Origin of the sequence: Desulfuribacillus alkaliarsenatis, from assembly GCF_001730225.1 — a bacterium.
In the GTDB taxonomy this organism is placed as follows: domain Bacteria; phylum Bacillota; class Bacilli; order Desulfuribacillales; family Desulfuribacillaceae; genus Desulfuribacillus; species Desulfuribacillus alkaliarsenatis.
Genome location: NZ_MIJE01000001.1, coordinates 346,029 through 403,699, shown reverse-complemented (window position 1 = coordinate 403,699; position 57,671 = coordinate 346,029). Strand labels below are relative to the sequence as shown.

General features: G+C 36.9%; 62 protein-coding genes and 1 pseudogene (2 of these 63 cut by a window edge). 5 read left to right on the top strand and 58 right to left on the bottom strand.

Features of this window, described 5'->3' with window-relative positions; genetic code table 11:
* From BHF68_RS02015 to BHF68_RS02005, 3 genes are all read right to left on the bottom strand, one after another.
* Positions 1–461, bottom strand: partial view of a phosphopentomutase gene (locus tag BHF68_RS02015; protein WP_069641966.1) — the 5' end (the start) only. The gene continues 712 nt to the left of window position 1, outside the view; only the first 461 of its 1,173 coding nucleotides appear in the window; it begins with the start codon at positions 459–461; its stop codon lies off the left edge, out of view.
* A 31-nt stretch (positions 462–492) separates the two neighbouring features.
* Positions 493–1,398, bottom strand: a complete 906-nt coding sequence (locus BHF68_RS02010; protein WP_245669616.1) for a site-specific tyrosine recombinase — start codon at positions 1,396–1,398, stop codon at positions 493–495.
* Positions 1,399–1,530: 132 nt separating this feature from the next.
* Positions 1,531–1,767 (bottom strand): DUF4227 family protein, encoded by a 237-nt coding sequence (locus tag BHF68_RS02005; protein ID WP_069641965.1) that lies wholly within the window; start codon positions 1,765–1,767, stop codon positions 1,531–1,533.
* Positions 1,768–1,934: 167 nt separating this feature from the next.
* Here BHF68_RS02005 and BHF68_RS02000 point away from each other — a divergent pair, with 167 nt between their 5' ends.
* Entirely contained in the window at positions 1,935–2,378 is a 444-nt protein-coding gene (locus BHF68_RS02000) for a c-type cytochrome (RefSeq protein ID WP_176719860.1), read from the top strand.
* Between the two features lie 109 nt (positions 2,379–2,487).
* Here BHF68_RS02000 and fur read toward each other — a convergent pair whose 3' ends face one another.
* The 13 genes and pseudogenes from fur to hcp all read right to left on the bottom strand — a co-directional run bounded on the left by fur (position 2,488) and on the right by hcp (position 16,442).
* A complete protein-coding gene (gene fur, locus BHF68_RS01995) occupies positions 2,488–2,955 on the bottom strand; it encodes a ferric iron uptake transcriptional regulator (RefSeq protein ID WP_069641963.1) in 468 nt (155 codons plus the stop codon).
* A gap of 108 nt (positions 2,956–3,063) precedes the next feature.
* Entirely contained in the window at positions 3,064–3,678 is a 615-nt protein-coding gene (gene spoIIM, locus BHF68_RS01990; protein WP_069641962.1) for a stage II sporulation protein M, read from the bottom strand.
* Between the two features lie 53 nt (positions 3,679–3,731).
* On the bottom strand, positions 3,732–4,259 hold the full coding sequence (locus BHF68_RS01985; RefSeq protein ID WP_069641961.1) for an NUDIX domain-containing protein: 528 nt from the start codon (positions 4,257–4,259) through the stop codon (positions 3,732–3,734).
* Positions 4,260–4,314: 55 nt separating this feature from the next.
* Positions 4,315–5,442, bottom strand: a complete 1,128-nt coding sequence (locus tag BHF68_RS01980) for a M20/M25/M40 family metallo-hydrolase (protein ID WP_069641960.1) — start codon at positions 5,440–5,442, stop codon at positions 4,315–4,317.
* A 49-nt stretch (positions 5,443–5,491) separates the two neighbouring features.
* Positions 5,492–6,829, bottom strand: a pseudogene (locus tag BHF68_RS01975) (acyl-CoA carboxylase subunit beta); the annotation flags it as partial.
* A gap of 72 nt (positions 6,830–6,901) precedes the next feature.
* Positions 6,902–7,306 carry a VOC family protein gene (locus tag BHF68_RS15300; RefSeq protein WP_069641958.1) on the bottom strand — a complete coding sequence of 135 codons (405 nt, stop codon included), beginning with the start codon at positions 7,304–7,306 and terminating at the stop codon, positions 6,902–6,904.
* Between the two features lie 144 nt (positions 7,307–7,450).
* Positions 7,451–8,974 (bottom strand): Gmad2 immunoglobulin-like domain-containing protein, encoded by a 1,524-nt coding sequence (locus BHF68_RS01965; RefSeq protein WP_069641957.1) that lies wholly within the window; start codon positions 8,972–8,974, stop codon positions 7,451–7,453.
* Positions 8,975–9,532, bottom strand: a complete 558-nt coding sequence (locus BHF68_RS01960; protein ID WP_069641956.1) for an RNA polymerase sigma factor — start codon at positions 9,530–9,532, stop codon at positions 8,975–8,977.
* Between the two features lie 231 nt (positions 9,533–9,763).
* Positions 9,764–10,696, bottom strand: a complete 933-nt coding sequence (locus BHF68_RS01955) for an aminotransferase class IV (RefSeq protein ID WP_069641955.1) — start codon at positions 10,694–10,696, stop codon at positions 9,764–9,766.
* Positions 10,686–12,152, bottom strand: coding sequence for an anthranilate synthase component I family protein (locus tag BHF68_RS01950; RefSeq protein ID WP_069641954.1), 1,467 nt, complete (start codon positions 12,150–12,152; stop codon positions 10,686–10,688). The genes BHF68_RS01955 and BHF68_RS01950 overlap by 11 nt, the downstream gene beginning before the upstream one ends.
* Complete coding sequence (locus BHF68_RS01945; protein WP_069641953.1) at positions 12,136–13,299, bottom strand: THUMP domain-containing class I SAM-dependent RNA methyltransferase; 1,164 nt, start codon at positions 13,297–13,299, stop codon at positions 12,136–12,138. The genes BHF68_RS01950 and BHF68_RS01945 overlap by 17 nt, the downstream gene beginning before the upstream one ends.
* A 38-nt stretch (positions 13,300–13,337) precedes the next feature.
* Positions 13,338–14,624: an HD-GYP domain-containing protein gene (locus tag BHF68_RS01940; RefSeq protein WP_069641952.1), complete on the bottom strand. Its 1,287-nt coding sequence runs from the start codon at positions 14,622–14,624 to the stop codon at positions 13,338–13,340.
* A 171-nt stretch (positions 14,625–14,795) separates the two neighbouring features.
* Entirely contained in the window at positions 14,796–16,442 is a 1,647-nt protein-coding gene (gene hcp, locus BHF68_RS01935; protein WP_069641951.1) for a hydroxylamine reductase, read from the bottom strand.
* Positions 16,443–16,667: 225 nt separating this feature from the next.
* On the opposite strand from hcp, the gene BHF68_RS01930 reads away from it, so the two are divergent.
* Entirely contained in the window at positions 16,668–17,108 is a 441-nt protein-coding gene (locus BHF68_RS01930; RefSeq protein WP_069641950.1) for a universal stress protein, read from the top strand.
* A gap of 116 nt (positions 17,109–17,224) precedes the next feature.
* On the opposite strand, the gene spo0A is transcribed toward BHF68_RS01930, so the two are convergent.
* From spo0A to BHF68_RS01765, 33 genes are all read right to left on the bottom strand, one after another.
* Positions 17,225–18,019: a sporulation transcription factor Spo0A gene (gene spo0A / locus BHF68_RS01925; protein ID WP_069641949.1), complete on the bottom strand. Its 795-nt coding sequence runs from the start codon at positions 18,017–18,019 to the stop codon at positions 17,225–17,227.
* A 181-nt stretch (positions 18,020–18,200) separates the two neighbouring features.
* A complete protein-coding gene (spoIVB, locus tag BHF68_RS01920) occupies positions 18,201–19,457 on the bottom strand; it encodes a SpoIVB peptidase (RefSeq protein ID WP_069641948.1) in 1,257 nt (418 codons plus the stop codon).
* A gap of 143 nt (positions 19,458–19,600) precedes the next feature.
* Positions 19,601–21,307, bottom strand: coding sequence for a DNA repair protein RecN (gene recN / locus BHF68_RS01915; RefSeq protein ID WP_069641947.1), 1,707 nt, complete (start codon positions 21,305–21,307; stop codon positions 19,601–19,603).
* 31 nt (positions 21,308–21,338) lie between these two features.
* Positions 21,339–21,788: a transcriptional regulator AhrC/ArgR gene (gene ahrC, locus BHF68_RS01910; RefSeq protein ID WP_069641946.1), complete on the bottom strand. Its 450-nt coding sequence runs from the start codon at positions 21,786–21,788 to the stop codon at positions 21,339–21,341.
* A gap of 41 nt (positions 21,789–21,829) precedes the next feature.
* Positions 21,830–22,678 carry an NAD(+)/NADH kinase gene (locus tag BHF68_RS01905; RefSeq protein ID WP_069641945.1) on the bottom strand — a complete coding sequence of 283 codons (849 nt, stop codon included), beginning with the start codon at positions 22,676–22,678 and terminating at the stop codon, positions 21,830–21,832.
* A gap of 8 nt (positions 22,679–22,686) precedes the next feature.
* Positions 22,687–23,196, bottom strand: coding sequence for a hypothetical protein (locus BHF68_RS01900; RefSeq protein ID WP_069641944.1), 510 nt, complete (start codon positions 23,194–23,196; stop codon positions 22,687–22,689).
* A 51-nt stretch (positions 23,197–23,247) separates the two neighbouring features.
* Positions 23,248–24,087, bottom strand: a complete 840-nt coding sequence (locus tag BHF68_RS01895; RefSeq protein WP_069642266.1) for a TlyA family RNA methyltransferase — start codon at positions 24,085–24,087, stop codon at positions 23,248–23,250.
* A 96-nt stretch (positions 24,088–24,183) separates the two neighbouring features.
* On the bottom strand, positions 24,184–26,067 hold the full coding sequence (dxs, locus tag BHF68_RS01890; protein ID WP_069641943.1) for a 1-deoxy-D-xylulose-5-phosphate synthase: 1,884 nt from the start codon (positions 26,065–26,067) through the stop codon (positions 24,184–24,186).
* A complete protein-coding gene (locus BHF68_RS01885; protein ID WP_069641942.1) occupies positions 26,030–26,671 on the bottom strand; it encodes a hypothetical protein in 642 nt (213 codons plus the stop codon). The genes dxs and BHF68_RS01885 overlap by 38 nt, the downstream gene beginning before the upstream one ends.
* A gap of 1,043 nt (positions 26,672–27,714) precedes the next feature.
* Entirely contained in the window at positions 27,715–28,611 is an 897-nt protein-coding gene (locus BHF68_RS01880) for a polyprenyl synthetase family protein (RefSeq protein ID WP_069641941.1), read from the bottom strand.
* A 2-nt stretch (positions 28,612–28,613) separates the two neighbouring features.
* Entirely contained in the window at positions 28,614–28,856 is a 243-nt protein-coding gene (xseB, locus tag BHF68_RS01875; RefSeq protein ID WP_069641940.1) for an exodeoxyribonuclease VII small subunit, read from the bottom strand.
* A complete protein-coding gene (gene xseA / locus BHF68_RS01870; protein WP_069641939.1) occupies positions 28,840–30,081 on the bottom strand; it encodes an exodeoxyribonuclease VII large subunit in 1,242 nt (413 codons plus the stop codon). The genes xseB and xseA overlap by 17 nt, the downstream gene beginning before the upstream one ends.
* A complete protein-coding gene (gene folD / locus BHF68_RS01865; RefSeq protein ID WP_069641938.1) occupies positions 30,078–30,923 on the bottom strand; it encodes a bifunctional methylenetetrahydrofolate dehydrogenase/methenyltetrahydrofolate cyclohydrolase FolD in 846 nt (281 codons plus the stop codon). Before folD ends, xseA begins: the two co-directional genes overlap by 4 nt.
* A 69-nt stretch (positions 30,924–30,992) precedes the next feature.
* Complete coding sequence (gltA, locus tag BHF68_RS01860; RefSeq protein ID WP_069641937.1) at positions 30,993–32,393, bottom strand: NADPH-dependent glutamate synthase; 1,401 nt, start codon at positions 32,391–32,393, stop codon at positions 30,993–30,995.
* On the bottom strand, positions 32,384–33,238 hold the full coding sequence (locus BHF68_RS01855) for a sulfide/dihydroorotate dehydrogenase-like FAD/NAD-binding protein (protein WP_069641936.1): 855 nt from the start codon (positions 33,236–33,238) through the stop codon (positions 32,384–32,386). The genes gltA and BHF68_RS01855 overlap by 10 nt, the downstream gene beginning before the upstream one ends.
* A 127-nt stretch (positions 33,239–33,365) precedes the next feature.
* On the bottom strand, positions 33,366–34,337 hold the full coding sequence (locus BHF68_RS01850; protein WP_069641935.1) for a hypothetical protein: 972 nt from the start codon (positions 34,335–34,337) through the stop codon (positions 33,366–33,368).
* Positions 34,334–34,840: a transcription antitermination factor NusB gene (nusB, locus tag BHF68_RS01845; protein WP_069641934.1), complete on the bottom strand. Its 507-nt coding sequence runs from the start codon at positions 34,838–34,840 to the stop codon at positions 34,334–34,336. The genes BHF68_RS01850 and nusB overlap by 4 nt, the downstream gene beginning before the upstream one ends.
* Positions 34,841–34,879: 39 nt before the next feature.
* On the bottom strand, positions 34,880–35,101 hold the full coding sequence (locus BHF68_RS01840) for a DUF2273 domain-containing protein (protein ID WP_069641933.1): 222 nt from the start codon (positions 35,099–35,101) through the stop codon (positions 34,880–34,882).
* Positions 35,102–35,110: 9 nt separating this feature from the next.
* Positions 35,111–35,683, bottom strand: coding sequence for an alkaline shock response membrane anchor protein AmaP (gene amaP / locus BHF68_RS01835; RefSeq protein WP_069641932.1), 573 nt, complete (start codon positions 35,681–35,683; stop codon positions 35,111–35,113).
* Between the two features lie 89 nt (positions 35,684–35,772).
* Positions 35,773–36,162 (bottom strand): Asp23/Gls24 family envelope stress response protein, encoded by a 390-nt coding sequence (locus BHF68_RS01830; protein WP_436796436.1) that lies wholly within the window; start codon positions 36,160–36,162, stop codon positions 35,773–35,775.
* A 106-nt stretch (positions 36,163–36,268) separates the two neighbouring features.
* Positions 36,269–37,612: an acetyl-CoA carboxylase biotin carboxylase subunit gene (gene accC, locus BHF68_RS01825; protein ID WP_069641930.1), complete on the bottom strand. Its 1,344-nt coding sequence runs from the start codon at positions 37,610–37,612 to the stop codon at positions 36,269–36,271.
* A gap of 11 nt (positions 37,613–37,623) precedes the next feature.
* Positions 37,624–38,124, bottom strand: a complete 501-nt coding sequence (gene accB / locus BHF68_RS01820) for an acetyl-CoA carboxylase biotin carboxyl carrier protein (protein ID WP_069641929.1) — start codon at positions 38,122–38,124, stop codon at positions 37,624–37,626.
* A gap of 127 nt (positions 38,125–38,251) precedes the next feature.
* Complete coding sequence (locus BHF68_RS01815) at positions 38,252–38,833, bottom strand: SpoIIIAH-like family protein (protein ID WP_069641928.1); 582 nt, start codon at positions 38,831–38,833, stop codon at positions 38,252–38,254.
* Between the two features lie 66 nt (positions 38,834–38,899).
* Positions 38,900–39,487, bottom strand: a complete 588-nt coding sequence (gene spoIIIAG / locus BHF68_RS01810) for a stage III sporulation protein AG (RefSeq protein ID WP_069641927.1) — start codon at positions 39,485–39,487, stop codon at positions 38,900–38,902.
* A 10-nt stretch (positions 39,488–39,497) separates the two neighbouring features.
* The gene (spoIIIAF, locus tag BHF68_RS01805) at positions 39,498–40,184 is read right to left on the bottom strand and encodes a stage III sporulation protein AF (protein ID WP_069641926.1); all 687 of its coding nucleotides are present in this window, start codon (positions 40,182–40,184) and stop codon (positions 39,498–39,500) included.
* Between the two features lie 52 nt (positions 40,185–40,236).
* A complete protein-coding gene (gene spoIIIAE / locus BHF68_RS01800) occupies positions 40,237–41,439 on the bottom strand; it encodes a stage III sporulation protein AE (protein ID WP_301553579.1) in 1,203 nt (400 codons plus the stop codon).
* An 11-nt stretch (positions 41,440–41,450) separates the two neighbouring features.
* Positions 41,451–41,837 carry a stage III sporulation protein AD gene (spoIIIAD, locus tag BHF68_RS01795; RefSeq protein ID WP_069641925.1) on the bottom strand — a complete coding sequence of 129 codons (387 nt, stop codon included), beginning with the start codon at positions 41,835–41,837 and terminating at the stop codon, positions 41,451–41,453.
* A 17-nt stretch (positions 41,838–41,854) separates the two neighbouring features.
* A complete protein-coding gene (gene spoIIIAC, locus BHF68_RS01790) occupies positions 41,855–42,055 on the bottom strand; it encodes a stage III sporulation protein AC (RefSeq protein WP_069641924.1) in 201 nt (66 codons plus the stop codon).
* A gap of 12 nt (positions 42,056–42,067) precedes the next feature.
* The gene (gene spoIIIAB / locus BHF68_RS01785) at positions 42,068–42,583 is read right to left on the bottom strand and encodes a stage III sporulation protein SpoIIIAB (RefSeq protein ID WP_069641923.1); all 516 of its coding nucleotides are present in this window, start codon (positions 42,581–42,583) and stop codon (positions 42,068–42,070) included.
* A complete protein-coding gene (gene spoIIIAA / locus BHF68_RS01780) occupies positions 42,576–43,550 on the bottom strand; it encodes a stage III sporulation protein AA (protein WP_069641922.1) in 975 nt (324 codons plus the stop codon). Before spoIIIAA ends, spoIIIAB begins: the two co-directional genes overlap by 8 nt.
* 144 nt (positions 43,551–43,694) lie before the next feature.
* Positions 43,695–44,018 (bottom strand): CD1247 N-terminal domain-containing protein, encoded by a 324-nt coding sequence (locus BHF68_RS01775; protein ID WP_069641921.1) that lies wholly within the window; start codon positions 44,016–44,018, stop codon positions 43,695–43,697.
* Between the two features lie 68 nt (positions 44,019–44,086).
* The gene (locus tag BHF68_RS01770) at positions 44,087–45,322 is read right to left on the bottom strand and encodes an HD domain-containing phosphohydrolase (protein WP_069641920.1); all 1,236 of its coding nucleotides are present in this window, start codon (positions 45,320–45,322) and stop codon (positions 44,087–44,089) included.
* 126 nt (positions 45,323–45,448) lie between these two features.
* Positions 45,449–45,709 (bottom strand): DUF2619 domain-containing protein, encoded by a 261-nt coding sequence (locus tag BHF68_RS01765; RefSeq protein ID WP_084019131.1) that lies wholly within the window; start codon positions 45,707–45,709, stop codon positions 45,449–45,451.
* A 110-nt stretch (positions 45,710–45,819) separates the two neighbouring features.
* Between BHF68_RS01765 and BHF68_RS01760 the strand changes: the two genes are divergently transcribed.
* The 3 genes from BHF68_RS01760 (at position 45,820) to BHF68_RS01750 (ending at position 48,372) form a co-directional block, all read left to right on the top strand.
* Complete coding sequence (locus tag BHF68_RS01760; protein ID WP_367114256.1) at positions 45,820–47,058, top strand: MFS transporter; 1,239 nt, start codon at positions 45,820–45,822, stop codon at positions 47,056–47,058.
* 64 nt (positions 47,059–47,122) lie between these two features.
* Positions 47,123–47,842: a phosphosulfolactate synthase gene (locus BHF68_RS01755; protein WP_069641917.1), complete on the top strand. Its 720-nt coding sequence runs from the start codon at positions 47,123–47,125 to the stop codon at positions 47,840–47,842.
* Between the two features lie 74 nt (positions 47,843–47,916).
* Complete coding sequence (locus BHF68_RS01750) at positions 47,917–48,372, top strand: DUF441 domain-containing protein (RefSeq protein WP_069641916.1); 456 nt, start codon at positions 47,917–47,919, stop codon at positions 48,370–48,372.
* An 88-nt stretch (positions 48,373–48,460) separates the two neighbouring features.
* Here the strand turns inward: BHF68_RS01750 and efp are convergent, their stop codons facing one another.
* From efp to gcvPB, 9 genes are all read right to left on the bottom strand, one after another.
* Positions 48,461–49,018 carry an elongation factor P gene (gene efp / locus BHF68_RS01745; RefSeq protein WP_069641915.1) on the bottom strand — a complete coding sequence of 186 codons (558 nt, stop codon included), beginning with the start codon at positions 49,016–49,018 and terminating at the stop codon, positions 48,461–48,463.
* Between the two features lie 18 nt (positions 49,019–49,036).
* Positions 49,037–50,086, bottom strand: a complete 1,050-nt coding sequence (locus BHF68_RS01740) for a M24 family metallopeptidase (RefSeq protein ID WP_069642264.1) — start codon at positions 50,084–50,086, stop codon at positions 49,037–49,039.
* A gap of 100 nt (positions 50,087–50,186) precedes the next feature.
* Complete coding sequence (aroQ, locus tag BHF68_RS01735) at positions 50,187–50,633, bottom strand: type II 3-dehydroquinate dehydratase (RefSeq protein ID WP_069641914.1); 447 nt, start codon at positions 50,631–50,633, stop codon at positions 50,187–50,189.
* Positions 50,634–50,736: 103 nt separating this feature from the next.
* Entirely contained in the window at positions 50,737–52,479 is a 1,743-nt protein-coding gene (locus BHF68_RS01730) for an adenosylcobalamin-dependent ribonucleoside-diphosphate reductase (RefSeq protein ID WP_069641913.1), read from the bottom strand.
* A 56-nt stretch (positions 52,480–52,535) separates the two neighbouring features.
* On the bottom strand, positions 52,536–53,963 hold the full coding sequence (locus tag BHF68_RS01725; RefSeq protein WP_069641912.1) for a type I restriction enzyme HsdR N-terminal domain-containing protein: 1,428 nt from the start codon (positions 53,961–53,963) through the stop codon (positions 52,536–52,538).
* 156 nt (positions 53,964–54,119) lie between these two features.
* Positions 54,120–54,965 carry a lipoate--protein ligase family protein gene (locus BHF68_RS01720; RefSeq protein ID WP_084019129.1) on the bottom strand — a complete coding sequence of 282 codons (846 nt, stop codon included), beginning with the start codon at positions 54,963–54,965 and terminating at the stop codon, positions 54,120–54,122.
* Between the two features lie 37 nt (positions 54,966–55,002).
* Positions 55,003–55,992 carry a LipS2 family lipoyl synthase gene (gene lipS2 / locus BHF68_RS01715; RefSeq protein WP_069641911.1) on the bottom strand — a complete coding sequence of 330 codons (990 nt, stop codon included), beginning with the start codon at positions 55,990–55,992 and terminating at the stop codon, positions 55,003–55,005.
* Positions 55,989–56,927: a LipS1 family lipoyl synthase gene (gene lipS1, locus BHF68_RS01710; protein WP_218070314.1), complete on the bottom strand. Its 939-nt coding sequence runs from the start codon at positions 56,925–56,927 to the stop codon at positions 55,989–55,991. Before lipS1 ends, lipS2 begins: the two co-directional genes overlap by 4 nt.
* Before the next feature lie 4 nt (positions 56,928–56,931).
* Positions 56,932–57,671 carry the 3' portion of an aminomethyl-transferring glycine dehydrogenase subunit GcvPB gene (gene gcvPB, locus BHF68_RS01705; protein ID WP_069641910.1) on the bottom strand. The gene runs 718 nt beyond the window's last position, so 740 of the gene's 1,458 nt are visible here — the last part of the coding sequence; its start codon lies off the right edge, out of view; the stop codon is at positions 56,932–56,934.

The following is a 57,671-nucleotide window of genomic DNA, read 5'->3' as shown; positions in this document are numbered from 1 at the left end:
GATGTATAAACAATTGGCTTTCCTGTTCTAAGATGCTCGTCACCATAATCCTCAATTATTTTAGTTCCACTTGCAGGTATGTTCCCTATAACCTCTCTACCTATTTTTGCTTGGAATTTGTTGATAATTTCATTTGGAAAACCATTAGGATATGTACGAAACGGCGATTCTAGCTGCAAGCCAGCTAGCTCCCAATGACCCGTTGTAGTATCCTTACCTGCCGAAGCCTCTGCCATCTTACCATAATGAGCGGTTGGCTTCTCTACAGGATCAACACCTTTAATGTCAATAATATTGCCTAATCCCATTTCCTGGAGGTTCGGCAAGGTCAAACCATTGCAAAACTCAGCAACATTACCCACCGTATTAGCGCCTTTATCACCATATTGCTCTGCATCTGGTAGCTCTCCAACTCCTACACTATCCAGTATTAAAAGAATTACGCGTTTATAATTATTCATGTATACTCCTCCAAATAATACATCCCCAAGATTATGCTCGGGGATGATGACTGCTATACACTTCTTTTAGTTTCCGTTTTAACTCTGGTTTGTATACTTGCGTAGACGCTATGTCAGTGTGTCCAAGCATTTCTTTGACTGCATGAATATCTGCTCCACGCTCTATTAGATGGCTGGCGAAAGAATGACGTAGGGTGTGAGGACTAATTTCTTTATTAATATTTGCACTTTCACAATATTTCTTCAAAATTTTCCAGAATCCTTGTCGTGAAAGACGCTGTCCATGATTATTAAGAAAAAATGCATCAACATCCATACTTCTAATAAAGTGCTCTAAACGCTCACGTTCATATAGCTTTATAGCCTCTGCTGCGCTTTTCCCAATCGGTATAACCCTTTCCTTACCCGAATTCCTACAGAAGATATAACCTGACTCTAAATTGATATCTAAATTATTTAAAGATACTAACTCTGAGACCTTGATACCTGAAGCATATAATAATTCCAGCATTGCTTTGTCTCTAATACCAATCGGTGTTCTGATATCAGGTTTAGATAGAATTGTATCTATTTCTTCTATAGTTAAAGTCATTGGCATTTTCTTTTCGATTTTAGGCGATTGAAAATCGTCTATCGGGTCACTGCAAACAAACTCATTACGAACTAAAAATTGAAAAAAAGCCCTTAAAGATACCACGCTTCTATGTATTGTCGCTGCAGCTCTTCCCTTTTGCTGCAGCATCCGCAAATAATTTACTACAGATACTTTCTCTTTCCAGTAATCCTCAGATGTATGCCCCGATGCATGTGCAATATATTGTTTGATATCGCGATTATAGGAGTCTATTGTGTTTTTGGACAGCTTCCTCTCTTCTGATAAATAGCGAAAGAATTTTTCAACACAAATATCTATTTCTTTCTTGTAACAAGTTGCCATCTTCATACTCCTTTACCTAATTCGAATACTCACAAGTTTATATCTCTAATTTTTGTCCTTTAAAATAATTTTCAACAAATATATCAATATTCCTGCTTTTTTCTTAAGTAAAATTATTTATAAATATATTAGTTACTCACCAAACTCTAAAAAAAACAACCAATGATGTATTATTCTACTCATGGTTTCTTCTGAATCTTCGTAAGAAATCACCTTAACTGCACGACCAATAGGCTCTTCATATTGATCATACGGCATTAAGATATTAATAGTTATATCTAGTACGGTATAAATTAGAAAAGTTAAAATCAAAAATATCACAAAGAAAATGATTGTATCTTTTATAAATTGTTTATATATCGAATTCATCGTGAAAAACCCTTCCCCAATTATCCTTTCATAAACTATATTCATAGACAAGTAATTATAGAAGAATTTAAAAGAAGCTTTTAATTATGATTTCTAGTTCATAATCATTTACAGCTTTATTTAATTTTTGTAAAATGATTGTAACAATAGAAAGACAGGTGATTTTTTTGTTTAAAAAAAGTTTGTCTTTATTGATTATCAGTTCATTAGGAATAGCAGTTCTTCTCTATGTTGGAGGTTATTTGTCTTCTAGCTCTATTTATCAATTTGCAGGAAATAACTTTTATCCCGTATACAAAAGCAGTGCAGTAGATATTATGGAATTCAATTCATCTAAGTTCTGTCTAAAGGATTACGCATCTGAGGAACGTTACCTTACAGGTGAAGCATTATATAAAAAGAATTGTATTTTTTGCCACACAACTAATATGGACGGTGACTTAGATTTATTATCACTAAATGAAGTAGTAAAGCGTCTTGGACAAGATAACATAACTAGCGTAGTGAAGAATGGCAGAGGCGAGATGCCTGTATATGGATTCGTTCTATCTGATGAAGAGATTAAGATTATTTCATTATATTTAACTGAGCTATATAAAAAAGCGCAGTAATTGAATAATTAAAGATAAGATTTAAAAACGAAAGCGCCATAGTTAGAAAATTATAATCTAACACTGGCGCTTCTTATATCAACCTTACGTATATCTAATTTTGTTCTTACTATATGTTTGTCTTTTTTTTAGAAGCTTGTCCCTTTTCGTTACATTCACTACAGTATCCAAAAAAACTTAAGCGATGATCTATTATATTGAATTTCTTAGTTTTTTCTATTTTTTCTTCTATGTCTCCAAGAAGGTCATCCTCAAATTCTTCTAGTTTACCACAATCTAGACAAACAAGATGATGATGATGATGCTCCTCATCATCTTTAGTTAGCTCATATCTAGCTAAACCATCACCAAAGTTCAGTTTATGTACAATCCTTAGCTCACTTAGCAATTCTAAAGTACGATAAACCGTCGCTAACCCTATATCTGGAGCTTTGTCCTTAACAAGCATATATATATCCTCAGCACTAAGATGGTCCTTGTTTTCTAATAGAATCTTTACCGTTGCTTCCCTCTGTGGTGTTAGCTTATAACCATCCTCTTGTAATTGCTTTCTTATGTCATTTAACTTACTCTCCAAGACCTTCCCCCCTGTCAGCATAAGCACACATATATGTATAAAGCCGCTTATTTATGTAACATTATAAACTATTTTTGGGAATAACTCAAACAGTTCATTATGTAATAGTCATAGGGAATAAAAATATGGCGCAATATAAGCTTCATAAAAAGATGCAATAATTACTAAAATTATGCTTACTATGATGATAAATAAGTAATTAATAAATTTATTAAATAGCGACTCGCCAGACTGTAATATCCTATTCTGAATTAACTGCATAGAGAATACAATACCAGCTACACCAACAAATAATGTAACTGGTACAAGTATAAGATTCTGAGGGAAAATTGCAGCTATAGCTAGCTGAAGACCTTTACCAGCGTACTGATCAATTAAAAACGCAACTGTAAAACCTAAAGAAAAGCCTTTAGCAAATATCATAACAATAATTACTGGGAGACCGATTACAGATAAGCCCAAGACCCATAGTATCCCTAAGTATTTAAGATTTTGACTAAGGGACTCCCAGAGTATCAACTTCGGAGACAATGGCTCCTGTCCTAGGTACAATAAAAAATTATTGATATACATGTATAGCTCATTCTTTTGGTTTGTTTGTAAAGCTTGTACTACAATAGCTCCAAAAGCTACGCTTATGGCAAATAAGACCGTTAAGAAAACAACTAGTAATAAGTGGTTTGCGATAAATTTTTGTATTTCTAACCATAACCGTTGAATCATAGTTTGTCCCCTCCCTGTTATCTGATGTTTATGAGAGAGGGGTTAGCATTATGCTAAGATAATTGAGATTTCCACCAAAGCACAGCAGAAACTGTTTTGGCATCCCTTATCATACCACTATTAATATCTTCAATCGTTACTTCGACAGATGCTTTAAAAGCTTCAACAAATTCATCATCGTCTGGATTACACCCAACATATTGCAAATCCCTTGCTAAAAATATATGAATTACTTCATTAGCAAATCCTGGTGAAGTATATAAGCTAAAGATTTTTTCCCAGTTTGCAGCAATATAACCTGTTTCCTCTTCTAGCTCTCTTTTTGCACACTCCAATGGCTCTTCATTAGCTTCTAGCTTTCCAGCAGGTATTTCTAGCATTACCTCCTGCATTGGATAACGGTATTGACGTACCATTACAATTTGTCCCTGCTCATCTATTGCTAAGACTGCAACAGCACCTGCATGCTCTACAACCTCCCTAGTTGCTACATTTCCATTGGGCAAACTCACAGTATCTTTATATACATCTAAAATTTTCCCTGCAAAAACTTGCTGGCGCTCCAAGCGTTTCTCTTCCATATGTATGCCTCCCTCGACTAACTTTTTCTAACCGCTAAATTGTATACTACATATATTAACTGCAGACTTTAACTATTTCTACTAATAGTCGAGCTATTTTGTTTAACTCCTCAATAGCGATGCGCTCATCAACAGAGTGAATATTCTCCATACCGATTCCGAGATTAACAGTTTTAATTCCATAACCATTAAATATATTGGCGTCACTTCCACCGCCGCTGCCAACACATTCAGGGACAACGCCTATGTTACCCATAGCTTTTTTAATTATCTTCATTTCATCATCATTTTTGTCGAACGAAAATTCAGGATACTCTTCATTAACATCAATCTTCGCTACTGCACCTCTCTTATTAACAGCATCCTCTAAGGAGGTCCTCATATCTCCAATTTGATTTATAGCTTTTTGTCTATTTAAGCTTCGTGCTTCTCCTTTAAGCGTAAGCGTTTCACAAACAACATTGGTAGCAATACCACCTTGAATTACTCCAATATTCGCTGTTGTTTCCTCATCTATTCTGCCTAAATTCATCTTCGTTATTGCCTCTGCTGCAATTTCTATTGCACTAATTCCTGCTTCAGGGTTAACTCCTGCGTGGGCCGCTTTCCCAGTAATAGTTGCATTCAATGAGTACTGAACTGGACCACTAGTAATAATTCTACCAACATTGCCATTACTATCGAGAGCTATGCCCATGTCAGATTGCAAAAGCTCTTTGTCAATATGCTTCGAGCCTAATAACCCGCATTCTTCTCCAACTGTAAATACTATTTGTATTTGCCCGTGGTCAATACTGTTTTCCTTTATAACTTGTAGCATTTCTAATATTGCTGCGACACCAGCTTTATCATCGGCTCCTAAAATCGTTGTACCGTTTGAATAAATATAGCCGTCCCTAATAACTGGTTCAATACCCTCGCCTGGGGCGACTGTATCAACATGGGCTGTGAATAATAGTCTTTTGTTCTCAGTAACTTTCTTTGTATATCTGCCAGGGATAGTGATAATAAGATTCCCTGCACCAATCACTGCTTCTTTATGGGCGTTATCTTCAATTGGTTGTGTGCCTAGCTTAGTTAACTTGTCTTTTAAATAATCGATAATCGCTCTTTCTTTAGTTGTTTCACTATCAATTCGCACTAACTTAATAAATTCATCAAGCAAACGTTGTTCGTTAATCATTGTCGTCCTCCATAAATTAAAATTATACAAATCATACCATAAAAGCTAACTATAACGGAATATTGCCATGCTTTTTCCCCTTTAGTGGCTCAGTTTTATTTTCTAACATTAATAATATATCATACACCCTTTGTCTAGTTTGTTTGGGCTCTATAACCTCATCTACCATTCCATAGGCTGCTGCACTATTAGTTTCTACATTAGAGCATTGTAAGCTTTGTGATTTTTGTGATTTCAGCGCCTGCAATCCCTTAACACCCATTACGGCTACTTCCGAGTTTGGCCATGACATTACATAGTCTGCCCCTAAACTTTTGCTATTCAACGCTACATAAGCTCCACCGTATGCCTTTCTTATAATAATCGTAATTTTTGTCACTGTAGCTTCAGCATAGGCATACAAAATTTTAGCACCATGCCTTATAATACCTAAGGTCTCTTGCTGTAGTCCTGGAATAAATCCTGGTACATCCACAAGTGTTACTATTGGTACATTGAAACAGTCACAAAATCGTACAAATCGCGCTATCTTATCTGCGGCATCAATATCTATTGCACCAGCTTTAATTTTTGGCTGATTTGCTACAATAGCTACTACGTGTCCTTCGATCCTAGCAAATCCTATAACTACATTTTTAGCAAATGCTTTTTGTATCTCATAAAAGCTATTATCATCTACCAAACTCATTATAATGGCTTTTATATCATACGTCTTATGTATTTCACCTGGAAGACTGCTAGCAATTGTCTCAGACGTTTCCAGAGTGGAAATTACTTTACCCTTAGGTGGTTTTTGATAACTGTTTTGTGGTAGGAAGCTTATTAACTCTCTTACCTTAATGAACACTTGCTGCTCAGTCTCTGCAGTAACATGACATACTCCACTTTGTGTTGAATGAAGAACAGAACCTCCCAATGATTCTCTATCGATACACTCTCCAGAAACTGCCTGTGAAACCTTTGGACCCGTGATAAACATTTGACTTGTTTCATCAACCATGAAGACAAAATCAGTCAATGCTGGAGAATAAACAGCCCCTCCTGCACATGCACCTAGAATAACCGATATTTGTGGAATTAATCCTGAACATTCTACATTTTTATTAAATATCTTTCCATAGCTGTGAAGCGCTAGAACTCCTTCCTGAATCCTAGCTCCGCCTGAATCTATTAGGCCTATGATTGGAGCTTTACTTTTTAGCGCCAAGTCCATGATATTGTAAATTTTTGCACCGTGCATCTCCCCTAGTGATCCACCATAGACATTAAAATCCTGACAATAAACAAATACTCGTCTGCCATTAATTTCACCAAATCCAGTTACTACGCCATCTCCATTATTGTTGTAATCTTTACTTAATAAAAGCCTTGACTCAACACCAGCTTGCACCTCAATAAAGCTACCCTCATCAAACAGCATCTTAATCCTATCCGACGTTACCATACGCACCATAATTACTCACCTTGGTTTTTGACATAGTTCAATTAAAACGTTTTCCGTTTGTTTTGGATGTATAAACGCAATATCACACATATTTTCACCTTTTTTTATACCGTCAATTATTTTAATATCCTGTTTTCCAATGTTTCTGATAAATTCCTGTAGATGCTCCACCTGAAACGCTAAGTGATGCATACCTGTCCCTCTGCTTTTAATAAACTTAGCAATTTTACTGTTTTCATTTGCAGATTCGAGTAACTCAATTTTAAGGTTGTGTCCTTGTAAAATAGCAATCTTTGTACCTTGTTCTGTTAAAGTAACTGTTCTAATATGCTCAATACCAAATAATGTTTTATACATGATGATTGACTGCTCGATATCATTTACCACTATACCAATATGATCAATTCCAACAACTCTCATTATTGCTTCCCCCTAACACATACCATATAGTTGTACTTTAAAACTATATGAGTAATATTATTGCTATATATGTGGAAACACAAAAAAACACAGATTTTCGTCTGTGTTTTACGTTGCATCTACCATAAGAATGTATCTGCTGTTTTATTCAAATAAAAATATTTGTTTGACCTTACCGTCTTCAGTTATTAAAGCCCCAATTTCATAGTTCTGCTTTATATCGCTTAACTGAGCATATCGTGCTACGGTATTGGCTTTTTCCTGAGTAATATCCCTTATTATTGGAACTCCCTGTAGGTTTAGAACAGTAGGAGCATTAATACTTCTTGAGTCTACTAGATACTGCTCAACATAAACCTTACCAGTCTCTACGTCTACGTCATTTACAATGTATGTTACCCAATGTTTATTTTGAACCTCAGTGGCATTGTTTACCTCTGCAGACTCCAGGGTAACTGGGATTTGAACAGTCCCTAGTTGCCCACCATCGCGCAGACTAACCTCAAACACCTCTATAAAAGCTTCAACAGCTTGAATATCATAGGGTAAATCAATGAATATCTCCTGTTCAAAGTGTCCCCAATCAGGAGCACCTTTAGCAGCAAATATGAACCCACTCGCTATCTCTTCCTGCTGGCTAGTTAATACACGATAATATACTGATCCGTCAAAAGTTCGAGCTATACCTTTAATTACTATAGACTCATGAATAGATGTATTGGTTTTTGGCGAATAAATTTTAATTATATCTGAACTTTGTTCATTAAATTCAGGTATCGATTCAATACCATAAATTTCTGGTATCCAGGTCTCAATTTCAGCACCCTGCCACTCATTAAAGTGTACGTCTAGATATTCACCTGTAACAGATACCAACACATCAGGATATACCTTATTGGCAGTATTTCTGTTATTGATTTGTGGCTCTTGCACTTTAGCGTAAACATATAATTGATTGTCATACTCATAAACTTCTTCAATTGTCACTTCATACTCGATATTATCCCTTTGTCCTAAGGAAACATAAATATATGTTTTACCGTTATAGGCGAATGACTGACCTGCAAATATTTCCTTTGATCTTTCTACCCAATTCCTAATTACTGCAGGTGCATTTCTTATATCTTCTGATTCAAACATCGCTGGATTTAAAAGTGTTTTGTCTACACCGTATTGATTGAATTGATTGATGTCTCCTTCACCCATTATCCTTATCTCAAGTTCTGGACTATCAAATGTAGAAACTTCACCTTCGGCATCATCCATATCCTGTACTGCTAAACTATTCATACGTTCAGGTTGCTGATCTGCGTACGGTAGCTCTGAGGAGAAGAAGCCTTTACTGACAAAGAAAACCAATAAAACTGCTGCCGCAGCCATAAACGGCGTAATATATTTTTTATAATTAAATAAAACCTTCTCTTTAGCTTCATCCTGTTGAACAACGTATTCAGCATCAATTTTATTTAAGATATCATCAATGCAGCTGCGTTCAAGCTCTACTTTTGGTAGCTGTAATAAGTCATTATGAAGCGCTTGAAATTCTTCAAACTCTTGCTTACAGGACGAGCATTGCTCTATGTGCTCAAGTAACTGTTTTTCTTCTTCACTGTTTAAATCATTATCTAAATACCGTTGAATATTTATTTGATAAGTTTCGCATTGCATTTATGACACCCCCCCACACATTGAGTTATGCATCATGTCTTTTAGTAGTTTTCGTGCCCGGAAGAGATGTGTTTTCACTGTATTTTCAGGAATTTCTAAAATCTGTGATATCTCCTTATAGGTCATGTCCTGTAAATACCTTAGAACAATAACTACTTTGTACTGTTCAGGTAGTTTCGTAACTGCTGTTCTTATCTCTTGGCTTTTCAATTGCTCTTCCACTTGCTCTTCCACACTACTCCCCTCGTCTGGTATATATTGATATGCCTCATTATCGTCTAGTGAAAACAGTTGAGCCTTTTTCTTACGAATAGAGTCTAAAAATATATTAGTAGTAATTCGTTGAGCCCATACTTTAATAGAAGCTTGGCCTTGATAGGTAGCAAACTTCTGATATACGCGTAAAAGTGCATCCTGTGTTAAGTCCTTAGCGTCTGCTTCGTTCTTCGTAAGATAATAAGCCGTCTTATAAATATCATTTTCTGCACTTTTTAATATTTTTATTAAGGCGTCGCGATTGCCCTGTCTTGCTAAGATTATCGTTTCTTCGTTTACCACTAACTACTAACCTCCTTATAGTTCAAGGACGTGCATCTATGATATCTATAATACTAGACGTGAAATAATATTAAAAGGTTTCAATATGCTCGAAAAAGTTTAATAAATTAAAAAAACAGAACCTATTTTACTCAAAAGGTAAAATAAGGCTCCTCAGGGATAATGCAGCAACAATTGAAACTACTACATACTAAAGCTATTACTAATTAAAGCTGTTACTTATTAAAGTTGTTACTTTGTTAAGGCTATCTCATGTTTAATTAACGCTTCATAAGCACCAATTAATACTTTAGTAAGCTTCCAGTCCTGCGCATATGACTGAAATATTGGTTCCTTTTGTGACCAAACACCCTTAACAGGTAAAATTCCATGAACAGAATTAGTAAGAAAAATTTCTTTACTTGTAGATATGTTTTCAAGGGTAACTGACTCTTCAACTACTTCAATAGTAAGATTCTTCGCTAAATCAATCACACAGTCTCTAGTAACTCCTAGTAGTGGCTGCTCCCGGTTAGACGGTGTCACTAGCCTTAGTTGATTGTTCTGCTCAATTACTATAAATATGTTAGTGATAGTACCTTCTACTACATACCCTGCTGAATTAAGCATAATACCTTCAAACATTGGAGCACCATTCAATTCAGATAGCTTATGTAATTCATTTCTAGCAAAAAGTATATCTGAAAATTGGGTGCTTTTTATTCGTAGCTCAGTAACTGAAGGTAACCTCTGAGTTTTCAGTACTGCTGTATTAACCCCATGCTCTTGTAAACGCTCTAATGGTTGGGCGAGTGGACGGCGGGAGATAATTATATTAGTATCCTTAGCTAGAGACCAATTATCGATAATTCCAGGTGTAAGTGTCACACGATAAACTGCATCATCAGAAATACCACTTTCATAATACCTATCCCTAAGCCGTTGAAGATAGTCTAGTATTTGTTCAGCAGTTAAGGTTAGACTAATCCCCATAACTTTAGTACTTCTCTCTAACCTTTGAAAATGCTTTTCCCAACCAAAAAACTTTCCGTCGTATGTCCTTAGCGTTTCAAATAGACCAAAACCGTATTGAATACTACCATCAAAAATAGAAATATTAGCAGCATCCGCATCTAATATCGCACCATTTATTAATACATAGGCGTTATCATGCTTATTTTTCATATAACTCCTCCAGGATATCCCAGAGTGCCCGTGCTTTCTTAAGGGACTCTTTGTATTCCCGATGCGGTATAGAATCATAGACAATCCCTGCACCTGCTTGCACAAACGCCCATCCATCTTTAAAGACTGCTGTACGAATTACTATATTTAGCTCCATTTCTTGCTGATATCCAAGCCAGCCGATTGAACCTGTATACAAGCCTCTTTTAACAGGTTCAAGCTCTTCTATGATTTCCATTGTCCTAACTTTTGGTGCACCTGTAATTGTTCCACCAGGAAATACAGCCCTTATTACATCAAACAGACTATTACCTGCTATCAGTTTCCCGCGCACATTTGATACCAAATGAATTACATGGGAGTACTTCTCTAAAACAAGTAATTCGTTAACCTCTACGCTGCCATATTCCGATACCCTGCCAAGGTCGTTTCTCTCGAGATCAACGAGCATAATATGCTCTGCCAATTCCTTCTCATTAGTCAATAACTCATTCATTAACTGCTGCTCCTCAGCCTCGGTTCTTCCTCGCGAGCGTGTGCCAGCTATTGGTCGCGTCTCTATAACTTCATCTTTTACCTTAATTAATAATTCTGGGGAAGAGCTTGCTATTGCAAAATCTGGGGTTTGAATATACGCCATATATGGAGAAGGGTTTCTCTTTACTAATTCACGATAAATCTCTAACGGGTGTCTATTTATCCTGGTACCTCGTCTTAAAGACAGGTTAACCTGAAACACATCACCAGCTTTAATATATTCGATAACCTTATCGACTGCCTGACAAAACTGCTCTTCTGTAAAGGATGTTTCGTAATACTTACCAGCACTTTTGATACCTTGATGGTTATAGCTACCAATTGCAGTATTGGTTGCCCGGTGTGTTGTATTGCTGATCCTTTTTTCTATATTTTCAACTCTCTCTAATAACTCACTATAGCTTTCCTGTTTAAGTCTATTAGCAAAAATATATAGTTCTTGCTGTTGATGGTCAATAGCGAGTCCATCAGAGACATTGGCAAAATAGAACAACGAAAGGCCGATATCATCTACTGTATCGTTAGGAATATTTTCAATAAGTCTAATAACATCATAGCTAATATAACCGATTAACCCCCCATAAAAGGGAGGCGCTTCTACAATTTTAGGGGAGTTGTATTTCATAAAGCACTTTTCTAAGGATGCTAATGGGTCTCCATTAAGCACCTCACTAGTTTTTTCAGATAAGTTTTTAACCTCTAGTTTGTCCTTATGTCCAACATATAAATGGGTCATCTCAACAGCGTAGAAAGAATACCGACCACTTTTAGGGCTATGTAATAACATTTGATATTCATTATTAAATCGTTCGCAAACTGATAGTACATCTACTGTTAATTTTATTTTTTTTATTAAAGGGACAACAGAGTATGACAAACAGAGCTTATCGAAGCTCGTTTCATCAATTAGGTGCTTCATGTTCCAAATCCTTTCTGTGTGGAGGACGTGGTCCGAAAAATTGATAGAAAAAAGTTTTTATATTGCCATTATAGAGCTTACGATTTTTATCAGCTTTTTTACCAAATGCTTGCTCAAATTGCTCATAGGAAGTTAATATATAATAAGACCACGTATCTAGACTGCGAAAAACTTGTCCCATATCCCTATAAAGCTGTTCAAGCTCAGCGCTTTCGCCAATTCTTTCTCCATATGGCGGGTTACAGATGATATAGCCATAATGCTTTTTCGATTGTAACTCTTTAAATGACATTGTTTGAAAATGTATATCAGTGTCGACCATAGCCTCATATGCGTTTTTCCTAGCAATTTTAATCATGCGTTCATCGATATCTGTACCAATGATTCTAACCTCTTGCTCGTAATTAGCTAGATCATGGGCTTCTTTCCTTGCCTTCATCCATATGTCTTTCTTCACCCTAGGCCATTCTTCCGACGCAAAGGTACGGTTTATGCCCGGAGCAATGTTTTTACCAATAAGAGCAGCCTCTATCGGAATTGTGCCTGATCCGCAAAATGGGTCGATTAAAGTACGGTCAGGCTTCCATCTCGAGAGCTGTATCATAGCCGCTGCCATCGTCTCTTTAAGTGGTGCTTCACTAATTAATGGACGATAACCACGTTTATGCAGACCAGGGCCAGTAGTGTCAATAGTGATAGTTGCGATATCCTTTAGCAATGCTACCTCAATCTTAAACTTAGGGCCTGTTTCATTAAACCATTCTGTTTTATAGTTCTTTTTAAGGCTTTCTACTACTGCTTTTTTCACTATTGCCTGACAATCTGGCACACTGAAAAGCTTCGATTTCACAGACTTACCCTCTACAGGAAACTCAGCCTCTTCTGGTATCCAGTCAGCCCAAGGTAAAGCTTTCGTTTGCTCAAACAACTCCTCAAAGCTTGTCGCTTTGAATTCCCCTATCTTTAAGCGAACCCTTTCTGCACTCCGAAGCCAAATGTTAGCTCTACAAATTGCAAGCTCATCACCTTTAAATACGACCTTACCATTTTCTACAGAAATTATCTCATAACCAAGATTTGCAACTTCTTGTTTTACTACTGCCTCTAAACCAAATGTAGTGGTAGCAATTAATTCTAAAGTAGCCATTTATAACTTCTCCTTAATTAGTAATATCACCGACATTGTTAATCAGCGTTCATTTTATCGTTCACTAGACGATTTCCAAAATTTTTATAAGATCTATACGCCTCTGCTTGTGCATCAATACGAATTCTATTAATTTCCTCGTAATTATCTTCTAAAATGCTAACAACCAATTTATCAAGGGCATTGTCATCGACCATTTTATGTAATATATTCAATACAACTTCACGCTCTAACCCGCACCTGTATGGCCTTTCTTCAGCTATTGCTGTAAAAACATCTGCTACCGCCATAATTCTTGAACCTAATGTTATATCTGTTGCGGTATATTTAAATGGATATCCAGAGCCGTTTAGCTTCTCGTGATGAAATGACGCCCACTCCGTGATTTGCTCTAATCCTGGTATGACCTCTAAAATTCGATGTGTATGATAAGTGTGGCTTCGCATTATATTAATTTCTTGTTCATCTAATTTGTCTGGTTTTTCTAAAATTTCATCTGGAATAGCTAGTTTTCCTAAATCATGTAAATATCCTGCAATTCTCATCATCTTGCATTCACGCTCTGAAAAACCAATATATGAGGCTAATGCTTCACCTGTATAAGCAACTCCACTCGAATGAGTAGCTGTCATTGAACTTCTGAAGTCAATAATTTGACTAAATAGTTTAGTAAACTCTAATAAATCGTCAATTTCTAATTGTATAAGCGATATGTCTGTACTCTTTGCTAGGATATCCCCAATCATTGGTGATGTTAAATCTAACCAAAAATATTCTTTATCCTTTAGTTGCAGAAACGCTTCAACTATATCTGGGTGATAAACCTTATCTTTCCCGTTATTTATAACTTTAACTATACGATCAACCTGTCCTAATATTTCATCCTCACGATTTATTAAGATTTCTATGCGATCAGCTAAATGGATAATATGTGCTCCTATAGGTACATTCTGTCCATCATATACCTTACCATTACCATTTGACCATGGTAAATGATGAAAGCGAACCTGCTCTGCAAGCCCACGCATTTGCGAGAAGTTTGACAACAACAAAAAACCGAGTTCAGCATGTTCACTAGCGTTGCTAAATTCATACTGCCTAGCATTTATACGTTGATTATACGATAAAGCACCTACGTCGTGCACTGTTGATGCTAAAACTACATCATTAATCTCTTCTGCTGATAAATTCATTTGCTGAGCAATTTTTAACGAAGCATATGCAACTCTTTTATGATGATTCACCATTTCTGGGCTAATTAAATCCATAGCATTTGATAGGCTTATCACTAAATCAAAAAGAGAAATCTGTAAGTCTCTGTTCACAATTCACACCATCCTCATAAATGGAGTAACGTCTATAGATAGTATAACGGCAACTAAGGCATTTACCTGCGTCTTTTAGCCTTGGTAAATACCAAGTTTTGTTTATTATATCAAAAACCCCTTTATCTTGATATAGATAAAGAGGTTTTAATAAGAGTTGATTTTTTTATATTAACCTAGGATTTTCTTAAGGTCTGCTTCTGGGTTAGATATAGGACTAATGTTGAATTTGTCTACTAGAACCTGTAGTACGTTTGGTGTAATAAATGCTGGTAAGGAAGGTCCTAATAGGATGTTCTTGATATTTAATGATAACAGTGTTAACAGAATTGCTACCGCTTTTTGCTCGTACCAAGATAATACTAATGATAATGGAAGGTCATTCACATCACACTCAAAGGCTTCAGCTAATGCTAATGCAATTTTAATTGCAGAGTAAGAGTCATTACATTGACCTACATCAAGTAACCTTGGTAGTCCACCAATTGTTCCGAAGTCAATTTTGTTAAATCTGTATTTACCACACGCTAATGTTAAGATTACTGTATCGTCTGGAGTCTGTTGTGCAAACTCAGTGAAGTAGTTTCTTCCTGGCTTCGCACCATCGCAACCACCGATTAGGAAGAAATGCTTAATTGCTCCTGCTTTAACAGCATCTATAATTGTTCCTGCATGGCTTAGGGTAGCGTTATGTCCAAACCCAACCATTATGTTCTTCTCTTCCTCATCCTCAGTGAATCCACCAAGCTCAATTGCCTTCTCAATCATAGCTGTGAAGTCCTTCTTGCCATCAACTTCTTCAATATGCTGAATTCCAGGCCAGCCTACAACGCTAGTTGTATAAATTCTGTCCTCATAAGATGGGCGAGGCTTTTGTAGACAGTTTGTAGTCATTAAGATACAACCTGGTAAGTTATCAAACTCATTTTGTTGCTCTTGCCACGCTCCACCAAAGTTACCTGCTAAGTGCTTATATTTTTTAAGCTCTGGGTAACCATGTGCTGGAATCATCTCTCCATGAGTATAAACGTTTACGCCTTTACCCTCAGTCTGCTCAAGTAGCATTTCTAAGTCTTTTAGGTCATGACCTGAGATTACGATGAATGGACCTTTTTTCTTTGTAATAGCTACTTTAGTAGGAACTGGGTGACCATAAGTTCCAGTATGAACACTATCTAATAACTCCATTACAATCAGGTTTTTCTGACCTAACTCCATATTTAATGCAAAATATTCGTTAATGCCATTTTCTTCTTTAAGTGTTTCATTTAAAGCTTTGAAGAAAAATTCATTTACCTCTTCACTTCTCTTACCTAGAACTGCAGCTTGATGCACATATGCCGCCATTCCTTTTAATCCATATATTAAAAGCTCTCTTAAGGAACGAATGTCTTCATTCATGCATTCATCAGCCATAATGTTGAACTTTTTACCATCTTCAATCATTAAATCTACACGGTTAGGTGAAATATATAATGCAGCTTCAGGTACTGGACCGTCAATTTGACCTAATTGGTCACGTAATTGTTGTTTGAATTTCTCTGCATTTGTGTTAAACACAAAGAATCTTTCTGGATCAAAGTTAACGTTAGTTAATGTTGAGAATACTGCGTCAGCCATTAAGTTTTGAATTTCTGGCGCAATCTTACCACCTTTATCAAGTACTCTTTGACCATAAAACGCTAATCCCTTCAGGTTATGGATTAGTAAATCTTGAAGTGCTGCAACATCTGAATCCTTTCCACATACTCCAGCCTTAGTACAACCCTTACCACCTAGCGCTTGCTCACATTGATAACAAAACATTTTTACATCCATTTTTTACCCTCCTGTATAATAGTTATTGTATATTAACATGTTGTTCATGTTGTTAACCTGTTACTATAATACTTTATAAACATATATAATTCTGTGATTAAAATCATAGGTACTAATGATATTTACTATATAAATAGCCTATTAGTATTGATGAAAAAATTCAAATTATAATGTACAATACAATTAGTATAATATTTACATATTAAAATTAAGGGAGAGGTTAGTGTGTTTAATCGAATTTTATTCCCAACTAGTGGATCACCTATTGCACCTAAGATGGCTAAGATGATTTGCCAACTTATAAAAGAAGACACAGAAAGGGAGGTTCTGATACTTACAGTAGCACAAATTCCAAGTATGCCTTCTAATGTTAGTATGTTGCTTGACCATGCAGGCGTGCATGTTGAGGATGTAGTTCTAGAGGATATTAAGGAACGTGTTGAAAAAGTAACAACAATCTTCGAAGAAAATGACATTCCTTATAAAGTAAAAATAGCTTCTGGTGAGCCAATTAACACAATTCTAAAAGAAGCTGATAACTTTAAGGCAGACTTATTAATCCTTGGGCATCACGGCGAGAGTACGTTTACAGATTTCTTATTCAAAGGAAATATCACAGTCCAGCTTATTAACGAGGCTAATTGCCCAGTTATGGTTGTGAAGTAAACACAACTTTCTACAATATAAGCATAAAAAACATTAAGACCATGGAGTACTCTTAGAGTAGCTTTCCATGGTCTTGTTTTAAGTAAATAATATTATTCCTGGTAATAAACTTTCGCTTATACAGCGTTCTCAAGCCTTAATTTATCTGCAACCATAGCGATAAACTCGGAATTGGTGGGTTTGGATTTAGTTGCATTAATGGTATGGCCAAAATATGATTTTAAAATATCTAAATTGCCACGATTCCATGCAACTTCAATTGCGTGTCTAATTGCACGCTCAACTCTTGGCGGGGTAGTGTTATGCTCTTCGGCTATTTGTGGATATAGAATTTTGGTTATGCAACCTAGTAGTTCTTGGTCTTCATAAACTAACATGATTGCCTCACGCAAAAATGTATAGCCTTTAATATGTGCTGGGACTCCAATTTCATGGATTATTTTGGTGACTGCAGTCTTAACATCGCCTACTTTTTGTTTTGGAGCGAAGGATGTATTTATCGTTTGTGCACCAATACTTGCTTGTTGCGGCATGGAGCTGTTAGTTATTTGTCTGATTCTATTTATCAGCACTTCCATATCAAACGGCTTAAGTATGAAATAATCAGCTCCTAAATCGATAGCCCTTTTTGTAATATGTTCTTGACCAAAAGCAGTTAACATTATAATTCTAAGGTTGGAAAACTTGCCACTTCTTCTAAGCTCTTCAAGCACTCCAAGTCCGTCTAAGTGTGGCATAATAATATCTAAGATTAGAACATCTGGCTGTTCTTTCTCTAATATTTGAAGAGCTTGATTACCATTGTAACCTAACCCTACCACCTCCATATCCTCTTGCTCATTAACATAATTAGCAAGAGTACTACAAAATTCTTGATTATCATCCACTAGCAGTACTTTTGTTACTTCCACTATAATTCCCCCTACTATGATATGAATTGTTACGAACATTTAAATGAATAAAATTGTTATATGTAGTTTTCTACAAGTTTTATAATATCCCTGCAAAGTTTTAAAAATAAAATAAAAAAAATATCGGCAAAAACCGCGTCAGATCACGCTTTTATGCCGATATTTGCAATATTTTGTCGAACTATGCAGCTTTATTGATATCCTTGTTCTCGATTGCTTCCTTTAGCATCCATTCAATATAACAACCGTATCCCATTGTAGGGTCATTTACAAATACATGGGTTACAGCACCGACAATTTTACCGTCTTGAATTATAGGGCTTCCGCTCATACCTTGAATAATACCTCCTGTTATAGCAAGGAGTCTTTCATCAGTTACCCTGATAACCATTCCTTTAGTTGAAGAGAAACGTTGTGGAATTACATTAACAATTTCAATGTCAAACCTTTCGACTTTCTCTCCCTTTACTACTGTGTATATGTGCGCTGGTCCCGTTTTAACATCATGAGCCAAAGCTATTGGGAGGGGTGCATCACCAAAATAGTCATTAGGAATGTCCGTCAGCTTTCCGTAGATACCTAAAGAATTGTTTGCCAAGATGTTTCCTAGCCTGTCGCTATCACTTCCGATTGTACATTTCTTCTCACCAGGTTTTCCCTTTTGTCCCTTATCTATTGAAGTTACCCTTGATGAGAAAATTTCACCAGAACCAACTTCAATAGGCTGACCCGTATCCATATCAGTAATAACATGACCTAAAGCTCCATACATATTTGTCTTAGGATCATAAAACGTTAAAGTACCTACGCCAGCAGCTGAATCTCTAATGTATAAACCTAAACGATGGTTATTAGTCTTACTATCTAACTGTGGTTCTACTGTAGTCGTAAAGATACGGTCATTTCGCTTAACTTCCATTTCTAATTTTCGATTACCATCGACAAAGTTTGTTATTGAAGATACATCACTAACCTTCTGGCCATTAATGCTAAGAATGTAATCGCCTACTCGAAGATTTGCTTGCTCACCAGGTGACACTTTTTTGTCCTCAACATCTACCAGGTAAAAGCCTACAACCATAACACCTTCTGATTTTAGTTTAACACCTATGGAATGACCACCTGGATATAATTTGGTTTCTGGCAGCACCTGTACTTGAACTCTCTTTATAGGTAGTAAGCCAAACAATTTAAAGGTAATATCTGTCATGCCTGTTCTCAATGTTTGAATCTCAGTACCACTAACCGCTATTACTTCTTGATTATCATCCAGAACTGTCTCAATCAAAGAAGATACATTGAGGTTTGCCATCTGTCCTTCAAACAGCCTTAATTGTAGTGGAATCGAGCTAAATTCTTGAAATGGGGTACTTAAAGCGCCTGTAACTACTACGATTGCTAAGATTAAGCCGATAATTTTTTTTGTTTTTCTATACAATAGTCACACTCCCTATACTTCCTATAAACAAAATTCTGTGTAACTTATTATTAAGATTCCCCAATCAAGTTCCTTCATGCTATTCAAATGATGGAACAAAAAAAAAATACTTCCTTAGAAGTATTTCCAAAAACTCGAGATATCTACTTTAAATTATCATTAGCTATAATTTTTTTGAAATTATTTGCAATTTTTCGCATTTCTTGAGCGTGCTTTAAAGTACTAGTTGTTATATTTTCTCCACTAATCATTCTTCCTAATTCCTTGGTAATTTCCTCATCATCTAGAATTTCAAGCTTTGTAATTGTTTTGTTAGATTGAAAATCTTTTTTTATAAACATATGAACATCACTCATGGCTGCAATTTGCGGCATATGTGTAACGCAAAATACCTGACGATTCCTAGAAATTGCTGCAAGCTTTTCGGCAATTTTTTGGGCAGCTAAACCGCTAACACCTGTATCTACCTCATCGAATATAACAGTTGGAGTGCAGTCGATATTTGCCAATAAATTTTTGAAAGCAAGCATAATCCTAGATAACTCACCACCTGAGGCAATTTTTGCGAGAGGACGTAAAGGTTCTCCTGGGTTTGCTGAGAATAGAAATTCAATTGCATCTATTCCTGTATGTTGTGGTTCATCTAATTCTATAAAAGATATCTCAAAATTGACTTTCGGTAAAGATAATTGCTTAAGCTCATCCTTCATAGCTACTTCCATCTGTTCCGCTACGTGCTTGCGCAACTTTGTAAGTAACTTAGCTTGTTTTACAAATTCCTGTTTTAAGTTTAAAAGTTTGTCCTGTAAATCCTTAGCAAGACTATCCTTATTCTCTAATTTATGTAGTTCATCTTCTAGCTGCTGCATATAAATAATTAGTTGGGGAATATCTTTACGATACTTACGTTTTACCTGCTGCAGCTCAAATAAGCGCGCCTCTATGCTGTTAATATCTTCCTCAGTAGCTTCACTATCTAATGTCTTACCAGCTTCAAGTGCAACATCTTCAAGGGAGACCGTAACATTTTCTAAAATAGCTATTTGCTCGTTATATTTACTATCTATCTTCGCTATCTCTTGCAAGCAAAGCATGGCTTGATGAATTAGCTCGCTTGCACCTAGTCCTTCATTGGTTCCATCTTTAAGATATGCTTTAACCAAATGGGCGTTTTTAAATAGTTTTTCTTGATTACTAAGGATTTTTTTCTTATTTTCTAATTCTTCCTCTTCGCCCTCACTTAAGTTCAGTTGAGTAAGGTCTTGAACTTGAAATTTCAGAAACTCTATTCTTTGGGAGGCATCCTGCTCATTCTTATGAATTTCATTGAATTCCGTCAATAATCTTTTATAATCAAAAAATAAATTCTTTACAATAAGTAATTGTTCATTAAGCTCTGTTTTTCCATAGCCGTCTAAAAGTCGGAGATGTTCTTTAGTATGTAGTAATTTTTGATGTTCATGCTGTCCATGCAAATCAATAAATGGTTCCATAATTTCCTTTAAAAAATGGACCGTAACTAATTTTCCGTTAATTCTACAAGTACTTTTACCTTGAATTTTAATTTCTCGAGCTACTATCAAATCATTGGAATCAGCATCAATTCCGTAATCATTAATTTTATTGATAATTTCGTCTGAAATAATAAATAAAGCTTCTACATAGGCAGTTTCACATCCATATCTAATTAAATCACTGGAAGCTCTTCCACCAACAATAACGTTTAATGCGTCAATTATCATAGATTTACCAGCGCCTGTTTCACCTGTTATTACGTGAAAGCCATTTTGAAAAGAAATTTTCATATCCTCAATAAGACCGAAATTTTTCACGGCTAATTCCTGTAACATATTGATTCTCCCCTGTGACACATGTCTATTTTTATAGCATATCTAGAAATTGCTGCTCCACTAGTTGTGCAACTTGCTTATCCTTAGCAATTATGAGAATGGTATCATCACCGCAGATGGTTCCTATAATTCCGTCCCATCCTAGCCCGTCAATTAACGAGCCTAGGGCATTAGCGTGACCTGGCAAGGTTTTCATCACAATCAAATTCTCAGCTTTATCTAAGGATACAAAGCTATCGACTAAAACCCGTTTTATTTTCTGTTGTGGGTTAAATGGTTGTTCCGAGGCTAATGAATAAATGTATCTACCAGTAGCTGTAGGTACTTTTATTAGCTGTAGCTCTTTAATGTCGCGCGAAACCGTCGCTTGTGTCGCCTTAAAACCCAGACGCTTTAATTCAGTTACAAGCTCATCCTGTGTTTCGATATCTTTTTCCTTTACTAGCTCCCTAATTCTTAAGTGCCTTTGACCTTTCATAATAACCTCCTGAAAGTCATTTTTAAAAATCTGAAAGTCATTTTTTAGTTGTGTAGCTTTTGTCTTACAACCTCAAAAAAATTATGCTCATCCCATCGAATAAGGCGTGTTTTATGCTGTGATTTTCGCAAAATAATTACATCATCCACCTCAAGTTTGAACCCTAGCTGACCGTCAATTGTAAGTCCAATGTCATTATGTGTGGCATTTAGCTTAGTACGAATAGTTGTTGCTCCTGAAATAATCATCGGGCGAACCTTTAATGAATGAGGGCATATTGGCGTTAGTAGGATTAAATCCGCATCTGGAACTACAATAGGCCCACCCGCCGATAGGGAATATGCCGTTGAGCCAGTAGGTGAGGCTACAATTAATCCGTCCCCCTTATATGACCCCAGAAATTTATCCTCAATAAACATAATAATTTCTATCATGCGACTAAAGGCACCTTTAGCAATACCAACATCGTTTAATGCTAGAAAATCTTTAACTACTTGCCCTGAACGCACTACCTGAGCCTGTAGCATCATTCGATTTTCTATGTAATATTCTCCGTTAATGATTTTATCAATTGTAATTTCTAAGTCCTCTGGTTCTGATTCAGATAGAAAGCCCATATTCCCTACATTGATTCCTAATAACGGTATTTCATAAGCAGCAAAGTCCCTTGCAATACCTAACAACGTCCCATCCCCGCCGAGGACGAATATAATATCAACCTGTTTAGGAATCTCCATTAAAGATATTCCTAAATCGCTTCTACCTAGCTGCTCTGCTACTATATTATCGATAACAACTTTAATCCCTCGTTGCTCCAAGCTTTTTATAAGCTGTCTAGCTACAATCCAGCCCTTTGGCTTACTTTTGTTAACTATTAGACCTATGCGTTTCACTTTTTTAATCACCTCAAGATGAATATCAATATACCAATTGCTGCAACCACATAAAGCCAACGAGGTAGTTTAAAATAGTCCAAAAATGAACGATTGTACTGAAAATTTGACAAATCAAAATATACCTCGTTAATTTTTTCTTTATCTAAATCAATATACAAGACGCCATCTACACGAAAAAAAAGTTGGTATTTAAGCAGTTCATCACGTAAAAAAGATCCGCTATAACGTTCTTGTTTCCTTTTATTCTTTATTTTTACGACATAAATATTATCATTTTTTTTAGCAATAAAATCAATTAAAATTCTCGACTGATAATTTCTATCTGAGGCCTTTATATCAATTGGAACACGATGCTTCCCAGCAACAATTTCATAACCATTAGCCTCTAGTAGTTTAGTTGCAGCTCCACCTTTAGGCGGTGTAGCATGTTGGACCGATGGGTAGCTTTTATTTTTAAAGGCAATAACAATTACTACTGTAATTGTTACCAATATAATAATATCTACAATTTGCATGCGCTCTCCCTCCATGCCTTACTTCTTCGCTAAATACCTTAAAATTCCTTTTTAACTAAGACATGAATGGGCATTTTCTATAACTTTTTCAAACAACTCTAATTCTTGATCAGTTATATTACTAATATTTTGGTCTTCTTCTGGTTCAGTATTTAATTGTAGTTGAAATAAAGCCAAAAATTCTATATTGCCATCCCCACCTGTTATAGGTGAAAAAGTCAATTGCTTCAAAATAAACCCTAAAGCTTTCGCCCTGCTTATGACATCCACTAAAACCTGCTTATGTACATGTGGGTCTCTAACAATTCCTTTTTTCCCAACTAAATCCTTGCCTGCTTCAAATTGTGGCTTAATTAAAGCTATTACTTCTCCACCATCTGCTAAAATCTCCATTAATTTAGGGAAAATTAGCTTTAACGAAATAAATGAAACATCAATAGATGCAACGTTAGGAACACCAGACTTCAATTTATCAGCTTCTAAATGCCTAAAGTTAGTTCGTTCTAACACGATAACCCTAGGGTCGTTTCTCAATTTCCAGTCTAGCTGTCCATAACCTACATCTACAGCGTATACCTTCCCTACACCATTTTGCAATGCACAATCTGTAAACCCGCCCGTCGAAGCTCCTATGTCAATCATAACTTTGTCATTAAGTTTTATACTAAACTCCTTTATTGCCTGTTCAAGCTTTAGACCGCCTCTACCGACGTAAGGGTGAATATTTCCTTTAACAGTAAGCTGTTTATCTATTTCTATCTTCATACCCGGCTTGTCAATTCGCTCACTTCCTGTATATACAAGTCCTGCCATTACAGCTGATTTAGCTTTTTCCCTCGTAGGCAGTAAACCTTGTTCAACTAACAATACATCTACTCTTTCCTTTTTAATTATCCTCACCTCTTCAAATAGCGTTGTAAAGCACCCTTCATTATAACGTCATAAAGCAGCCCCTTTATTAAGAAGCTGCTCTAAATTATATATTTCTTATACATGCTGGGTCTTTAAAGGCAAAAATTGGCTTATTTCTTCAGTAATTTGTTCAGCTGTCAAACCAATTTGGCTAAGTAACTCCAGTCTGTCTCCGTGCTCAATAAACTTATCAGGTATTCCGTAGCGCTTAATTTTTAAGTTTCTACGCCCAGCTTGTTCGTAATACTCTAAGATAGCACTACCTAGTCCGCCCTGTAGTACATGTTCTTCGATTATAATTATTGGTGCGCCTAAATTAGCTAGTGCATCTAATGTTTCTTCATCTAATGGTTTAACAAATCTTGCATTCAAAATATTTACAGTGAAATCTCTTGTTTCTAGCCTAGAGGCAACATCTTGTGCTATAGACAACATAGGCCCTAATGCTATGATTGACAAATCCTGACCCCGATTAATATATTCCATACGACCAATAGGTAAGCATGCCAGCTCTTCAGACATGTCTACCCCATTTCCATTTAACCTAGGGTAACGAACTACAACTGGGCCTTTAAGCTGTACAGCAGTATATAGCATATGACGAAGCTCATTTTCGTCTTTAGGCATCATTATTGTAATATTAGGAATATGTCTTAAGTAAGCTAAATCAAAAACTCCATGATGTGTTTCTCCATCCTGCCCGACTAGTCCAGCGCGGTCTACAGCAAAGATTACAGGAATATTCTGCAAGCATACATCGTGTAAAACCTGATCATAACCCCTTTGTAAGAACGTCGAATAGACTGCAAATACCGGAATGAAGCCACCCTTAGCTAAGCCTGCTGCCAGTGTAACGGCATGTTGCTCGGCGATTCCAACATCAAAAAAGCGCTCAGGATATTTTTTTGAAAAATCCGTGAGTCCTGTTCCAGTTGGCATTGCGGCAGTTATACAAGCTATTTTTTGCTCATCTGCTGCAATGGCTACAATAGTATCGCCAAAAACCTTAGTGTAGCTTGGAGGAGCTTGTTTCTTAATAGATTGTCCTGTTTCGATGTCAAACTTTCCTATGCCATGGAATAAATCAGGATTTTTCTCTGCTGGTGGATAACCTTTTCCTTTTTTAGTTATAACATGAACTAGAAGTGGACCCTTTTTTCGTTTTGCTTGCTGAAGTGTAGATTCTAAATCCTCTAAATTATGACCATCAATAGGTCCAAGATATGTAAAGCCTAGCTCTTCGAACAGCATTCCTGATACAAATAAATATTTCAGACTATCCTTAATTCGTTCTGCTGTTTTAAGCATTTTACTGCCGATAGCTGGGATTTTTTTCAATATAAATTCGATGTCATCCTTAACCCTAGAGTAATTAGGATCTGTTCTCATTCTTGTAAGGTAGTTGGATAGTGCTCCTACATTTTGGGCGATTGACATCTCGTTATCATTTAATATAACTATAAGATTTACATCACTTTGCCCTGCATGGTTAAGGGCTTCTAAAGCAATGCCGCCAGTCATTGCACCATCTCCGATAATGGCAATCGAATGATTGCTTTCATTATTAAGCTTTGCAGCATATGCCATTCCTAAGGCAGCTGATATAGATGTGCTACTATGACCAGTTTCAAAAACATCGTGCTCACTCTCTTTACATTTAGGGAATCCAGATAGACCTTTATAACAACGCAAGGTGCTAAATTGCTTCCAGCGACCTGTAAGTATTTTGTGAACATATGATTGATGACCAACATCCCAAATCATTTTATCTTCTGGGCTATTAAATACAGAATGGAGTGCAATTGTTAGCTCTACTACTCCTAAGTTTGGACCAAGGTGTCCCCCTGTTTTAGATACTTCCTCAATTAAAAATGTGCGAATTTCATTAGCTAACTGTATCTTTTGCTCTAAATTAAACTCCTTAACAGTCGTTGGGTGATTTATTGTTTGTAGCAACATCTCTGTCCCCTCTTTTCGCCTTCTTTTTGTTATTCTTTGAATCGAAAAATTTAATATTAAATTTCTTTTCTATTATATTCAGTATTTTACCAACTACTGATATAATCTGTTGGCTGTATTTTATAGCAATTGCTTTGCCTATGGCCTTCCCACCAACGGTTAATGCAGCAACAATGCTCGTAGCTGTAACTTTTAATACATTTTCAAACATTGTACTACTACTATCCATTGTGAGCAAGACCTGTATAATCACAGCAGCACTAGCGGCACCACTAATAATTCCAGCAATATCTCCTATAACATCATTACAGAAGTTTGAAAATTGATCCGCATTTCTTACAATTCGTATCGACACCTTTGCACCTTCTACCTTATTGGCAGCCATTGCGTGAAATGGTTTTTCGCAAGCTGAAGTTGCAGCTATACCTATTGTATCAGAAACCACACCTATAAAAATGATAATAAGCACAACAAAAACTCCAAATAACCAATGGAGTTGCAGGACAAACATATTAGAAATTATTGAAAAGATTGCAGCTAACACGAAGGTTAAAAAAGTTATCCGTATTGTCCATTTATAGGTAGATTGCCAAAACTCATTCAACGATATTTTCCCCTAACTTCTTTATGTAGTAAGCGTAAATCTTATATGATATGAAAAAAAGCTTCAAAACTGAAGCCTTTTTAAATGTCTGTTATATTTCGAGTGGTTGCTTCCTGAGTAAACACTGCGGCTTAGGTCTAGTTGGTTTTCCCATAGAAGATCCAAATCGTTGCCAATCTGGCGGTTTCCCTTTATTCCTCTATTGACGCCGTCACCGAACGTCAGACTAGATTGCCACTTAGTCCGCACTCTAATCCCCAGGAAGCATCCCTTAGGACAGTCTAGGAGTTTTCCTCAACAACCAATTACCTTATCCTAGCCCCTTTTGCAACATAGATTTCATATAGCTAACAAGTACTTAAATTCTTGGCCTAGAATTTAAGTATTTCTATATTTCCCCTCTATATCACTCAAGGCAGGCTACGCTATACCCAAGCTACTTAACACTAAAAGCTCGCATATAGGTTCATACCCCAAGCCATAATCATGAACCGATCATTCACGACCACGCACTTGGGCCTCCGCGGAAGTAGGGTCAACGCCCACATGCCATTGTGGATCGCCCCACTACCTTAACTCCCAGCAACGACCCCCAACTGGGCGTCAGCAGCCGCCACCAGGAACTTCATCGATGTGCCCTTTGACGGATTTTTAGCCCCGCCTTCAGATAAGGATTGGCTGACTAGAATACTGCACCACTCTAATCTCTGTAACACTATTATATCAGGTTTTGCTATCAATCTCAAATAACAAGAATCGAATTATAGCAGAGTATACAAAAGATAAAGTGCTTTTGTGTGTAATATTATAACGATTTTAATCTAAATATCATTTATATGAATTTATTCATATAAGCTTGAGAATTACTCACTAGTGCTAAAATCATTCTAAATAGCTATTGTATTGATTGTGTTTTCAAGATACCATAAAGATAGTTCATAAAGAACTAACTTGTTGAATTTTTTCCCTCTCAGTGCACAAAGTGTACAAACTTCTACTCTCTCCCACAGGAATAGTTATTCCTGTATTTTTTTTGCCTTCTTTTAGCTATCTCTTGCTACTAAGTAATCGGCAATTGCCCTTAGATATTTAGATTCCTTACAGCCACTGCTATCTAAAGCTAATAAAGCCTCTTCTGTTAGCTTCTGTACTTGCTTCTTTGATTCATCTAAGCCAAGCAGTGCTGGGTAAGTAGCTTTATCATTCATTAAATCACTGCCTACGGATTTTCCAATTGTTTTCTCGTCACCTATAATATCTAATATATCATCCTGTATTTGATATGCTAATCCTAATTTAGAGGCGAAGTCAGTAATAGCTGCTAATGACTCATTTTTTACACCTGCTACAATCGCTCCCGCCCTTATTGCTATAGTAAATAATGCTCCTGTTTTATGTCTGTGAATATATTCTAACTGCTCTATACTTGGCCTTTTGCCTTCTGCTTCCATGTCGGCAACCTGACCACCTACCATACCTTCTGCCCCTGCGGCTTCGCTAATTTCGTCAATTAGCTGTAGTGCTATAATTGGATCTACTCCAAGGTCAGTTGCATTAGCAAGCACTTTAAAAGCTTTAGTTAGCAGAGCATCGCCTGCTAAAATCGCAATAGCTTCGTTATAAACCTTGTGGTTTGTCAGCTTTCCTCTTCTGAAGTCATCATCATCCATTGCTGGAAGGTCATCATGAATCAAAGAGTACGTATGTATCATTTCTATTGCACATGCTATTGGTAGCGCCTTTTCTGCTTCACAACCAAAGGCTTCAGCTGTTGTCAATGTTAAAACTGGACGCAAGCGTTTCCCGCCTGCAAACATACTATAACGAATCGATTCGTACAATATCCCAGGATGGGGTTCAACCTTTTGCAAATATTTATCCAGCGCTTTATCAATAGTAGCAATCTTAGAGTTAATAAATGTATTAAATTCAATTCTCATATTTAATCCCCATCCTTTTCTACAACTGTTTCTAAACGATAGCTCCCATTCTCTATAGATATCTTTTGCACCTGTTGTTCTGCTTTTTCTAATAAGTTATGACAATCTTTAGCCAAATTTATTCCCTGTTTATATAATTCTATTGATTCTTCCAGGGTAACTTCTCCCGCTTCTAGTTTTTTAACTACTGACTCTAATTCCAGTATTGCCTGGTCGAAAGCTAACTGACTAGTTTTTCTTGGCATTACTAACCCCCCTTATACGACAAGCTAATACACCATCTGTCAATTGTACATTTACTTCATCTTCGACTTCCACCTGGGAAATTGATTTAATTATGCGCCTTTGCTCGTTACCATCAATATCATGTTCTTGATATGTTAATGAGTAACCCCTGTCCATTATCTTAAGCGGACTTAAATCCTCCAGCCTTTGACACAGCATTGTAAATGTAGCAATATCCTGTTTAAAACGGTTGTGAAACAATTGCTGTAAATCTTTAGTTAAAAGATCTAGTAGTTGTCTATGCTGCATTGTTAGTATTTCAGGCTTTTTAAATACCTTTGCATTTAATAGATTATTAAGTTTTTCTCTTTTCGAAGCCACTTTATTGTCAATAGCCAAATTCAACCTATGAGTAAGTGTTTCTAAGTCCTTCTTTATGTCTATATATTTAGGTGAAACTAGCTCTGCGGCACCAGTCGGGGTTGCTGCTCGCACATCAGCAACAAAATCAGCAATTGTAGTATCAGTCTCGTGCCCAACTCCTACGACAATAGGAATCTTGCATTTGTGAATAGCTCTAGCTACCTGCTCATTATTAAATGCCCAAAGCTCTTCAATTGACCCTCCGCCCCTAGCAAGTAATATAACATCAATAAATCCAGAGCAGTATGCTTCTATACCAGTTAAAGAATCTATAATTGATAAAGGCGCTGCATCACCTTGGACTGTTGTAGGTACTAAGTATGTCGGTATGTAAGGGTTTCTTCTTTTCAAGGTTATTAGTATATCACGTATAGCTGCTCCTGTCAGAGAAGTAATAATCGCAATTCCTTTTGGCAGATAGGGTATCGGTTGCTTATTAGCTGTATCAAACAAACCCTCTTTAGCGAGCAGTTGCTTAAGCTGCTCATATGCGATGTGGAGACTACCTAATCCTGCAGGGTACATCTCCTGTATATACAGTTGATATTGGCCGTCACGTTCATAAATCGACACATTACCATTAGCGATTACTTTCATGCCATTTCTAGGTATAAATTGTAAAGAGCGATTATTTCCAGCAAACATGATTGAGCGAATTACACTTTTTTCATCCTTTAAACTGAAATACATGTGCCCGCTACTATGGTGGGTGAAATTAGATATCTCACCACTAATCATAGTATCACAAAGCTGCCAATCGTTATCGATGACGTTTTTAATATATTTTGTTAGCTGACTAACTGACCAGGCTTGTTTCGTCATACTGATTTCTTGCAAGCTACAATTGTGTTCTGTAATAGCATCGTTATTGTCATTGGGCCTACACCACCAGGTACTGGCGTAATAAATGATGCTTTATCCTTAACTTGTTCGAAATCCACATCACCGACGAGCTTACCGTCAACTCTATTAATTCCAACATCAATCACAATAGCTCCATCCTTGACCATATCCGCTGTTATCATTTTTGGACGGCCTACGGCTGCTATTACAATATCACCCTGCTTAACTATTTCAGCCAAGTTCTGTGTACGGGAGTGGCAGATTGTAACTGTAGCATTTTCATACAACGACAATAACGCTACTGGTTTCCCTACGATATTACTTCTGCCGATTACAACAACATGCTTGCCCTCTAGTGTCTCACCAGTTCTTTTAATTAATTCGATACATCCAGCAGGTGTACAAGGAAGATAACTGTCCTGACCTACCAATAGCTTTCCAGCATTTAAGATATGAAACCCGTCTACATCCTTGTCGGCTGAAATACGTTCTATAACAGCCTGCTCATTAATGTCTTTAGGCAATGGTAGCTGGACGAGAATTCCATGAATCCTCATATCACTATTTAACTCGTCAATTTTTTCTAAAAGCTGCTGTTCTGTTATCTCTTCTGGCAGCTCATACACTTCAGAGTATATACCTATGTTATTACAGGCCTTTGCTTTCGCCCTTACATAGGTTTGTGAAGCTGGATCACTACCTACTATTACAACTGCTAAACCTGGTTGAATATCTTGCTTTTGTAATTTCTTTACTTCTTCAGTAAGACTATCTCTGATTTCCAATGAAACTTGTTTTCCATCAATAATGTTAGACATTATGTACCTCCAAACTTAGATGAAAGAGCGACGCACCATTAATAGTGGACGCTCTCACCTATTTCTATATAATTACTTATTCGTTAGATAATTGTGAATTCCTGCTGCTGCTATTTTACCAGCACCCATTGCCTTTATAACGGTTGCCGCACCAGTAACTACATCTCCGCCAGCATAAACCCCTGGGATAGAGGTAGCACCAGTCTGCTCATCAGCAATGATATTACCCCATTTATTAGTAGCAAGATCAGGAGTAGCCTGTGTAACAATAGGATTCGGTCCTTGTCCAACTGCTACTACTAGTGTATCTACAGGCAAAGTGAATTCTGACCCTGGTATTGCCTGGGGGCGTCTTCTGCCAGATTCGTCTGGCTCGCCAAGCTCCATTTGCTGGCATACAATTTCTTTAACATAGCCCTTCTCGTCGCCTATTACTTTCATTGGATTAGCTAGCGTCAGGAAGCCAATGCCCTCTTCTTTTGCGTGTTCAATTTCCTCTTTACGTGCTGGCATTTCTTCCTCAGAACGACGATAAATAATATGCACAGTCGCCCCTAATCGTCTCGCTGTTCTCGCTGCATCCATAGCTACATTCCCTGCTCCGATAACAGCTACATGGTTACCTACATATACAGGTGTTTTATATTCTGGAAAACGATACGCCCTCATTAGATTAACTCTTGTTAAAAACTCATTAGCAGAATAAACTCCGTTTAAGTTTTCTCCTTCTAAGCCCAAGAAATATGGAAGGCCAGCGCCAGTTCCTAAAAATACAGCTTCAAAGCCCATTTCAAATAGATCATCAATTGTTAAGGTTTTGCCGATAATTACATTACATTCAATCTTAACGCCTGCTTCTTTTAAAAACTCTACCTCTTCCTTAACTATGCCCTTTGGTAAACGAAATTCAGGAATTCCATACATTAGAACTCCCCCAGGCTCATGAAACGCTTCATACATTGTTACGTCATAGCACAGTTTAGCTAATTCACCAGCACAGGCTAAGCCAGCTGGGCCTGAACCGACTACGGCCACTTTTTTGCCTGCACTCACTTCACAGACAATTTTTTTATGCTCTTTGGTTAGGGCGTAGTCAGAAACAAACCTCTCGAGTCTACCAATCGCAACAGGCTCTCCTTTTAACCCTACAATACACTCTACTTCGCACTGCTCCTCCTGTGGACATACACGTCCACAGACTGCTGGCAGGCTATTCTTTTCCTTAATTTTTTTGTATGCTTCAATAAATTTTCCTTCCGCAGTTAAAGCGATGAAATCTTTAATATCTATATTTACTGGGCACCCTAATTGGCATTTTGGATTTTTACATTTCAGACAACGCTTTGCTTCAGATATTGCTTGTTCCTCAGTATAGCCTAATGCTACCTCTGAGAATCCCCTTACACGTAACTCATCTTCCAAAAGTGCCATCGGCTCTCTACCTATAAATCTCGCCCTTTTATCTACTGACATCCGTTTGCACCCCCACAGCCCTCTTGAATCAGCACTTCTTTTTCTTTATCCTTATACATGCTTAATCTTCTCATTTGTTCATCAAAATCAACTAAATGACCGTCAAACTCTGGCCCATCAATGCAGGTGAACTTTGTTTCTCCACCTACTGTTACTCTACAGGCTCCACACATTCCAGTGCCATCTACCATCAAAGAATTTAAGCTTACTAGGGTCTTGATTTCATATTTACGTGTTAAGTTAGCTACGGCCTTCATCATAGGTATCGGTCCAATTGCTATAACTAAATCTACAGGTGTATTTGAATCTATTAACTCCTGTAAAATCGTAGTGACAAAACCTTTGGTTCCATAGCTTCCATCGTCAGTCGCAATATAGAATTCATGACTGTACTCCTGCATTTCGCTTTCCAATAGGATTAAGTCCTTATTTCTAGCGCCTACTATAGAAGTCACGTGTGAGCCCGTCTGGTACAAATGCTTAACCTCAGGGTACAGCGGCGCAACACCCAATCCCCCACCAATGCATACTACGTGCTTATGCTCTGGATAATGAGCAGCTTGACCTAAAGGTCCGACGAAATCTAAAATGTGATCACCAGCTTCTAATCTTCCTAGCTGTTTACTAGTACTACCTACTTCCTGTGCAATGATTGTTACTGCACCCGTTTCAGGGTTTGCGTCAGCTATTGTTAACGGAACACGTTCGCCTTTCTCGTCAATGCGTAACATTACAAAGTGACCTGGTTTGTGCTTTTTAGCAACTAAAGGTGCTTCGATATCTAATAAGATAACCCTATCAACACCTGTATCAGTTAGAACCTTTTTACGTAATACCTTATACATTAACTTTTTCCTCCCAATCTCTCTATAAAGTCCACTATTAATAACCACTAAAGAATATCATTATATAGAATGCAGTGTTTGTCAATTCCACTTTTTTCTTAATAATCACATTATTTTATTTATCCCGTTAATCGACTAAAATATTTCTATGCTTATTATTGCCCAAAACAGCTACACCATAGGCGTTATCAGATGAATACTCTATTTTTGCAAAATTAATATTTACCCGAACAACTGGGTGACCACACTTTGTTTTGAGATAATTTCTTATATATTCATTTGAGGCAACACCACCTACAACCAACACATCATTAACATTATAGCTTTCTTTCGCTTTCCTTATAATTTTTTCAAGGGTTTTGCCGATACAATGTTCCACAGCTCTAGCAACATCAGTCTCTGCTATACCTTGCTCTAGCAGTCTTTCTGCCTTCGTAGCAGGTCCCGAAAAGCTAAAATCATAGCCTTTGACACTCGATGGTATTACTAGCTTTTCCCTAGCTTCTAAAGCGACTTTTTCTAGATGCTTGCCCGCTGGAAAGGCGAGTCCCATTTTCACTCCTACGCGGTCAATGAATTGACCTGCATGCAGGTCGCGTGTTCCCCCAATTAGCTCGATATTAAACCCATTCTCAAGTTGCTCTACAATGCATACTTCGCTGGTTCCTCCAGAAATTTGTATAGCTATAAATTGTTTAGCTGTAAGTGATGTATCTAATGTCGTTAGCCCCGCGGCAATATGTCCCTCCTGATGTGAAAAGGTGTATAAGGGAACATTTAAGCTTGAGGCTAGTACTCGGGCATATGTATGTCCAGCAAAAAATACTGGCATATATGAGCCAGTAAGCGAACGCGGTTTATCTGATACAGCCAGACAAGCTATTCTCTGACTTTGTACTTTTGAAAACAACTCTTCAATAAAACAAGGCAAGTTTTTCATATGCTGAAAAACTGCCATGTTCTGACGTAATCCCTTCTCACCCAAAGGGACATCTAAAATTTTTCTATTCTCAAATAGTATCTTATTATCGGCAGTATCAATAGCACAGATTGATGTTGTGTAGGCGCTTGTATCAATCCCAACTACTACATCCTTCAATCTCTAGTACCTCCATTAACGCTGTCTTCATCATCAATATTATCTGGTTCATCAGTATTATCTGACTCATCGATACTCTCTGTTACATTGGCCGTTTCTGCTGGGTCTTTGGTTTTTATTAATTTAGCCAATATACCATTAATAAAACTTGCCGATTGTCCCGTACTAAAAACCTTAGCTAGTTCAACAGCTTCATTGATAGCTATACTATCAGCGATATCAGTGAAGAACATTTCGTATGTAGCTAAACGCAATATGTTACGTTCGACCTTGCCAATGCGTTCGATATTCCAGCCCTCTAGCACTTTAACTAACATCTCATCAATCGCTTGTAAATTTGCATGAGTTCCAGCTACAATTTCTTCAATAAATTGCTGTTGCTTTTTAGTGACATTATCGTCCTCAAAGCGTTCACGTACGATAAGCTGAATATCCGTTTCTTTTTTTATATCAATTTCGAATAAAATCTGTAGCGCCTTTTCCCTAGCTTGTCTTCTAGCCATATTCTAATTTGTCCTCCAATAAAAATTGTTTTTCGGTACCTATCTCCAATGATTCGGTAAAAATCGTTCAATAAGGTCTCTAATATCTTCATTTCTATCAATTTTCGTACCTATAAAATAGCCAATCGCAGCCAAGGCAATGAATACAATCATTTTAAAGAATCCAAAAAACAAATATATAATTCCAAGAACTACACCTATTGTTAGTCCTATTACCTTACCCAGATTTGTCGACAGAAAATCCTTAACTTCTTCCTTCATGCTTATCCCCTACCTTAAAGGAGCTCTATGGGTTTTAGACTTTTGTAGTACATCTTTCACAACTACTAAAACCTTTTCTATTTTTACACCCGATAGTGTCTCTACATATTTTTTTACTTCAACTTGAAGTTTATCCGTCGTTTCTGGAATATTTGTTTCTGGATTTAATGTTACCTTCATAGAAATTTTTGCACCAAATTCAGTAGGTATTACTTTAGCTGACAACTCACGCACACCTTCTATTTGACGGCCTGTCCGAGCAGCCATCGCCTCTAACGCTTCTACAGATATTTTCACATCGCCAATATCAGTAGAATGGTTAATTGTTCTCGAAGACGTCCTATCAGCAGCTCCATAGCGCTCGAAGGTGCTAAACATAAACCGCAATGCGACTAAGAAGAATACAAGTCCAATTAAAGCATTACTTAACATTGTTTGAAGACTATTAGCGTATAGGGCAGTAAAATACCTACCAATAGCATCAATTGGAATTAATTTTAAAGATACTATAATAAATATAATTGATAAGAGTGCAATAGCTAAGTTATAAAAAAAGAATACAATTTTCTCCAATAAATTCATTATCTTTGCTCCTCTCTAATCTTTGATTTTATTAAATCAAACCCCCTGTTAAGGTTGCAGGGGGTTTATAATGGTCGCTCTGATAATTTTTATTTTACACGTATCTCTTCGTCTCGTTGTTCTCTTTTCTCTTCTTGCTTGAAATCTACACCTTGAACATGGACATTAACTTCAACTACATATAAGCCAGTCATGTTTTCAATTTCTCTTTTTACATTATCTTGAATTGCATTTGCTACTTCTGGGATTGACGATCCGTATTTTACTATGATAGATACATCAACTGCTGTTTCTTTTTGACCTACTTCAACCTTAACCCCTTTGGATAGATTTTTTCTACCCAATAGCTCTGCAATACCACCAGCAACTCCACCACTCATGCCAGCAACTCCAGGTATTTCTACTGTAGCAAGTCCTGCAATAATTTCTATAACCTCAGGAGCGATTTGAATATTTCCTAACTCATTAGAATTCTTCATCTCAGAAGGGACTGTCACTTCTAACACCTCCATTATTTACTATTTTCAAATTATATCATAGGTAAATATCTAACACAATTAACTAGTCCATGGGTTAATTACATATCTACATTATCTTATGAATTTCTAAAAACTTAGTGTTAAAGTCCCCAGCAACAAATGCTTCATTCCTTAGTAGTTTTAAGTGGAATGGAATTGTTGTCTTTATACCTTCAATTCTGAATTCTGATAATGCCCTATACATACGGTCAATAGCCTCCGTACGGGTAGCACCATGTACGATTACCTTAGCAATCATTGAATCATAGAATGGTGTTATTTGATAGCCTTGATAGGCAGCACTATCAACACGTACACCAAAACCACCTGGTGGTATGTAAGCTGTTATCGTTCCTGGTGATGGCATAAAGTTTCTCTCTGAATCTTCGGCGTTAATTCTACATTCAATCGCCCATCCATTAATTTTGATATCTTCTTGCTTGACACTTAATTCTAGTCCAGCAGCAGCCAATAATTGTTCTTTAATAAGGTCAACACCAGTGACGTACTCAGTTACAGGATGCTCAACTTGAATTCTTGTATTCATCTCCATGAAATAAAAGTTATTATGCTTATCTAATAAAAACTCAACGGTACCTGCTGTAACATAGTTAACAGCTTTAGCTGCAGCTATGGCAGCTTCTCCCATTTGCTCACGAATTTCCGGTTCTATTGCTGGTGATGGAGCCTCTTCTACTAGCTTTTGATGACGGCGTTGAATCGAGCAGTCGCGCTCCCCTAAATGGACAACGTTACCATGGGAATCTGCAATTATCTGAATCTCAATATGTCTTGGTTCTTCTAAATATTTTTCTAAATATACGCCAGCATTACCAAAGGCAGTCTCTGCCTCCTGCTGTGCCATAGAAACAGCCTTCGTTAATTCATCACGAGTCCATGCTACCCTCATACCTTTTCCACCACCACCTGCTGTGGCTTTTACTATTACAGGATAGCCTATTTCATTAGCTGTTTTTATTGCTATATCGATATCCTGGATAATACCCTCTGTACCAGGTACAATAGGGACTCCAGCCAGCTTCATAGTTTCACGGGCTTTGGCTTTTGCACCCATTGTTTCAATAGCCTTTGGAGATGGACCAATAAATGTTACTCCACAGGATGCACAAACCTCTGCAAAATCAGCATTTTCCGCCATAAATCCATAGCCAGGATGGATGCCATCACAACCAGTTATCGTCGCTATGCTCATAATATTTGTCATATGTAAGTATGATTCCTTAGAGCTTGTAGGACCAACACAATATGCTTCATCTGCCAATTGAACATGTAAGGCATCCTGGTCAGCCTGTGAATAGATGGCTACTGTTTTGATTCCCATTTCTTTACATGTGCGTATTATTCGGACTGCAATCTCACCACGGTTTGCAATTAGTATTTTTTCAAACATGCAGCCACTCCCTATTCCTTACTTACTTTAAATAATGTTTGGCCGTATTCTACAAGCTGTCCATTTTCAACACATACTTCAACTATCTTGCCATTACATTCTGCTTCTATCTCATTCATCAATTTCATTGCTTCCACAATACATACGACATCATTAGCTTTAACTTGATCTCCAACCTTTACATACACTTCTGCGTCTGGTGATGGGGAAGAGTAGAACGTTCCTACCATCGGAGATTTTATCTCTATGATACTGGAATCTGCAGTTTTAGCTGGTTGCGCTATCGGTGCTGCCTGTGCTTCTAAGTTAAAATCTGCCTTTGCTGGCGTTTGCACTGCTTGCTTAACAACTGGAACAGACTCTATATTCGTGTTAGATACTGGTGTTCCTTGATAAATGTTATTATCTTTCTTGATAGACAGCTTTGTTCCTTCACTCTCTATTTCTAACTCACTTACGTTCGTGCTATCTAGTAGCTTAATTAACTCTTTTATTTCTGAAATTTTAAACATTCACTTCACCTCTTACGTGCATAATTATAAACCTACCCATTACATTATAATGATTGTCTCTAGCATATGCAATGCCATCAGCACGAAAAAAGCCGGAAAGTATACCGGCATTTTTTTAATAACACTACTAATTATAGTAACTAACTTCAATATTTCTATGTGATAATCCTGTCTTATTGCTTACGATATCAAGAATTTCAAGATATTGTTCAGGAGATACTTGGTCTGCTTGCACTATAATTTGTGCTTTCTCCCCAGTTTGCGAATATACGCAATCCTTAAATCCTAAGCTCATTATTATTTCTTCTATATCATCTTCTATACTTGCAGCTTTTAATATATTATCATACATTGACTTAGCTTTAGCTACTTCTTCTGGAGTTACGTTAGCACTTGCCATTGTAATACGAAGGTCGTCTATCATTTGCGACCTTTCAAAATCTCTATTTAGTCTAAAGGATACAAAATCATCATAGGTTGAGTCATATAATATTACCTGCCCAGGTGGCCCCTGGTTTTCTGGATCATTGTCAGTTACGTTGTCATCTGTGCGACCAGATTGCTCACGCTCTTCTGACACATCAGTAGGTACTGCAATCTCAACAGGCTGCGTAAGATTGCCCGCTACATAATAACCCAATATCAATAATGTAAATACCATTAGCGCGCTTAATAGCATCTTTTCTTTTTTCACAATGAAAAAACTCATTTAATATCAACTCCTTCTTTAGGTTTTAAGATAAATCTCCATGTTTTAAGATGTATCTTTATCTAGTTAATTTCCTTCATGCATATTCATTGGTAAAATAGATATTTTATTAGCACTAACATTTAAAGCCCTCTGGGCAGCCTCTGATAGTAAGGCATGGGTCTTAATGTTATTTGCACCTTCAGCAACTATAATAATTCCTCGTATATTAGGCTTTAACCGTTTAATTACCACTGGTGTTTCACCACCACTGTTGCCACGCAGAATAACAATCTGGTTATCTTCTGTTAATTCCGTTACCTTTCGACTCCCCCCTTGTCGGTCATTTTCATCAGTATTACGTTCTGTAGAGCGTGTATTAGTTCCTAAAACAACCTCTTCTGTAGAATCTATGTTTACCATTACCGAAACTTGACCAACTCCAGCAACTTTTTCTAAAATTTTTTCGAGATTTCTTTCATATAGCTCTTCATATTCTCGCATACCAAAGGCATCTGAACTCGTAACTGCATTCTTTTTTACTATATCGTCTACGGAATCTGATGGTAGGCTTTGTGATATATTAAAATCTGCAACTAATACCATTAGTATAAAACCTAAGGCAGCAACAAGCAGTAACCAGCGCATCGGTGTCATATTATCTTTAATATTCATTATCATCACCTTAACCTTCTTCTACAATATATACATGAATTTTATTAGTCGATATTTCTAGTTTTTTGCTAAGCATTTGCTTTAGCTCCGATACCTGTTGTGAACTCTCTACTATATTTTGTCTATCCTGAACCTGTTCTGGACTATCGCCACTACTAATTTCGATATCATCGATTTGTACTAATTGTACATCCGTTACTATAGCTGTAGGTAATTCTTCAATTATACCTGATTGAGCTTGGTCAGAAGTTGAAACTGCATTTTTCACCAATGTTATTTCTAGCTTTGTTATCTCCAGCTCATCTGTGGCTGGCTCACCCCGTGTATCCATTACCACATCTACGAGGGAGTAGTCTCCTTGGATATTTATTACACCTTGGACGCTATGTCTAACCATTTGTTTAACTGCTTGGGTTGTTAGTTCTTCCTGATTGCTAGTCATGCGCTGACTTACTTCATCTATTGCAGATGCAACAATAGCATCACCCCGTTGCCAATCAAAAAAATCCGTCCCTGTAAATGCCTCCTTGCCATTGATAATGACTAACAGCGGCGTTAGCATGGTAATGATTATTATTAAGCCAATAACTAATTTTACGTATTTCTGCATAGAAGAGCTTGGCAATAATAAATCCATGAAAGTTGCGAATAGAATAATTAGAATAATCCCTTTAAGCCAAGCACTGACGAAATCCATTAAATCACCTGCCTTACGATAATTACCTTCGGTTTTTATTAGAATTTATTCTTTACCTCAGAACTACTGACAGATTTGCAGTAGCGATAATAATTGTTAACGCAAGGAAGAACATAAGGCCCACAACTGCTACCGCTGCAAAAATATATATAAAGCTTTTGCCAATTGTATTTAAGCATTGAATTATTGGTGTATTTCCCAATGGCTGCATGACTGCTGCTGAAAAATTAAAGATGATGGCAAGTGTTAAAATTTTTATTGCAGGAAAAGCACACATTAGCAGCAAAATTACCATCCCTACAAGACCTACTGAGTTTTTGACTAATAACGATGCTCCTATTACTGTATCAGCAGCATCAGAAAACATCTTACCGACAACTGGAACGAAGTTACCCGTAATATACTTGGCTGTTCTAATTGTTATCCCATCAGCAACTGCACCAGCTGCCCCCTGTATTGAAATCACACCTAAAAATATGCTGACAAAGACCCCCATTAAACCCAAGCTGACTGTTCTTAAGAAATTTGCTAAATGAGTTACCTTGTACTTATCAGTAAATGCACTCACAATATGTAGGACAGCAGAGAAAAATATAAGCGGAAAGATAATTATGCTAACAAATGTTCCAATGATATTCACAACAAATACTATCACTGGATGAAACATCGCTACCGATGTAACATTCCCAATTGCCGCCATAATTCCTAAGACAAGTGGCATCAAAGCAATCATGAACTGTACCATGTTTTCTATCGCATCGCGGGCATAAGTAACCGCTATGCTAAAGGAGTTAATTGCAAGAACAATTAACACCAAATACGTTATCGAATAAGCAACCTTACTTACAGAATTCCTTTCAAAGGCACTTTGTACATTTTCTAGAATGGCGCTAAAAACTGTAAGTAAGATAATGCTTGCTAAAAGTCTTGTATTATAGACTACCTCGTGGAACAAGTAAGTAAGTAAGCCTTGAAATATAGCATTAACACTTAAACCTTCTTCCCCTGGTAAAATAATGTCAAAAATACTGGGACTTTGACCACCTGGTAAATAACCACCATAATCCTGGTGAAGCTTCTGCCAATACTCTTCTATGTTTTGTGTGTCTAGGCGATCAATCTGCTCTTTAACCATAGAGCTAGTTATCGTACCAGTACTTGATGTATTTTCAGCTATAACCACTTCAGCTGTTGAAAATATTATAATTGATACAAGTACAACCATTGCTAAAACTCGAGTCTGATATGCTATCAATTGATCACCCCTTACGGAAGCAGCTGAATCACTGTCTCTATAATTACTGCAATAATTGGGAGTGCTAAAACCATTATTAGAATCTTTCCCGCTAATTCAATTTTATTAGCAATTGTACCCTCTCCAGCATCTCTAGATATTTGCGCACCAAACTCAGCAATGTAAGCTATTCCAATGATTTTTAAAATTGTTTCTAAGAACACGATATCTATATTAGATTCTAGTGCCAGTCTTTCGATTGTTTGGATAATAACTGCTATTTGTCCAATTAAAAAGATAAATATCGAAATTCCAGTAATTATTGCTAATAAAAAAGCTATTTGCGGTTTCTGTTCTTTTAGTAAAATGACTAGAATAGTCGCTACTAAACCAAATGACACAATGTGCAAAATTTCCAAGGTAAGCACCCCTTAGCTTACTGTAGTAGAAAGGTTTGACGAATTGTTTGAAAAAGATCACTAATCTTTGTTGCCACCATAAAAATAATAATGATAAACCCTATTAACGTTGTCCAATGTGCAATGTCTTCTTTACCAGCCTGCTTTAGAATCGTGTGTATAAACGCAATCGCAATACCAATACCAGCAATTTTAAATATGGCATCAACTTCATACATGGAAGATTCCCCCTACATCATTAAAATGACCACCATTAATCCCATTAGAAACCCTAGATACTTATACATTTTTTCGTGTTTTTGTTGATCATGTCTTGCCTCCTCTTCCTCAGCTTGTATATATGATAAAGCTATCCCAATATGCTTTAATTGGTTTTCCTTATCTGTCTGTCCAATGCTATAGCCCAACTGCATTAAAATATCATAATCCCTCTTTGTTAATGCTAGGTGCCTGCGATTATCGCGCCAGCAGGTTTGCCATATATCTACGGTAGACAGCTCGTGTTCAGAGAATTTCTCACTCATCTCGTAATATACATTGCTGATGGGGGACTCCATACGCTTAGCTATATTTCGTAAAGCTTCTGGCATTGGCGTTAGCCCATAAATAATTTCCGTCTCAAAATGCTTTAAAGCACTGTAGATAAGACGGAGCTCCTTAACCCTTTGCCCGTATCGGTTTGCTAACAAAAACCCGATTAACGTTGACGATGTCAAAATCAGTACTATCGCAATAGTTTTAACCAATCCAGGCCCTCCTCATCGATAATTTCATTCTGTTTTTATCGTATATTCCCGTAATTGTACCTACCTCTGGTCTATTAGATAAAACTATATAACGGTCAAAAACCTTTTTTTGTATCATTTCATTCATAATTGGTCGTCCCATTAACTCCTCTAAATTAAAGGCATGGGCAGTGGTAATAATACTAACCCCTGCATGCAGAACTTCATCTACTGCATTCGCGTCAGCCTTTGACCCTATTTCATCAACTGCTATAATTTGCGGCGACATTGATCTGATTAGTAGCATCATGCCTTCGGCCTTTGGGCAAGCATCAAGCACATCAGTCCGGGGCCCTAAATCAGCCTGAGTAACTCCTTGTATAGACCCTGCTAATTCTGATCGCTCATCAACTACAGCTATTTTATAGCTTGGTATGCTAAGCCTTTCGTTTCCTCTACTAAACTCCCTAATTATGTCTCTGAGTAAGGTTGTTTTACCACATTGAGGGGGTGATACAATTAATGTATGATATGGCTGTTTTCGAACTGAGTCATAAAGCTCAGGCATTAGCTTGGTAGCTACCCCTGTAATCTGTTTCGCTACTCGTATATTGAAGCTACTTATATTTTGAATCGTACGAATATGTCCGCCATCTGCAACAACTTTGCCGACAATTCCAACGCGGTGTCCTCCAGAAATTGTCACATATCCCTGTCTTAGCTGGTCTTCAATTGCATACATGGAATGGTTACTAATAGCCTGCAAGAGCTGGTTACAATCCTCTTTTGTAACTTTATAAGCATTTGATAAATCTGCTGTGATACCAATATTGGATAAAAACACACTTGTATTCGCCAGACATATTTCAAGCGGTTGGTATATCCGCAGTCGTATTTCTTGAATGGTGTCTAACTTAGTCTTTGGTATATTTAGTAAAAGTCTTTTTATTGATTTTGGTAAAATCCTTTCTATCCCCTGCGACCACATACATATACCTCCTAGCATTTATTAATACCTATGCAAGCTTGACCAATTTAATGAAAATATCTTTTAGAAATAAAAAAAAGAAGTCATTAGAGCTTTTTCATTTAGCTCTAATGACTTCTTTTCAATATACATATTTAACTAAAATTACATCATTTCATCCTCGTAGTCCTCAATATCTAACTCTTCTTCTAAGTATATTGGTTCATTAGCAAATTCGTAATCATAGTCATCATAATCAAGCTCATCCAGATCTTCTTCATAGAAGTCTTGTTCAAGTAATTGTAAATCATCGTCAATCGCAACAACGTAGTCTTCCATATCCTCAGACATTGATTGTAGCTGCTGCAATTCAAAACTCATATCTTCCATTACATGAATCATTTCCTTCAATAATCTGCCTTCTTTAGTGCTATAGTCGAGTTCAAGTCCCTCTGCTAAGCCCTTCATATAAGATATGCGCTCTAACATAAAAAAACCTCCTTCTATAGGATACTCTTGCTTAAAATTCACACATAGTATCCCACGCAAAAAGGTTTTTAATCGTTCATTCGAGCAATTTTTTTCTGTTGCTTCGTTTCTGGATGTTCTAATAATCTCGGAGCTATTTTTGCAAACTCTGCAAAGATGTCATAATCCAAGTGCCTTTCCTCTGCCATACTCTGCATAATTGTCATAACCTTTTCGTAAGGTAGCCCTGCACGATATGGCCTATCAGATACTATCGCCTGAAACACATCGGCAATCGCAATTATTCTTGCTTCAGGGGGTATTTTACTAGCATCATATTGTCTGTGATATCCACTGCCATCCAATTTTTCATGATGCAAACAAGCCCACAAGCTAATTTCATTAAAACCTTTAACCTGAGAAAGAATCATCTCAGAATAATAAGGATGAAAAGTAATAACCTGAAACTCCGCATCTGTTAGTTTACCTGGTTTGTGTAATATTTTATTTGAAATTCCAAGCTTACCAACATCATGTAAAAGCGCAGCAACTTCGAGCTTATGTAAACGGTCATCTTTAAAGCCTAAATGTTTGCCCAATTCAACAGTATATCTTGCTACTTCTATACTATGGTTAGCAGTATAGGGGCTTTTGTTATCTATAAAATTAGCTAGGCCATGTCCAATCGCTAATAAGCCTTTGTCATCAACTTGTATCTGATCCTGAGGCCTTAAATCGTCTAATAAAGCTATTGGGTGACTCATCGTTTCATAAAATTCATCGTATTTAGTTATTGCATAAGCAATTTTTGCAAGGTTTGGATCAAACTTTCTGCCAGCTTCATGCATAATGAAATTCTGAAGTGAGTATTTATCTGCACCTTTAGTGTTCACAAAAATTTCGATACTATCAGCTAGGTGAACAATCCTCGATGGCAAAGGAATTAATTTACCCTTTAAGCCCTCTGGCTCACCTTTACCATCCCAACGTTCGTGGTGATATTTTATAAAAGGAGATATTGGCTCCATATAAGGTATGTCAGCTACTGCCTTTGCACCCTGTATTGTATGTTTGCGAATAACACTGGCTTGATCCATTGCAGTAATCGTATCAAGCGGGTCATACAAACCAATATCATGTAACATTGCTGTATAGTAGATATTATTCAGCTCATTACCTTTAACACCGTAGTGCATTGCAAGCAATAAAGCTATAGAAGCTGTACGTCGCGCATGGCCTAGTTGTCTGCCTTCGGCTAAGTCAAGTGCAAGGGAAAAAGCATCTATTAGTTCTGCCAATTTAAGATTAATTGTAAAAGTTTTCATTCCCTCACCATCCAGTCAGTCCTACTAAGTCCTACTAACTACAAGTAATCTTTTTTGCACTTTCCTTTACATTCTATAACACTAAATTATTAGCTGTAAAGATATTTATCTACAGGATGGAAATAATTATTTTAAAAGTCCAGCTAAAATAAATAAAACTCCAATAAAAATTAAAGCAAACTTAACCAACGAAATTTTTCCTGCCAAACCAAATAAGCCGAGGGTAGTGACTAAGATTAGTACAGTAGGACCTAGAACTGCTAATCCAGCATTAATCATCATTGCCCTTTCCACAGTTCCTAAATAAATAATTAGAATAGCTGCAATAACCTCTATAGTGCCAGAGAATAAACGTAAAGCCCCCATGCCCAAAACTATTTTTTCCATAACCATCACCTTTTTATTTTTGCTTATTAAAATTTATTCTTAGCTCGAATTAGTTATGACGTAAACACAAATAATATGTGCAATGTGATTTTTATAACTATAGTAAAGGTATGGTGCCATTAATGAATCCTCAACCGTTAAACACCTCGCACACATGGTCTTTAGTTGGGTTAAGCTTAGTCCCATTTGTAATGGTATTAGGAAATTCCATGTTAATTCCAATATTACCCGACATGCAAAAAGAACTCTCAATCACCCAGTTCCAGGTGAGTTTGATAATTACTGCTTTCTCAATCCCAGCTGCCATTGTCATTCCCATTAGTGGATATTTATCAGATCATTACGGACGTAAAAAGGTCATTATACCAGCACTATTAATCTATGCCTTAGGCGGACTCATTGCTGGCTTTGCCGCATCGTTTCTAGGGGACAAAGCCTATCCATTAATTATTGCTGGAAGGATTATTCAAGGTATTGGTGCCGCTGGAACAGCTCCTATTGCCATGGCCCTAGCAAGTGATATTTTTACTGATGAATCAAGAAGTAAAGCACTTGGTATTATTGAGGCTGCTAATGGTATTGGCAAGGTTATCAGCCCAATACTTGGATCGCTAATAGCAATTATCGTATGGTATGCTACATTTTTCGCCTTTCCTATTTTATGTATCCCTATAGCTTTAATCATGTGGTTAGTAGTTGCAGAACCAAAGGGCAATATTAATAAACAAACTGTATCTGACTATATAAAAAGTGTAATCAAAATATTTAAAAGCAAAGGAGTAGGTTTGTTTGCTGCTTTTTTAGCAGGCTCTGTTACACTTTTTATCTTATTTGGATTACTGTTCTTTCTATCTGATATTTTAGAAAAACGCTATCAAATTGATGGTGTTTATAAAGGTTTTATAATAGCTATCCCACTTTTAGTTATGGCTATCACAGCTTATATAACAGGTAGAATAGCAAAAAGTAAACTTAGTAAAATGAAACGACTAATACTTGTAGGAATGTCTTTAATTGCCCTAGGAAGCGGAGTGTCTGTAATAACGACTGATACCTATTATCTAATGGCATTACTCGTTATAATTGGTATTGGAAGCGGACTAGTTCTTCCTTGTCTAAATACAATTATTACTGGTTCAATCCAAGCTAAAGAACGCGGTATCGTTACCTCATTGTATGGTAGTGTTAGATTTACTGGCGTGGCAATAGGACCACCTGTATTTGGCTACTTAATGAAAATATCCCAACAAATCATGTATATGACAATGAGTGGCTTAGCAATATTTACAGCTTTGATTGCTTATTTTCTAATTCAAAACAAAAAGAATTTATCGGCACAAAAAAAATAGACTAAAGCACACCCCATCTTTATCAGGCATACTATAGACCATGATTATATAGGGGTGTGTTTCTATGCATGAATTAGGTAAAACGATGATAATAGATAAAGGTATAGGTATTTCCCAAATCAAAGATATGCTTACATTTGGTAAAGCGCATCTAGATTTTCTTAAATATGGTTTTGGAACCAGCTGCTTATACGAGCCAATATCGCTAATTGAAAAAAACGAGCTACTTACGAAAAGCAACGTAATTTGCTTTCCTGGTGGGACATTATTTGAGGCAGCGTATTATAAAAACATGGTTAACTCTTTCTTTGACGACATCCTTAAATATTCCTTCACAGGTGTTGAAATATCTCACGGAACTATTGACGTAGATGATATGGATCGGCATAACTATATTCGTAGGGCTAAACAAATGCAACTAACAGTATTCTCTGAGCTTGGCAAAAAAAACGAAACTGGGTTTAAAGATATCATTGAATCTGTAAAACGAGACCTTGATGCTGGATCTGATTATGTTGTTCTTGAGGGTAGAGAAACTGGAACTAGTGGTCTTTATAACAAAGAAGGCGCTGTAGCAGACGACATATTAAACATTTTCGAAGCAGAGTCTGACTTACTACCGTATATTATCTGGGAAGCACCTTGCATGGAACAACAGATATTGCTACTTAAGCACTTTGGAGCTAATGTTAATATCGGAAATGTCGCTTTCCAAGATGTGTTATCTCTAGCGGCACTAAGAAGAGGTTTACGTAGTGATACGTTTTTTGACTTTTTATCATAATCCACACTTTTTATCATGATTTGCAAAGCTATCGCATAAGGTGAACTAGAAGTTCCCTAAGGGTGTGTGATATCATGGGTGGTCAAATTGCATTAGTAATCCTAATAATCGTTGGTCTTGTCGGCCGCTCTCATATAATAGCGACAGCGGCCAGTTTTTTGTTGATTTTAAAATTGACAAGCCTAGATCGATACTTCCCAGCAATTGAACGTCGTGGTTTAGAGTTAGGATTATTGTTTTTGACAATGGCAGTACTAGTTCCCTTTGCTAATGGAAAGGTACAGGTTAAAGATGTCTTGTCTGTTTTTACGTCTTGGTGGGGAATTCTAGCCCTTGTAGGTGGAGCAGTGGCTACCTATATGAATTATCATGGGTTAACGTTGTTAAAATATGACCCAGAGCTGATGGTTGGTTTAGTTGTTGGATCTATTATAGGTATTGTGTTTTTCAAGGGTATACCTGTAGGCCCGTTAATGGCAGCTGGAATCACTGCCTTTCTAATTAAATTTTTTCAGTTATTTGTTAAATAAAAAACCATGCACTGACTGGTTAGTACCAAGTCGGTTCATGGTCACTCATGTTCAATTCGCGCATCAATTCGCAATTGTTCTTGCATTATTATGCTCTAGAAATATAATCTCCAGATCTAGTGTCAATAATTAACTTATCACCTTGGTTAATAAACAGTGGAACTTGTACAACTAAACCTGTCTCCATAGTCGCGTTTTTAGTTGCACCCTGTGCCGTATCACCTTTAATTCCAGGCTCTGTCTCTGTGACTTCAAGAACAACAGTATTTGGCATATCCACACCAATAACTTCACCTTTATAAAACACTAGGTGTACTGTGGAATTCTCTAGTAGGAAATTTAATTCACGTTCAATTTGCTTCTTATTTAATTCCATTTGCTCGTAACTTTCTTCATCCATAAAGGAATATTGATCGCCACTGTTATATAGGTACTGCATGCGTTTTGTTTCCACATGTGCTTTAGGAACTTTTTCTCCTGCTCTGAACGTAGTCTCCTTCACCATGCCCGACTTAACACTCTTAAGCTTGGCTCTTACAAAGGCAGCGCCTTTACCAGGTTTTACGTGCTGGAAATCAATTACCTGCCATGCATCATTGTCAATTTCAATTGTTAAACCTGTCTTAAAATCACTTGTAGAAATCATCTTTTTTCCTCCTATTATTTACACTATTTCTAATAATTCTTTTGGAGTTTTGTTTAGGATACGACAGCCAGTTTCTGTAATGACAATATCGTCTTCAATTCGCACGCCGCCAAAGTCAGTTATATAAACGCCTGGCTCTACTGTAACAAGCATTCCAGATTCCAATTTCGTATCAGATAACGGACTAAGCCTCGGAGCTTCATGGACCTCTTTACCTAAACCATGACCTAAACCATGACCAAAATGTCCTTCATAACCCTGTTTATATATGTATTGTCTGGCAATTTCGTCAACTTCCTTGCCCATCATGCCTGCTTTTATATTATTAAGTACTTTCTGCTGTGCTGTCAAGACAGTATTGTAAATTTCTTTTTGCTTAGGACTAGCTTTGCCGACTATAAATGACCTGGTCATATCAGAGCAGTAACCCATATAATTTGCGCCAAAGTCAATCGTAACCATGTCCCCAAGCTCTATAAGCTTTTCGCTAGCAACACCGTGTGGAAGTGCTGAACGCTTGCCGCTTGCTACAATAGTCGAAAAAGCTAAGCTACTAGCTCCACGTTTTTTAAGATAAAATTCTAGCTCTAAAGCTATGTCAATTTCCTTTATCCCAGGTCTAATCCTTTCTATCACATAGGCAAACGCTTCATCAGTTAGATCAACGGCCGTTTGTGTAATGGCTATTTCATGTTCGTCCTTAATCATGCGAAGCTGAGCTACATAATCATTACAAGGTATAACACTAGACTCCAGATTTTTTTGCCATAGCTCAAAGGTAGCCACTGTTACATTTTCTGATTCAAATCCTATTGCTTGAAGTTTTTTTTGCTTGATATATTCATTAATTGTTTTGTAATAGGGCTGTCCCTGCTCTAGAACATCAATTGCCCTTGCCTGTTCCTTAGCCTGCTCCATGTAGCGTGAGTCTGTGAATATTACAGCGTCGTCCGGGGTAACAAGCAGGAACCCGCTCGATCCAGTAAAGCCTGTTAAATACTCAACATTCTCTTGTTTGTAGGTTATATATCCATCAAGCTCGTTACTAGCTAGGTTATTGTCAGTCAATAGACCTTTCTTGAGCTTCTCTTGTAGGTTTTTTATGCGTTTTTCGTAATCATGATAGTTTTGTTGTCCTTGCAAGCCCATACCCCCTCGTTAGTTAGTATTAGCTTTTTGACTCTAGATGTTGTATCAATGCCTGGATTCCTAAGCTATAGCTATGTGATCCAAAACCAGTTATTTTGCCAATACAGACGGCAGAAACTACAGAATGCTGTCTAAATTCTTCACGCTGATACACATTAGATAAATGCACCTCAACCACTGGAATTGTCACTGAACTAATCGCATCTCTAATTGCTATGCTATAGTGAGTAAACGCCCCAGGATTAAAAACGATACCATCATGAATTTGTTGAGCTTCATGGATTTTTTCAATTAGTTCACTTTCAGAATTGGATTGAAAAGCATGCATTTGATAATTATAATCTTCACATAACCCTTCTAAATCTTCATTAATATCCTTTAATGTCTCATAGCCATAAATCTCAGGCTCTCGCTCTCCTAATAGATTTAAATTAGGCCCATGTAAAATTAAAATTCTTCCTCTCATAACACAAAATCCCCCTTTAATAAAGTTAATAGTAGAGCAACATTTTATATATGTATAGCTAAAGCTATGTTCATTTTACAATAACTTAGATACTTTTGGAATATTAATCACTCGCACATTTTGGACAGGTCTGCATGTAACCTCCATTTGTTACTGAACTAACCTGTAATATTTGCCCTAATCGACTACCGTCTCGATAAACCGTTATGCCTTTACAGCCTGTTTCATAGGCTAAATTAAACACTTTGGCTATATCTCCCTTCGATGCGTTGCTTGGAAAGTTAACCGTCTTGGAAACTGCGTTATCTGTATATTTTTGAAAAGCGGCCTGCATACGTACATGCTGTTTTGGAGTAATATCGTGTGCAGTCACTAATAGCTTTTGTAGCTCTAATGGGATTTCATTTATACCCTGTACCGATCCACGTTCAGAAATACGCTCCAATAGATTTTTATTGTTTATGCCATGTTCTTCTAGTAATTTCTTAACATGCTGATTAATTTGCATGTCCGACTCTTCATCAATTATTTTCCGCTTGTAAGCAAGGGCATATAAAGGTTCAATTCCTGACGAACAATCAGCTATCATACTAATCGTACCTGTCGGTGCAATTGTCGTTAGTGTAGCATTACGTAGAGGTAGCCCCTGTTGCTCATATATACTTCCTTTATAGTTAGGAAAAGCACCTCGCCATGTAGCTAATTCCTTAGAAGCATTTCTGGCTTCTGTATGTATAAAACCCATAACTTGCTCAGCAATTTCTACTGCCCTATCTTCAGCATATCCAACACCCAACTGAATTAGCATATCAGTGAATCCCATTACCCCTAAGCCAATCTTTCGATTCCCCTTCGTCACTTCGGCAATACTCTCTAACGGATACTGATTCATATCTATGACATTATCTAGAAACTGCACCGCAGTCCCTGTAACGTATTTAAGACGCTCCCAATCAATTTCTTTATTATCATTTACAAACTTAGCTAAATTAATAGAGCCGAGATTACACGATTCATAGGGGAGCAGTGGTTGCTCACCACAGGGATTTGTACTTTCGATATAACCCACATGAGGTGTCGGATTAGCTCCGTTAATACGATCAATAAAGACAACTCCTGGTTCTCCATTATGCCAAGCCATATCTATTATTGCATTATAAACATCTGTGGCTAATAACTCTGTTACAATTTTATTGGTATGGGGATTTCTGAGGCCGTAAGTTGTGTTTACAGCTACTGCCTGCATAAATTCGTCTGTTATCGCTACAGAAAAGTTGAAATTCGTATATTTAGTGGCGTCCTTTTTTGCTTTTATAAAGTCTAATATATCAGGATGGTCAACCCGTAGAATCGCCATATTAGCGCCCCTTCTTGCACCACCCTGCTTTATTTCCTCAGTTGCTACATTAAATATTTTCATAAAAGACAACGGCCCACTCGCTACTCCACCAGTAGTCTGTACCGTATCATTTTTAGGACGTAGCCTGGAGAAAGAAAAACCTGTACCGCCACCACTTTTATGAATTAATGCAGCAACTTTTAATGCATCAAAAATCCCCTCGATTGAATCTTCTACAGGAATCACAAAGCACGCAGAAAGCTGCTGCAGATCCCTGCCAGCATTCATCAATGTTGGTGAATTTGGTAAAAACTCAAGCCGTGTCATAATCTGAAAAAAAGCCTCTGTCATTTCCGCCACATGGTGCTTACAATAATTCTCCTCTGCCATTGCAATATTATTAGCTACCCGTCGAAACATATCCTCTGGGGTCTCTATTACCTGTCCGTACTTCTTTTTTAAATATCTTTTTTCTAATATTGCTTTTGCAGCTTGGCTTAATTCCATACTAGAAGCCCCCTAAGCCTATTGTGAGTTTTTAACAGTAACTTATAATCTGTGTATTAATCAATATTGTCAAAAAAATCTTGAAATGGATGCTTTCTTAATTTGTTCCGCTTATTTGTTAAGTCAACTTTGTCTTTTATGTCATCTAGGGTAATACACTCACTTAATGTAGATAAGCTTAGTGAAGTAATGTACGATATTTCTTCGATTGTATAGTTGTTTTTAAACATTTCCTGTGCAAGTATTTTTCTAATATTAGTAAGTTTGTAATGTTGAAATTGAGGCATCTCTATATTTTTTGTTCTTACAGTTTTGAATATATGACTAAGATTCCCTTCGCTTAACGTGTATTCTACTCCATTGCGAGTGAATATAAACAGATTCTTTTTCTTATATTTCTTTCTTTTATTTTGCTTTACTACTTCTCGGATATTTTTAATAATACTTCTATGTAAAGGAATTATTTTTCCATTTTTTTTAAATACTTCGTTATGATAATCGAAATCCTCTTGTTCTATGTTTTTAAAAAATGATATATCTGCTCCCACCCACATTATAATTAGAAATAGCGTTTTATTTCTAGTAGCCTCTTGAGTTGTGTCTAATGTGTTATAGAATATTCTTAAGTATTCATTTGCAAACATTTCTTTCTTTAAATCATTAACAATTGATTCATCACTGCCCATTAAAACATCTCTACTAGTTTCAAAATTATGGTGATTTATGTGTTTATTCTTTTTTAGTTCTTTAAGCATTGTTCTTATATGTGTCCATTTGTTTTTATGAGTATCTATAGCAGGATTACCGCTCTTTAACAAATACTTTTTAAATTCATCATCTCTAATATCACTTAAACTTCTATACTTTTTTTCAATGTCTGAATAATAAATAAAAAAATTATTCAAGGTGCTTTTATATCTTTGCCATGATTTATTTTGCGGCTCTTTTGGAAATCTATAAGCTCTAAATTGAGCTATATCTTTAAAATAATTAGTAACTTCACTTTCAAATATTGATTTTTTTGAAAAATACGGCAAAAATTTAGTATTATGTCTATCACCAAAAATATTAATATTAAAAACTACCTTATCATCAACTGTAGTTTTAACGCCTAACTTAAGAGCAGATTGAACTTTTATATCATTGTTTAATAAAAGCCAATTAGCGCCATTAGTTAAAATCCCCCAACTTAAACCTTTTTGATTTAGATATCTTATTATTTGTTCGATATCAGCCTCACTTAATGTTTTGTCTTTTTTTACCTCTACATATAAATACTCGTCTTCATCAATTTTCACTGCTATATCTGTATATCCAGTTTTGTGATAAGTTGGGTGTTGGCGATCAAAGTATCTAGACTCATAACCTAGAATTTCCAACATTTTTTCTACTACCTGACTACTAATATTTGCTTCATTATGCGTTAACAAATTGTGAAAATTATCTTTTACTAATTTTATATCTTGCTCTTTAACCATATGCATTTTATAACCTCCTTTAAGTTAGATATAATTATAGCACAACTTGTGATTAAAATACATTTTAATCGCAAGTTGTGCTATATGAATAAAATCATTGCCTTAAGCTTACGTCTAATAACAAAAACACATTAAATAATTAGTAATAAACAAACTCAGAAATTACTTTTTCATATCAACGTATTTCGTGCTTGCTAAATATTTTGCTAATAATATTTCTTTATCAGTTAAAGAGCCATCTGTAAGGTCTTTAGCTATAGTTTCATTGAATCCTTTTACTATAGCAGATTGAAGATCTTTGATATTGTATCCTTTTTTATTAATATCAACTAGTGCTGTAGCCTTTGCTTTAAATCTTTGCTTCATACGTTCCCGTACCAGTTCATTTTTAAACTTTAGTATTGAAAAAAGTAAATCTATATCCAATTCAAAAGGTATAGATCCATGCTGTAATATAGCTCCCTGCTTACGTACTTGAGCACTTCCAATTAGTTTTTTACCAGCTACTAGCAACTCATACCATGATGGAGTATCGTAGCAAGCAGCAGAATGCTCTCTCAAGTTGCAACTATTTTTTGCCAACTCTGCATCAATCTCTAAAAGCTCAAGAGTTTTCAATAACCCTTGGCTGAGATATCTGTAGGATTCTGTAACTCCCTTGGGGATATTGGGGTGACTTTCAGCTATAACAATACTATAGGTTAGCTCATTATTATGAAGTACGGCCCTTCCTCCTGAAATTCTTCTAATTAAATCAATATTATATCTATCTGCGGCTTGCATATCGATATCTCGCTCGACACGCTGAAAATACCCAATAGATAAGGTCGGTTTTTCCCATTGATATAGTCGTAGTGTTGGGGGCAGGTTGTGTTTTTTGTGAGCCATTAACATAGCTTCATCAATTGCCATATTCATAGCTGCTGTTTGAGGTTTATCATCAATAATAAGTCGCCAGGTTTCATTACTAATATAGCTATTGATATTGCTAGAAATATCGCATTTCATTTATTATCACCTCAGCGCACTTTATCTCAGCGGCATACTAAGAATCCAGCTTCTCAATCTTTCTTGCTATAGCCGCTTCTTGTATTGCTTGCTCTAGCTCGTTAGCAGTTAACGGTCGTGGATAGTTATACATAACTCCCCCAGGTTTTTCGTTATAATAAGGACGGTTACAGTCATCGCAGCCCGTTGTTTCATAGGCAACACCTTTGGTCTCGATTAATAGCTGAATAACCTGTTCCATTGGCAATCCATAATCAACTAACTGACCGTTAATATCAAACTCCATTGCTTTAAACAAGTCACTGGAAGTAACCAAATTTTTAAGCAAATAAAAGGCTGTTTGAATTCTCCGATATTGCTCTATCGGTGGTGGGTTGTGCTGTGCCATTTTCGTACCTCTTACTGGCGTGAAAGCAAACAATGCAATCGTAATATCATAGCTTAATAGTAAATTAATAATATTTAGCATTTCCTGCTCAGTTTCCCCTAAACCAACGATTACATGGGTACTAATTCTGCCTGGATACTTTTTAGCTGCCTCTATTATTAAAGTTAAACGTTTCTCAAAGCAACCACCCTTGATTTGTTCGTATAATCTTGGTGTAACAGCGTCTAAGGCAATACTCACCTTATCTACGTGCAAATCTAGTAGTGCTTGCACATCTTTAAGGGAGTGTACACTAGCTGAAACACAAATTGGAATATCTATTGTTTTAACTATATTTTCAATCATAGTCTTCGCTTTTACCATTGCCTTAGGCTCGTTAACTACCTGAATACAAGTCCTTTTAAGCTTCTGCTGTTCATAGGCTTTTCCAAGCTCTTCAGTAAACAATTCTACCTGAGCTTCTGACCAGGCAACACGACTTAGTAGACTTTTATTTGATTGATTATCTTTAGCCTGTGAGCAGAACTTACAATTATTGTTGCATGTTCCGTCTGACAGTATGTACGCTGTCGTGGGAGCGGCATCTACTTTACATTTTTTCAGTCCTAATGCTTGTAACGTTCCGATTGATGCCTTCATAGGATACAACACTCCTCCCCTAACGTAACCTGTAGACCCTTTCGCTTAACTAATAATTTCGTAGGGCTTGTAGGTATGACTAAACGGTTCACACCTGCTAACACTGATAGGTAATCCAATTTGGCCCGATATGACCCCTTTGGTCGCATACATCCTAAAGATATCGGAATATCAGGAAACATAATCCTAGCCCTTGCTAATAGCTCGACAGTCTGTTCTAAGACTGGTGGCTGCTTGTTCTCGTAGTGTGTTCCCTTAGTAGGAATGAAAACAATAAAAACAAGTGCGTCTACGCCATTGGTCTTCAGCATTTGTAGTGCCTTCAATTCATGACCTAATTCGCCTCCCCGAAGCCCTATGCAGATGTGCGGAATTACTTTTACGTGTTTGCATAGCTCCTGATAGCACTGCTCATAATCATAAGCCGTTTTGTTGATATGGTATACCTCGCGAATGGTCTGGTCATCACCAACAATGTCGAAGGAAACTACATCAGCTAACTGAGCTACCTGCGTTAGCTGCTCACCCTCAACAAGACCGACGTGCATATTGATCCGCTGATTGCCTGTAAGCTGTTCTCTTAAATTTTGTACCCAGGCAATTTCTTTACCAGTATCTACTGTGCCTTGGTGATTACAGCCACCACTAATTAGACATGATTTTGCTGGCTTTCTGGCTAGCTTTTGCTCTGCCTTTGGTTTGTCTAACATACCCTTAAGGTAGTGACCACCACAGTGCGAGCAATTCAAATCACAATCCGCTCCTGTTAAACTAATGGCTGGCGTGCCTTCTGGGTAATCGAATTGAATAACAGAAGGGAAGTGTCGATTACGCACTTCCCAAGCAGTTTCTAATAATTCATTCAGAGAGCTATGCCCTGCTAGTAGTTCATTTATTTCTCTTTCCCATTTATCTGAATTTAATGTTTCTGTCATCTTATCACATATCCTTTTGCCAGATTAGTACGGGACTTCTAGCAGCCTTTACTTCATCCAGCCTTGTAATAACTGTAGTCGTTGGTGCACTGTTAACCTGCTCTGGCTGCTGCTCGGACTCCTGGGCGATTTGCTTCATTACTCTAATAAATTCATCCAGAGTTTCCTTGCTTTCTGTTTCAGTTGGTTCAATCATCATCGCTTCATCGACTAGTAAAGGGAAATAAATTGTCGGTGGATGATAACCAAAATCCAGCAAGCGCTTTGCTATATCTAAGGCACGAACGCCGTTTTTCTTTTGCTTCGCTGCCGACAAGACAAATTCATGCATGCAAGTCTGATTAAAGGCTAGCTGATAGTCATCCTTTAAGGCGTGCATCAAGTAATTTGCATTTAGCACAGCGTTTTCCGCTACTGCACGCAAACCATCAGGCCCCATCGTTCGGATATATGCATAGGCACGAACTAATACGCCAAAGTTACCGTAAAACCCTTTAATCTTGCCAATACTATCAGGGATATCATAGTCAAAATAATACTTATCTTGATTATCATCCTTCTCTATCATTGGCACAGGCAAATATGGTACAAGGTGCTTAGCTACACCAATTGGACCTGCCCCCGGGCCACCGCCACCATGTGGTGTTGAGAATGTTTTGTGTAAATTCAAGTGCACAATATCAAAGCCCATATCTCCAGGTCGAACTTTGCCAACAATCGCATTTAAATTAGCACCATCGTAAT

Coding starts and splice junctions, on each gene's coding strand:
- BHF68_RS02010 (WP_245669616.1), bottom strand. CDS start 1,398: ATGGCAACTTGTTACAAGAAAGAAATAGATATTTGTGTTGAAAAATTC.
- BHF68_RS02005 (WP_069641965.1), bottom strand. CDS start 1,767: ATGAATTCGATATATAAACAATTTATAAAAGATACAATCATTTTCTTT.
- spoIIM (WP_069641962.1), bottom strand. CDS start 3,678: ATGATTCAACGGTTATGGTTAGAAATACAAAAATTTATCGCAAACCAC.
- BHF68_RS01985 (WP_069641961.1), bottom strand. CDS start 4,259: ATGGAAGAGAAACGCTTGGAGCGCCAGCAAGTTTTTGCAGGGAAAATT.
- BHF68_RS01980 (WP_069641960.1), bottom strand. CDS start 5,442: ATGATTAACGAACAACGTTTGCTTGATGAATTTATTAAGTTAGTGCGA.
- BHF68_RS15300 (WP_069641958.1), bottom strand. CDS start 7,306: ATGAGAGTTGTTGGAATTGATCATATTGGTATAGTGGTAAATGATATC.
- BHF68_RS01965 (WP_069641957.1), bottom strand. CDS start 8,974: ATGCAATGCGAAACTTATCAAATAAATATTCAACGGTATTTAGATAAT.
- BHF68_RS01955 (WP_069641955.1), bottom strand. CDS start 10,696: ATGAAAAATAAGCATGATAACGCCTATGTATTAATAAATGGTGCGATA.
- BHF68_RS01950 (WP_069641954.1), bottom strand. CDS start 12,152: ATGAAGCACCTAATTGATGAAACGAGCTTCGATAAGCTCTGTTTGTCA.
- BHF68_RS01945 (WP_069641953.1), bottom strand. CDS start 13,299: ATGGCTACTTTAGAATTAATTGCTACCACTACATTTGGTTTAGAGGCA.
- hcp (WP_069641951.1), bottom strand. CDS start 16,442: ATGGATGTAAAAATGTTTTGTTATCAATGTGAGCAAGCGCTAGGTGGT.
- recN (WP_069641947.1), bottom strand. CDS start 21,307: ATGTTACAGGAATTAGCCGTGAAAAATTTCGGTCTTATTGAGGATATG.
- BHF68_RS01900 (WP_069641944.1), bottom strand. CDS start 23,196: ATGCAAATTGTAGATATTATTATATTGGTAACAATTACAGTAGTAATT.
- dxs (WP_069641943.1), bottom strand. CDS start 26,067: ATGTTGCTACAAACAATAAATCACCCAACGACTGTTAAGGAGTTTAAT.
- BHF68_RS01880 (WP_069641941.1), bottom strand. CDS start 28,611: ATGAGAATTGAATTTAATACATTTATTAACTCTAAGATTGCTACTATT.
- xseB (WP_069641940.1), bottom strand. CDS start 28,856: ATGCCAAGAAAAACTAGTCAGTTAGCTTTCGACCAGGCAATACTGGAA.
- xseA (WP_069641939.1), bottom strand. CDS start 30,081: ATGACGAAACAAGCCTGGTCAGTTAGTCAGCTAACAAAATATATTAAA.
- gltA (WP_069641937.1), bottom strand. CDS start 32,393: ATGTCAGTAGATAAAAGGGCGAGATTTATAGGTAGAGAGCCGATGGCA.
- BHF68_RS01855 (WP_069641936.1), bottom strand. CDS start 33,238: ATGTATAAGGTATTACGTAAAAAGGTTCTAACTGATACAGGTGTTGAT.
- nusB (WP_069641934.1), bottom strand. CDS start 34,840: ATGGCTAGAAGACAAGCTAGGGAAAAGGCGCTACAGATTTTATTCGAA.
- BHF68_RS01840 (WP_069641933.1), bottom strand. CDS start 35,101: ATGAAGGAAGAAGTTAAGGATTTTCTGTCGACAAATCTGGGTAAGGTA.
- amaP (WP_069641932.1), bottom strand. CDS start 35,683: ATGAATTTATTGGAGAAAATTGTATTCTTTTTTTATAACTTAGCTATT.
- BHF68_RS01830 (WP_436796436.1), bottom strand. CDS start 36,162: ATGAAGAATTCTAATGAGTTAGGAAATATTCAAATCGCTCCTGAGGTT.
- accC (WP_069641930.1), bottom strand. CDS start 37,612: ATGTTTGAAAAAATACTAATTGCAAACCGTGGTGAGATTGCAGTCCGA.
- accB (WP_069641929.1), bottom strand. CDS start 38,124: ATGTTTAAAATTTCAGAAATAAAAGAGTTAATTAAGCTACTAGATAGC.
- BHF68_RS01815 (WP_069641928.1), bottom strand. CDS start 38,833: ATGAGTTTTTTCATTGTGAAAAAAGAAAAGATGCTATTAAGCGCGCTA.
- spoIIIAG (WP_069641927.1), bottom strand. CDS start 39,487: ATGAATATTAAAGATAATATGACACCGATGCGCTGGTTACTGCTTGTT.
- spoIIIAF (WP_069641926.1), bottom strand. CDS start 40,184: ATGGATTTCGTCAGTGCTTGGCTTAAAGGGATTATTCTAATTATTCTA.
- spoIIIAC (WP_069641924.1), bottom strand. CDS start 42,055: ATGTATGAAGTTGATGCCATATTTAAAATTGCTGGTATTGGTATTGCG.
- spoIIIAA (WP_069641922.1), bottom strand. CDS start 43,550: ATGTGGTCGCAGGGGATAGAAAGGATTTTACCAAAATCAATAAAAAGA.
- BHF68_RS01775 (WP_069641921.1), bottom strand. CDS start 44,018: ATGTTAGAGCGCATATCTTATATGAAGGGCTTAGCAGAGGGACTTGAA.
- BHF68_RS01770 (WP_069641920.1), bottom strand. CDS start 45,322: ATGAAAACTTTTACAATTAATCTTAAATTGGCAGAACTAATAGATGCT.
- BHF68_RS01765 (WP_084019131.1), bottom strand. CDS start 45,709: ATGGAAAAAATAGTTTTGGGCATGGGGGCTTTACGTTTATTCTCTGGC.
- BHF68_RS01760 (WP_367114256.1), top strand. CDS start 45,820: ATGGTGCCATTAATGAATCCTCAACCGTTAAACACCTCGCACACATGG.
- BHF68_RS01755 (WP_069641917.1), top strand. CDS start 47,123: ATGCATGAATTAGGTAAAACGATGATAATAGATAAAGGTATAGGTATT.
- BHF68_RS01750 (WP_069641916.1), top strand. CDS start 47,917: ATGGGTGGTCAAATTGCATTAGTAATCCTAATAATCGTTGGTCTTGTC.
- efp (WP_069641915.1), bottom strand. CDS start 49,018: ATGATTTCTACAAGTGATTTTAAGACAGGTTTAACAATTGAAATTGAC.
- aroQ (WP_069641914.1), bottom strand. CDS start 50,633: ATGAGAGGAAGAATTTTAATTTTACATGGGCCTAATTTAAATCTATTA.
- BHF68_RS01730 (WP_069641913.1), bottom strand. CDS start 52,479: ATGGAATTAAGCCAAGCTGCAAAAGCAATATTAGAAAAAAGATATTTA.
- BHF68_RS01725 (WP_069641912.1), bottom strand. CDS start 53,963: ATGCATATGGTTAAAGAGCAAGATATAAAATTAGTAAAAGATAATTTT.
- BHF68_RS01720 (WP_084019129.1), bottom strand. CDS start 54,965: ATGAAATGCGATATTTCTAGCAATATCAATAGCTATATTAGTAATGAA.
- lipS2 (WP_069641911.1), bottom strand. CDS start 55,992: ATGAAGGCATCAATCGGAACGTTACAAGCATTAGGACTGAAAAAATGT.
- lipS1 (WP_218070314.1), bottom strand. CDS start 56,927: ATGACAGAAACATTAAATTCAGATAAATGGGAAAGAGAAATAAATGAA.